The organism is Streptomyces sp. NPDC054796 (genome assembly GCF_053611545.1).
The window spans coordinates 24,190-79,973 of the sequence record NZ_JBSHAO010000036.1; the positions used below are offsets into that span (position 1 = coordinate 24,190).

The 55,784-nt window shown below is 72.5% G+C and carries 53 protein-coding genes and 1 other RNA gene (1 of these 54 running past the window's edge); 20 read left to right on the plus strand and 34 right to left on the minus strand.

Translation table 11 applies throughout. From position 1 onward, the window contains the following. Together ACWGJ2_RS26465 and ACWGJ2_RS26470 are read right to left on the minus strand one after the other, a co-directional pair. Nucleotides 1-1,939: hypothetical protein (locus tag ACWGJ2_RS26465; protein WP_453348732.1), on the minus strand; the 1,939-nt coding region annotated here is incomplete at its 3' end. Between the two features lie 25 nt (nt 1,940-1,964). Beyond that, complete coding sequence (locus ACWGJ2_RS26470) at nt 1,965-3,389, minus strand: glycosyltransferase family 4 protein (protein ID WP_453348733.1); 1,425 nt, start codon at nt 3,387-3,389, stop codon at nt 1,965-1,967. A gap of 162 nt (nt 3,390-3,551) precedes the next feature. On the opposite strand from ACWGJ2_RS26470, the gene ACWGJ2_RS26475 reads away from it, so the two are divergent. Beyond that, nucleotides 3,552-4,019, plus strand: coding sequence for an adenylyltransferase/cytidyltransferase family protein (locus ACWGJ2_RS26475; protein ID WP_453348734.1), 468 nt, complete (start codon nt 3,552-3,554; stop codon nt 4,017-4,019). On the opposite strand, the gene ACWGJ2_RS26480 is transcribed toward ACWGJ2_RS26475, so the two are convergent. Next, complete coding sequence (locus tag ACWGJ2_RS26480; protein WP_453348790.1) at nt 3,979-4,665, minus strand: CDP-alcohol phosphatidyltransferase family protein; 687 nt, start codon at nt 4,663-4,665, stop codon at nt 3,979-3,981. The genes ACWGJ2_RS26475 and ACWGJ2_RS26480 overlap by 41 nt on opposite strands. A gap of 161 nt (nt 4,666-4,826) precedes the next feature. On the opposite strand from ACWGJ2_RS26480, the gene ACWGJ2_RS26485 reads away from it, so the two are divergent. Then, the gene (locus ACWGJ2_RS26485) at nt 4,827-5,807 is read left to right on the plus strand and encodes a hypothetical protein (RefSeq protein ID WP_453348735.1); all 981 of its coding nucleotides are present in this window, start codon (nt 4,827-4,829) and stop codon (nt 5,805-5,807) included. 48 nt (nt 5,808-5,855) lie between these two features. Here ACWGJ2_RS26485 and ACWGJ2_RS26490 read toward each other — a convergent pair whose 3' ends face one another. Then, entirely contained in the window at nt 5,856-6,716 is an 861-nt protein-coding gene (locus tag ACWGJ2_RS26490) for a bifunctional DNA primase/polymerase (RefSeq protein ID WP_453348736.1), read from the minus strand. A 216-nt stretch (nt 6,717-6,932) separates the two neighbouring features. On the opposite strand from ACWGJ2_RS26490, the gene ACWGJ2_RS26495 reads away from it, so the two are divergent. After that, nucleotides 6,933-7,802 (plus strand): glycerophosphodiester phosphodiesterase, encoded by an 870-nt coding sequence (locus ACWGJ2_RS26495; RefSeq protein WP_453348737.1) that lies wholly within the window; start codon nt 6,933-6,935, stop codon nt 7,800-7,802. 24 nt (nt 7,803-7,826) lie between these two features. Here the strand turns inward: ACWGJ2_RS26495 and ACWGJ2_RS26500 are convergent, their stop codons facing one another. Continuing rightward, nucleotides 7,827-8,465: a TetR/AcrR family transcriptional regulator gene (locus tag ACWGJ2_RS26500; protein ID WP_453348738.1), complete on the minus strand. Its 639-nt coding sequence runs from the start codon at nt 8,463-8,465 to the stop codon at nt 7,827-7,829. A gap of 100 nt (nt 8,466-8,565) precedes the next feature. Here ACWGJ2_RS26500 and ACWGJ2_RS26505 point away from each other — a divergent pair, with 100 nt between their 5' ends. Further along, entirely contained in the window at nt 8,566-8,790 is a 225-nt protein-coding gene (locus ACWGJ2_RS26505) for a DUF6243 family protein (protein WP_453348739.1), read from the plus strand. Between the two features lie 104 nt (nt 8,791-8,894). Continuing rightward, a complete protein-coding gene (gene ddaH, locus ACWGJ2_RS26510; protein WP_453348740.1) occupies nt 8,895-9,740 on the plus strand; it encodes a dimethylargininase in 846 nt (281 codons plus the stop codon). Here ddaH and ACWGJ2_RS26515 read toward each other — a convergent pair. The 5 genes from ACWGJ2_RS26515 to ACWGJ2_RS26535 form a co-directional block, all read right to left on the minus strand. Then, nucleotides 9,721-10,356 (minus strand): SAM-dependent methyltransferase, encoded by a 636-nt coding sequence (locus ACWGJ2_RS26515; RefSeq protein ID WP_453348741.1) that lies wholly within the window; start codon nt 10,354-10,356, stop codon nt 9,721-9,723. The genes ddaH and ACWGJ2_RS26515 overlap by 20 nt on opposite strands. A 99-nt stretch (nt 10,357-10,455) precedes the next feature. Further along, nucleotides 10,456-11,463: a small ribosomal subunit Rsm22 family protein gene (locus ACWGJ2_RS26520; protein WP_453348742.1), complete on the minus strand. Its 1,008-nt coding sequence runs from the start codon at nt 11,461-11,463 to the stop codon at nt 10,456-10,458. 1,063 nt (nt 11,464-12,526) lie between these two features. Continuing rightward, the gene (locus ACWGJ2_RS26525; RefSeq protein WP_453348743.1) at nt 12,527-13,711 is read right to left on the minus strand and encodes a serine hydrolase domain-containing protein; all 1,185 of its coding nucleotides are present in this window, start codon (nt 13,709-13,711) and stop codon (nt 12,527-12,529) included. After that, nucleotides 13,684-14,994 (minus strand): multidrug effflux MFS transporter, encoded by a 1,311-nt coding sequence (locus tag ACWGJ2_RS26530; RefSeq protein WP_453348744.1) that lies wholly within the window; start codon nt 14,992-14,994, stop codon nt 13,684-13,686. The genes ACWGJ2_RS26525 and ACWGJ2_RS26530 overlap by 28 nt, the downstream gene beginning before the upstream one ends. Before the next feature lie 129 nt (nt 14,995-15,123). After that, on the minus strand, nt 15,124-16,755 hold the full coding sequence (locus ACWGJ2_RS26535) for an alkaline phosphatase D family protein (protein ID WP_453348745.1): 1,632 nt from the start codon (nt 16,753-16,755) through the stop codon (nt 15,124-15,126). A 109-nt stretch (nt 16,756-16,864) separates the two neighbouring features. Here ACWGJ2_RS26535 and ACWGJ2_RS26540 point away from each other — a divergent pair, with 109 nt between their 5' ends. After that, complete coding sequence (locus tag ACWGJ2_RS26540; protein WP_453348746.1) at nt 16,865-17,701, plus strand: SDR family oxidoreductase; 837 nt, start codon at nt 16,865-16,867, stop codon at nt 17,699-17,701. Nucleotides 17,702-17,798: 97 nt separating this feature from the next. On the opposite strand, the gene ACWGJ2_RS26545 is transcribed toward ACWGJ2_RS26540, so the two are convergent. Continuing rightward, on the minus strand, nt 17,799-18,524 hold the full coding sequence (locus ACWGJ2_RS26545) for an SDR family oxidoreductase (RefSeq protein WP_453348747.1): 726 nt from the start codon (nt 18,522-18,524) through the stop codon (nt 17,799-17,801). Nucleotides 18,525-18,587: 63 nt separating this feature from the next. Here ACWGJ2_RS26545 and ACWGJ2_RS26550 point away from each other — a divergent pair, with 63 nt between their 5' ends. Both ACWGJ2_RS26550 and ACWGJ2_RS26555 read left to right on the plus strand, forming a co-directional pair. Next, a complete protein-coding gene (locus ACWGJ2_RS26550) occupies nt 18,588-18,971 on the plus strand; it encodes a MerR family transcriptional regulator (protein ID WP_453348791.1) in 384 nt (127 codons plus the stop codon). Nucleotides 18,972-19,047: 76 nt separating this feature from the next. Beyond that, nucleotides 19,048-20,259 carry a lactate 2-monooxygenase gene (locus tag ACWGJ2_RS26555; RefSeq protein WP_453348748.1) on the plus strand — a complete coding sequence of 404 codons (1,212 nt, stop codon included), beginning with the start codon at nt 19,048-19,050 and terminating at the stop codon, nt 20,257-20,259. On the opposite strand, the gene ACWGJ2_RS26560 is transcribed toward ACWGJ2_RS26555, so the two are convergent. Further along, complete coding sequence (locus ACWGJ2_RS26560; protein WP_453348749.1) at nt 20,159-21,115, minus strand: bile acid:sodium symporter family protein; 957 nt, start codon at nt 21,113-21,115, stop codon at nt 20,159-20,161. The genes ACWGJ2_RS26555 and ACWGJ2_RS26560 overlap by 101 nt on opposite strands. Nucleotides 21,116-21,333: 218 nt before the next feature. Here ACWGJ2_RS26560 and rnpB point away from each other — a divergent pair. Further along, nucleotides 21,334-21,737: RNase P RNA component class A (gene rnpB, locus ACWGJ2_RS26565), an RNA gene on the plus strand. A 264-nt stretch (nt 21,738-22,001) separates the two neighbouring features. Here rnpB and ACWGJ2_RS26570 read toward each other — a convergent pair. The 5 genes from ACWGJ2_RS26570 to ACWGJ2_RS26590 form a co-directional block, all read right to left on the minus strand. Further along, nucleotides 22,002-22,409 (minus strand): hypothetical protein, encoded by a 408-nt coding sequence (locus tag ACWGJ2_RS26570; protein WP_453348750.1) that lies wholly within the window; start codon nt 22,407-22,409, stop codon nt 22,002-22,004. A 151-nt stretch (nt 22,410-22,560) separates the two neighbouring features. Further along, nucleotides 22,561-23,049, minus strand: a complete 489-nt coding sequence (locus ACWGJ2_RS26575; RefSeq protein ID WP_453348751.1) for a hypothetical protein — start codon at nt 23,047-23,049, stop codon at nt 22,561-22,563. 17 nt (nt 23,050-23,066) lie between these two features. Then, complete coding sequence (locus tag ACWGJ2_RS26580) at nt 23,067-23,252, minus strand: hypothetical protein (RefSeq protein WP_453346971.1); 186 nt, start codon at nt 23,250-23,252, stop codon at nt 23,067-23,069. Next, on the minus strand, nt 23,249-23,527 hold the full coding sequence (locus ACWGJ2_RS26585) for a hypothetical protein (protein WP_453348752.1): 279 nt from the start codon (nt 23,525-23,527) through the stop codon (nt 23,249-23,251). Before ACWGJ2_RS26585 ends, ACWGJ2_RS26580 begins: the two co-directional genes overlap by 4 nt. A 313-nt stretch (nt 23,528-23,840) precedes the next feature. Next, nucleotides 23,841-24,266 (minus strand): hypothetical protein, encoded by a 426-nt coding sequence (locus tag ACWGJ2_RS26590; RefSeq protein WP_453348753.1) that lies wholly within the window; start codon nt 24,264-24,266, stop codon nt 23,841-23,843. Nucleotides 24,267-24,613: 347 nt separating this feature from the next. On the opposite strand from ACWGJ2_RS26590, the gene ACWGJ2_RS26595 reads away from it, so the two are divergent. Continuing rightward, nucleotides 24,614-25,852: an XRE family transcriptional regulator gene (locus ACWGJ2_RS26595; RefSeq protein ID WP_453348754.1), complete on the plus strand. Its 1,239-nt coding sequence runs from the start codon at nt 24,614-24,616 to the stop codon at nt 25,850-25,852. Beyond that, nucleotides 25,843-26,352, plus strand: coding sequence for a GNAT family N-acetyltransferase (locus tag ACWGJ2_RS26600; protein ID WP_453348755.1), 510 nt, complete (start codon nt 25,843-25,845; stop codon nt 26,350-26,352). The genes ACWGJ2_RS26595 and ACWGJ2_RS26600 overlap by 10 nt, the downstream gene beginning before the upstream one ends. A 95-nt stretch (nt 26,353-26,447) precedes the next feature. Here ACWGJ2_RS26600 and ACWGJ2_RS26605 read toward each other — a convergent pair whose 3' ends face one another. The 4 genes from ACWGJ2_RS26605 to ACWGJ2_RS26620 form a co-directional block, all read right to left on the minus strand. After that, entirely contained in the window at nt 26,448-26,672 is a 225-nt protein-coding gene (locus tag ACWGJ2_RS26605; RefSeq protein ID WP_453348756.1) for a hypothetical protein, read from the minus strand. Nucleotides 26,673-26,931: 259 nt separating this feature from the next. Then, nucleotides 26,932-27,975, minus strand: coding sequence for an acyl-CoA desaturase (locus ACWGJ2_RS26610; protein ID WP_453348757.1), 1,044 nt, complete (start codon nt 27,973-27,975; stop codon nt 26,932-26,934). A gap of 225 nt (nt 27,976-28,200) precedes the next feature. Continuing rightward, nucleotides 28,201-28,599: a DUF4234 domain-containing protein gene (locus tag ACWGJ2_RS26615; protein WP_453348758.1), complete on the minus strand. Its 399-nt coding sequence runs from the start codon at nt 28,597-28,599 to the stop codon at nt 28,201-28,203. A gap of 221 nt (nt 28,600-28,820) precedes the next feature. Continuing rightward, nucleotides 28,821-29,699 (minus strand): D-alanyl-D-alanine carboxypeptidase family protein, encoded by an 879-nt coding sequence (locus ACWGJ2_RS26620; protein WP_453348792.1) that lies wholly within the window; start codon nt 29,697-29,699, stop codon nt 28,821-28,823. Nucleotides 29,700-29,932: 233 nt separating this feature from the next. Between ACWGJ2_RS26620 and ACWGJ2_RS26625 the strand changes: the two genes are divergently transcribed. The 3 genes from ACWGJ2_RS26625 to eda all read left to right on the plus strand — a co-directional run bounded on the left by ACWGJ2_RS26625 (nt 29,933) and on the right by eda (nt 33,121). Next, complete coding sequence (locus ACWGJ2_RS26625; RefSeq protein WP_453348759.1) at nt 29,933-31,501, plus strand: FAD-binding oxidoreductase; 1,569 nt, start codon at nt 29,933-29,935, stop codon at nt 31,499-31,501. Nucleotides 31,502-31,585: 84 nt separating this feature from the next. Beyond that, nucleotides 31,586-32,383 carry a peroxide stress protein YaaA gene (yaaA, locus tag ACWGJ2_RS26630; protein WP_453348760.1) on the plus strand — a complete coding sequence of 266 codons (798 nt, stop codon included), beginning with the start codon at nt 31,586-31,588 and terminating at the stop codon, nt 32,381-32,383. 114 nt (nt 32,384-32,497) lie between these two features. Continuing rightward, nucleotides 32,498-33,121 carry a bifunctional 4-hydroxy-2-oxoglutarate aldolase/2-dehydro-3-deoxy-phosphogluconate aldolase gene (gene eda, locus ACWGJ2_RS26635; RefSeq protein WP_453348761.1) on the plus strand — a complete coding sequence of 208 codons (624 nt, stop codon included), beginning with the start codon at nt 32,498-32,500 and terminating at the stop codon, nt 33,119-33,121. A 31-nt stretch (nt 33,122-33,152) separates the two neighbouring features. Here the strand turns inward: eda and ACWGJ2_RS26640 are convergent, their stop codons facing one another. The 4 genes from ACWGJ2_RS26640 to ACWGJ2_RS26655 form a co-directional block, all read right to left on the minus strand. After that, complete coding sequence (locus tag ACWGJ2_RS26640) at nt 33,153-34,592, minus strand: MFS transporter (RefSeq protein ID WP_453348762.1); 1,440 nt, start codon at nt 34,590-34,592, stop codon at nt 33,153-33,155. A 259-nt stretch (nt 34,593-34,851) separates the two neighbouring features. Next, complete coding sequence (locus ACWGJ2_RS26645; protein ID WP_453348763.1) at nt 34,852-36,045, minus strand: bifunctional RNase H/acid phosphatase; 1,194 nt, start codon at nt 36,043-36,045, stop codon at nt 34,852-34,854. Then, nucleotides 36,045-36,788 carry a zinc ribbon domain-containing protein gene (locus ACWGJ2_RS26650; RefSeq protein ID WP_453348793.1) on the minus strand — a complete coding sequence of 248 codons (744 nt, stop codon included), beginning with the start codon at nt 36,786-36,788 and terminating at the stop codon, nt 36,045-36,047. Before ACWGJ2_RS26650 ends, ACWGJ2_RS26645 begins: the two co-directional genes overlap by 1 nt. Beyond that, nucleotides 36,785-37,669 carry a Nif3-like dinuclear metal center hexameric protein gene (locus ACWGJ2_RS26655; protein ID WP_453348764.1) on the minus strand — a complete coding sequence of 295 codons (885 nt, stop codon included), beginning with the start codon at nt 37,667-37,669 and terminating at the stop codon, nt 36,785-36,787. The genes ACWGJ2_RS26650 and ACWGJ2_RS26655 overlap by 4 nt, the downstream gene beginning before the upstream one ends. Before the next feature lie 679 nt (nt 37,670-38,348). On the opposite strand from ACWGJ2_RS26655, the gene ACWGJ2_RS26660 reads away from it, so the two are divergent. Both ACWGJ2_RS26660 and ACWGJ2_RS26665 read left to right on the plus strand, forming a co-directional pair. After that, entirely contained in the window at nt 38,349-39,632 is a 1,284-nt protein-coding gene (locus ACWGJ2_RS26660; protein ID WP_453348765.1) for a hypothetical protein, read from the plus strand. A 73-nt stretch (nt 39,633-39,705) separates the two neighbouring features. Next, nucleotides 39,706-39,909 (plus strand): hypothetical protein, encoded by a 204-nt coding sequence (locus tag ACWGJ2_RS26665; protein WP_453348766.1) that lies wholly within the window; start codon nt 39,706-39,708, stop codon nt 39,907-39,909. A 62-nt stretch (nt 39,910-39,971) separates the two neighbouring features. Here ACWGJ2_RS26665 and ACWGJ2_RS26670 read toward each other — a convergent pair whose 3' ends face one another. The 9 genes from ACWGJ2_RS26670 to ACWGJ2_RS26710 all read right to left on the minus strand — a co-directional run bounded on the left by ACWGJ2_RS26670 (nt 39,972) and on the right by ACWGJ2_RS26710 (nt 51,034). Next, nucleotides 39,972-40,904, minus strand: a complete 933-nt coding sequence (locus tag ACWGJ2_RS26670; RefSeq protein ID WP_453348767.1) for a 3-oxoacyl-ACP reductase — start codon at nt 40,902-40,904, stop codon at nt 39,972-39,974. Nucleotides 40,905-40,987: 83 nt separating this feature from the next. Continuing rightward, a complete protein-coding gene (locus ACWGJ2_RS26675) occupies nt 40,988-42,064 on the minus strand; it encodes an alcohol dehydrogenase catalytic domain-containing protein (RefSeq protein WP_453348768.1) in 1,077 nt (358 codons plus the stop codon). 153 nt (nt 42,065-42,217) lie between these two features. Next, complete coding sequence (locus tag ACWGJ2_RS26680; protein ID WP_453348769.1) at nt 42,218-43,087, minus strand: MaoC/PaaZ C-terminal domain-containing protein; 870 nt, start codon at nt 43,085-43,087, stop codon at nt 42,218-42,220. Nucleotides 43,088-43,363: 276 nt separating this feature from the next. Next, nucleotides 43,364-44,170: an SDR family NAD(P)-dependent oxidoreductase gene (locus ACWGJ2_RS26685; RefSeq protein WP_453348770.1), complete on the minus strand. Its 807-nt coding sequence runs from the start codon at nt 44,168-44,170 to the stop codon at nt 43,364-43,366. Continuing rightward, the gene (locus ACWGJ2_RS26690; RefSeq protein WP_453348771.1) at nt 44,154-45,764 is read right to left on the minus strand and encodes an MFS transporter; all 1,611 of its coding nucleotides are present in this window, start codon (nt 45,762-45,764) and stop codon (nt 44,154-44,156) included. The genes ACWGJ2_RS26685 and ACWGJ2_RS26690 overlap by 17 nt, the downstream gene beginning before the upstream one ends. Nucleotides 45,765-45,833: 69 nt before the next feature. After that, nucleotides 45,834-46,556 (minus strand): cytochrome b/b6 domain-containing protein, encoded by a 723-nt coding sequence (locus ACWGJ2_RS26695; protein ID WP_453348772.1) that lies wholly within the window; start codon nt 46,554-46,556, stop codon nt 45,834-45,836. Between the two features lie 16 nt (nt 46,557-46,572). After that, complete coding sequence (locus ACWGJ2_RS26700) at nt 46,573-47,322, minus strand: molybdopterin-dependent oxidoreductase (RefSeq protein ID WP_453348773.1); 750 nt, start codon at nt 47,320-47,322, stop codon at nt 46,573-46,575. A gap of 99 nt (nt 47,323-47,421) precedes the next feature. Next, the gene (locus tag ACWGJ2_RS26705; RefSeq protein WP_453348774.1) at nt 47,422-48,654 is read right to left on the minus strand and encodes a lipid-transfer protein; all 1,233 of its coding nucleotides are present in this window, start codon (nt 48,652-48,654) and stop codon (nt 47,422-47,424) included. A gap of 61 nt (nt 48,655-48,715) precedes the next feature. Then, the gene (locus ACWGJ2_RS26710) at nt 48,716-51,034 is read right to left on the minus strand and encodes an acyl-CoA dehydrogenase (protein ID WP_453348775.1); all 2,319 of its coding nucleotides are present in this window, start codon (nt 51,032-51,034) and stop codon (nt 48,716-48,718) included. A 195-nt stretch (nt 51,035-51,229) separates the two neighbouring features. Here ACWGJ2_RS26710 and ACWGJ2_RS26715 point away from each other — a divergent pair, with 195 nt between their 5' ends. The 4 genes from ACWGJ2_RS26715 to ACWGJ2_RS26730 all read left to right on the plus strand — a co-directional run. Further along, complete coding sequence (locus ACWGJ2_RS26715) at nt 51,230-51,883, plus strand: class I SAM-dependent methyltransferase (RefSeq protein ID WP_453348776.1); 654 nt, start codon at nt 51,230-51,232, stop codon at nt 51,881-51,883. Between the two features lie 118 nt (nt 51,884-52,001). Then, entirely contained in the window at nt 52,002-54,764 is a 2,763-nt protein-coding gene (locus ACWGJ2_RS26720; protein WP_453348777.1) for an ATP-binding protein, read from the plus strand. A 143-nt stretch (nt 54,765-54,907) separates the two neighbouring features. Continuing rightward, nucleotides 54,908-55,276: a YciI family protein gene (locus ACWGJ2_RS26725; protein WP_453348778.1), complete on the plus strand. Its 369-nt coding sequence runs from the start codon at nt 54,908-54,910 to the stop codon at nt 55,274-55,276. A 181-nt stretch (nt 55,277-55,457) separates the two neighbouring features. Then, nucleotides 55,458-55,784, plus strand: the start of a protein-coding gene (locus ACWGJ2_RS26730) for an N-acetylmuramoyl-L-alanine amidase (protein ID WP_453348779.1). It continues 606 nt past the right edge of the window; the window shows 327 of its 933 coding nt (coding positions 1-327); it begins with the start codon at nt 55,458-55,460; its stop codon lies off the right edge, out of view.

The window sequence follows — 55,784 nt, forward strand, 5'->3', positions numbered from 1 at the left end:
CCCCGGCCCCGCGGCCCACACCCTGCCCAGCACCGGCACCGTACGGATCCTCGGAACGGGAGGCATCCCCCGGACGGACGGGATCACCGGAACCGGAACCCCGCACACTCCCCGAACCCGCCACGTCCCCGGACCCGGGCCACTCCGGAACCGAAGACTCCCGACCCCGCACACCCACGTCTACCGCGTCCCCGGCCCCGCGGCCCACACCCTGCCCAGCACCGGCCCCGTACGGATCCTCGGAACGGGAGGCATCCCCCGGACGGACGGGATCACCGGAACCGGGACCCCGCACACTCCCCGAACCCGCCGCGTCCCCGGACCCGTGGGCCGCGCCCGCCCCCACGGGCCCGGCGACCCCATCTGCCCCGGTCCCGGTCCCGCCAGGGCCCCGCCCGGCCCGGCCGGACCGCCCGGACCGCCCGGACCGCCCGGGCGACCCGAACCGTCCCAGCAGCCCGCCCGGCGAGGGCCCCGCGCCTCCGGTCGTCGAGTGCAGCACGGCGCCGAGGACGGTGCCGCCCGCGCCGGTGATCAATTCGCGGATGCGCGCGAGGTCGGCCCGTCGCACCTCGCGCGGGTCGCAGACGACGAGCACGCCGCCGACCCGGTCGGCGAGCGCCACCGCGTCGGCGTAGGAGAGCACGGCGGGTGCGAGGACGACGACGGTCGTGCCGGGCTCCTCGGCCTGCGCGAACAGCCGCGTCGCGGGCGTCGAGACGAGGGCACGCGCGGCGTTGCGCACCCGCGCCCCCGGCACCAGGTCGAAGGCGCCGGACTCGCCCGCGTCGATGGGTATCTGGAGCCCGGTGGGCCAGCCGCCGTCGCCGCGCGAGGGTGTGCGCGCCCAGCCGGGGCGTATCCCGTCGGCGCCGCGCAGCCGTCCGGCGAGGGACGGGGTCCGCAGGTCGGCCTCGACGAGCAGCACCTCCTCGCCCAGTTCGACGAAGGAGGCGGCGAGGTTGACGGACACGGCCGCCGCGGTGCCGCCGTCGCCGCGCGGCGCCGCCACCAGCAGCAGCCGGCGGTCGGCGAGGCGCTGGTCGTGGGCGAGCCGGAAGGCCATCGAGCGGTACTCCTCGGCCGTCCTGCCCTCCGCCAGCAGCGGCCCCGACCTGCGCCCGCGCGGCAGCGTGCCGAGGACGGGCGCGCCCAGGGCCCGTACGACGTCGCCGCGCGAGCGCGCCGCCGGGTCGAAGACGAGCCGCACCCAGGCGCCGAGCAGCCCCAGCCCGAGCCCGACGGCGCCGCCGAGCGCGAGCAGCATGGGCAGTCCGGGGCCCGAGGGCGTGGTGGGCGGCACGGCGGTGCGCACGACGGTTCCGGGGGTGGTGTCGATGGCGGCGAGATCCGCGATCTTGCTGTCGAGCACGGAGAGCTGCGCGTCGGCCGCCTCGTTCGTCCCACGCTGGCCGAGCAGCGGCTTGCGCTGGGCGCGGTAGCCGTCGAGCATCTTCTCGACCTGTGCCTCGGTCTGCCGCTCGCGGTATTCGAGGAAGGCGCGCGCGAAGGCGTTGGAGCGGCGGGCCGCTTCCTTGGCCGAGCCGGAGGAGTAGGTGAAGCGCAGGACGAGGGTGTTGGGCGGGTTGGTGACCTCCAGGCCCTGCTGGAGGTCGTCCGTGTCGCGGACGTCCAGTTCGCGCGCCGCCAGCTCGCCGACCGCGCTGCCCGCCGCCGTCTGGCGCTCGGACTCGATGCTGATGCCCGCGTCGGCGGGTGTACCGCCTGCGGCGAAGGGATCGACGGTGGCCTGACGCAGCGTCACCTCGCTGTCGGCCGCGTAGGTGTCGCCGCCGCCGAGGCCGAGCCAGGCCCCGCCCAGCAGTCCGAGCAGCAGCCCGGCGGTCACCGTCCAGCGGTAGCGCAGCAGTTGGCTGAACTGGTCGCGCAGCAGATCCGGTTCGTCCTGCGCCTGCCCGGCGCGTAACTCCCGCGTCACGTGAAAGAAGCCCCCTCAGCCCTGCTCAGTCCTGCGTGGTGTCGCGGCGCTCCCCGGCGCCCGCACCGCCCCGCACCCCAGTATGCGTACGCCCGCCAGTATGTGCGGGCCCGTCGGCACGCGTACCGCCGCCGCCTCCGGCCCCGGCTCCAGCCCCGGTTCCGGCTCCGGCGCGGCGGGCCGCCGTGCTCTCCAGCGCCTCGTCGACGAGCGCGGTGATACGGGCGAGGCCCGCCTCCCTGCTCAGGTGCTCCTCGACGTATCGCGGCCCCCCGGCGCCCAGCCGGTCCGCCGCCACCGGGTCACCGGCCAGCGACGTGACGGCCGCGCGCAGCGCGGCGGGGTCCTCGGGCGGCACGAGCACGGCGGCGCCCGAGCGCCGCAGCTCGCCCGCCGTGCCGCCGCCGTCGGCGACGGAGCCGACCACGGGGCGTCCGGTGGCGAAGTACGAGGTGAGCTTCGAGGGAACGCTCATGTCCTGGACGGAGGCGCGCTGGGTGACGGCGAGGACGTCGGCGGCGGCCAGCACGTCGGTGAAGTCGGCCTCGTCGGCGGGCGGCAGCAGCTCGACGTTGGGCAGCCCGGCGGCCAGCTCGGCCAGCTTCCGCCGCTGGTTGCCGTCGCCCATGAGCACGACGCGGATGCCGGGGTCAAGGCGGGCCGTCCCGATCAGCACCTCAAGGCCCTGCTTGAGGCCCATGTTCCCCGCGTGCAGAACGACGGTGGTCCCCGCGTCCCAGCCCAGCCGCGCCCTGGTCTCCGCGCGCGGCGCCGAAGGGCGGCGCACATGGCTCCAGTTGGGCACCAGCCTGATGCGCGATCGGGGCACGCCCATGGCGGCCACCTTGTCCACGAAGCTCTCGTGGATGACGCCGACGAGGGTGGCGCGGCCCAGCACGTAGCGCTCCGCCGAGGCGGCCAGCGCCGCCGCCTTCCCGCCGCCGCTGATGCCGCTCTGCCGCGCGGCGGCGCCCATCAGGTCCTGCACGACGGGCACGAAGGGCACCCGGTGACGGTGCGCCGTACGCGCCGCGAGCACGCCGCCCGCGAGGCTCGGCAACTGCGCGAGCACCACGTCGGGGCGGCCTGTGCGGGGCGGAGCGAGGGTGCCGTGCGCCAGGATCGACGCCTCGTACAGGGCCCGTCGCAGCGCCGTCTGGCGGGGCGGCACGGTGTGGCGCCTGCGATGGACGCGCACCCCCGCGCGCTCCTCGGCGGCGCGCCACACGCCCCGGTACTCGGGGTCGGTGCGCCAGGCGGGATAGTGCGGCATCCCGGCGAGTACGTGGACCTCCCAGCCGGGGCGTGCCGCGAGGTGTTCGGCGGTCTGCGCGGCGTACGGGCCGATCCCGGCCCGCTCGGGCGCGTAGTTGGTGGAGACGAGCAACAGCCGCCTGGCCGGTTTCCCCGTATCCGCAGGTATGTGCCCCGGGACGTCCTGCTCCGGCATGTACGTCAGCCCCTCCCCCTTGTCCTCCCCTTCGGCACCTTAGCCGTTACCCCCGCGTCATCCCCACAACATCCGCCCGCAGTCCGGTAGTTGTGTGGTTTTATCGGACGGTCGAGGAGGCGCTGGGGGGCGCCTCTCACCGGACACCGTGGGGGGATTCGGATGACGCAGACCGTGGGCTACGCGCCCGGGGCCTACGACCTGTTCCACGTCGGACACCTCAACCTGCTGCGGCACGCCCGCAGCCAGTGCGACTACCTGGTGGCGGGTGTGGTCTCCGACGAGATGGCCGAGCGCGCCAAGGGCAGACCACCCGTGGTGCCGCTGGTGGAGCGGCTGGCGATCGTGCGCAGCATCCGCTTCGTGGACGCCGCCTTCGTCGAGACCGTGCCGGACAAGCTGGAGACCTGGCAGCAGGTGCGCTTCGACGTGCTGTTCAAGGGCGACGACTGGCGGGGCACCCCGAAGGGCGAGAAGCTGGAGGCGGACTTCCGCACGGTGGGCGTCGAGATTGTCTATTTCCCGTACACCGTGCACACCTCCAGCACCCAACTGCGCCGCGCGCTCGACGTGCTGACCGGGCCCCCCGTCACCCCGCAGGCGGCGCGGACAACTCCCGGAACCACTTGACGAGGAAGCCCGCGAGGAAGAGCGCGTGGGCGGCGAAGAAGACCGCGTAACCGGCGAGGAAGACGCGCTCGCTGCCCAGCAGGAGGAAGACGGCACAGAAGACGCCGTAGTCCACGGGCAGCAGCGCCACGGCACGCACCCGCGAGGGCGCGGGCGGCGAGTGAGCGGGCGCGGGCTTCGTCTTCAGCTTCTCGGTGAGCAGCCCGCCGAAGAAGATCAGCACGGCGGCCCACTGGAAGGCGAGCGGCAGCAGCAGCCAGCCGGGTCCGGGCAGGTCGAAGTGCCGGTAGAAGGAGACGAGTACGGCCGCGTGCAGCGCCGTGATCTTGGCGCAGTCCACGACGTGATCGAGCCACTCCCCCGCCGCGCTGCTCTCGCGGCGCAGCCGCGCCAGTTGCCCGTCGGCGGAGTCGAAGGCGAAGCCGAGGGCGAGCCCCGCGTACACGCCCAGGGCCAGCGGCCAGGACGGCGGGAGGAGCGCGAGCGCGGCGATGGCCGCGAAGCTCCAGGCCGCGCTGACCAGCGTGACCTGGTTCGGGCCGAGCCCAGCCCGGTAGGCGGCTGCCGCGAACACCCGGCCGGCCGGTCTGTTGACGTGGCGCGAGTAGAGCGACACGCCCTTCGCGGTCTTCTGCGCCGTCCGCAGCTCCCGTAACGCCACGCCGAACGCCCTGCGATGTGCCACCGGCCCCCCTGCGGTCCACCCCTTGGTTGCGGCGCATGATGTCATACGGCCTCCGGCGGGGGGCCGTATGAGGAGGGGCGGTAGTGTTCGGATCCGCGACGGGAGCGGGGAGGATGCACGGGATGATGGCGCGAAGGGCGCGACTGCTGGGCGCGGCGACGACGACCGCGGCGGTGCTGACGGTGTCCCTGTCGGGCTGCGTGACGGTGAACGGCGAGGCCGCCGTGATCCCCGCGGTCTCGAAGGGCGAGGCCCAGAAGGTCCTGGAGGAGTTCACCGCCAAGAGCAACAAGGCGAACCGGGACTACGACGCGCGGCTCAACACCACCATCGAGACGGGCGCGCTGGGCGCCATCGACCAGGCAGGGCTCATCTCCCGCAAGAAGGTCAGCCCCGAAGGTGCGAAGGACTACGAGCCGCTGAAGCTGTCCGACGCCCGTTTCCTCATCCCGAAGCAGGCGGGCTGGCCGAAGTTCTTCGTCGCCGACACCCGCAGCAACCGCTCCGAGTCGGCCCGCTGGGTCTTCGTCTTCCAGCGCGACGGCGCGGACGCCGACTGGAAGGCGTCGTACCTCTCGGCCATGGCCCCCGAGGAGTTCCCGGAGTTCGCCACCGACAAGAAGGGCCACGTCAAGGCCGTTCCGACGGGCGGCGGCTCCAAGCTGAGCGTGGAGCCCGACGAGCTGAGCAAGGCGTACACGCGGTATCTCCAGGACGGCAGCGGCGACTTCGCCGACGGCACGCACACCAGCGAGCGGCGCGCGGTACGCGAGCGCACCCAGAAGCGCGAGGGCGTCCGCACCGAGTACGCGGACCAGGAGGCGCGCCCGCCGCAGTACGCGCCGTTCGGGCTGCGCACCAAGGACGGCGGCGCGATGGTCTGGTTCGCCTCGCACCACCACACGAAGGAGACCTACGCCAAGGGCCACCAGCCCCCGGTCAAGAACCCGCTGGTCAAGGCCCTGATGACGGGGACGCCCAAGCAGGCGGTGACCTACATAAGGGTCTCCGAGCAGGTGGTCACCGTCCCCCCGGCCAAGGAGGGCGGCGACATCACCTTCCTGAACCAGATCGACGGCCTCACCTCGGCCAAGGGCGAATAGCCGGCGCTTCCCGCCGGGTGTCCCGCCGGCCGGGCGCCGTCAGCGACGTCAGCGCACCGGCCAGGGTGCGGACTCCTCGTCCTCGTACTCGTACTCCGCGCAGGCGTCCGTGAGGGCTTCGAGCAGGGTCAGCGGCTCGGGCAGTCCTGGCGCGGCGGCGACCGTGGTGGCCGTACCCGTACCCGTACCCGTGCCCGTGCCCGCCGTCGTCGCCGCGTCAGGGCTTGGCCCTTCCGGGGCGGCCGTGGCCTCTGCGGGCGGGCGCACCCAGCGGACCGAGGCATCCTCGGCCTCGCCCGGGAGCTTCGCGGGGGGAACGAGGACGTAGCTGCCCCGGCAGTGCCAGCGCAGGCCCGGGTGCTCGTCCATGGTCTCGGGGTGGCAGTCCAGCTCGCAGGGCCACCACTCGTCCTCGTCGTCCGGGGTGCGGGTGGCGGTGAAGAAGAGCATCCGGTCACCGCCGGACAGCGCGACGGGCCCGAGCGGCACCTCCTCGGCCTCCAGCCGCTTCAGCGCGGCCCAGCCCGCCTCGGCGGGGACGTCGAGCACGTCGTGGGCGCGGCCCGTCGCGGTGATGAAGTTCGCCTGCGGCTGGCTGCGGGCCCAGTTCGCGATCTGCTCGGGGTCCGTCGTGGCCTGGGTCTGCCAGGCGAAGGAGACGGGATGGCGTCCCGGCGTGGGACAGCCGATGCGGACGCAGGAGCAGCCGTACCCGGACGGGTGCGCGGCCGGAGCGAGCGGGAAGCCCGCGGCGGCTGCGGAGAGCAGAAGTTCCTCGCGCGAGCGGGCGGTCTCCTCCGCCGTGCCCCTGCCGCCGCCTCTCGCACCCGAACGGGTGGCCCCGCCCGGCCGTCTGGCCAGGTGGGAGGCTCGGCGCAGCCACTGGGCAATCCTGCTCTCGCGTTCCATCTACCGCCTCACTCGCGACCGTGAACCGTGGTTTCCGAGGGTACGCAGGGAAAGGCGCGCTCAGGACCGAATCCACGGATCACGGATGACTGCCCTCTATCCTGCTCCCTCTCCCCCGACGGCGCGTAGCCGGGGTGGCGGGATGCCGCCCCGATACACCACCCAACCGGCCGTCTTGTCCGGCATATCCGCATTCGCGGATCTAGCTTGTTGAGCATGCTCATCAAGGCGGTACTCGTCCCGCTCCTCTCCCTGGTCCTGGCCGCGCCGCTGCACTCCGCGGTCGCGGCACCGGCCGCCGAACCGGCCGCCGCTCCCCGCGACGACGACCCGGCACGCACCCTCGCGCCCCACGGACGTGTCACCTACACCGCGCACCGCGGCGGCTCCCTCGAAGTCCCCGAGAACAGCATGTCCGGGCTGACGGAGGCCCTGCGGCGCGGCACGGCGTCCGCGCTCGACGTCGACGTGCGCAGACTGCGGGACGGCACCCTCGTCGCGATGCACGACGCGACGCTGAACCGGACGACGACGGCCAAGGGCCCCGTGCGCAAGCTGGACCGGCACCAGTGGGGCAGGATCTGGCTGCGGCACTCGCCGCGGCTGCGCGGAAGCTGGCCGCGCGAGCACCCGCCGACGCTCGCGAAGGTGCTGGACCGCTTCGGCGGGCACACGCCGCTCGTGCTCGAACTCAAGGACCCGGCGGGCCTGGGCAGGCTCGGCTCGATGCTGCGCGGGCGGAAGCTGACGGGCTCCGTCCACGTCCAGAGCAACAGCGTCGCGCTCGCGGCGCGGGCCCGCTCGGAGGGGCTGCTGACCTCGGTCTGGCGCTCGGCACGGCAACTGCGCACGGACCGGCCCGAGCGGTGGCGGCGCACCGTGGACATCCTCAGCGTCGACCACCGCGCCCGCGCGAGAGATGTGCGCAGGGCCGTGGACTCGGGGGTCGCGCGCGTGTGGGGGCACACCGTGAACACCCCGGCGGCGCGGGACCGGATGGTGCGCCTCGGCTGCGACACCATCGTCACGGACGCGCCAGGGCTGCTCTCCAGGACGCCGCGCCGGACGGCGGCGCCGCCCGGCTGAGGGTGCGGGGCCGGGGCGGCGCGGTCAGCGGGGTGCGATGCCGCGCAGCACGTAGTCGACGAGGGCGTCGGCGTACTCGTACGTCAGCGGATCCGTACGCATGAGCCAGCGCGTCTGGAAGGGGCCCAGCAGCAGCTCCGTCGCGAACGCGGCATCGACGTCCCCTGCCACCTGCCCCGCCTCCCGCGCCGCTTCAAAACGACGCACGTACACGTCGCGGCCCGGCTCGGCCAGCCGCCGCACGAACTGTTCGGACAGCGAGGGATCGGCGGCGCCCGCGACGGCGAGGGCGCGGTAGGGGGCCTCGAAGGAGGGGTCGTTGAACTCGTCGACGGTGGCGCGCAGCACGGCCTTGAGGTCGGCGGCCAGGTCCCCGGTGTCGGGGATGCCCTCCTGGTAGGACTCCTCGTCGACGACCCCGGTGAACGCGTCGAGGAGGACGGCGGCCTTCGAGGGCCACCAGCGGTAGATCGTCTGCTTGCCGACGCCCGCGCGTGCGGCGATGGCCTCGATCGTCAGCTTGTTGTAGCCGACCTCTCCGACCAGCCGCATGCTCGCGTCGAGGATCGCCTTGCGGGAGCTTTCGCTGCGGCGCGAGGTGTCCGGGGTACGGCCGGTGCGGCCCGGGTGCGTCCTGGCGGGCTGCTCGCTCTTCTCGTCCATGAGGCCGAATCTAGCAAGCGCGGGAGACGAGACGAATCGTCTTGACGAGACGGAACGTCTCGCCTCATGATGTGCGGACCAACAAGGAGGAGGCGATCCCATGAGCAAGGGACGTGCGGGAAACATGCTGGGCGTCGGCGGCAACCGCTCCCGGCTCTCGCGCAAGGAACTGCGCGGCGGCGGACGGGACAACGCGGCGCACGGCCCCGGCGGCGGCCACCTCGACGCGGCGGCACAGAAGCGCGCACTCCTGCGCAAGCTCAAGGAGTCCCGCGAGGAGAAGCAGTCCGGCGAAGAGAGCGCGGAGAAGGAGCCCAGGAAATAGGGGGTGAACCGCCCCCTGAACCACTCCTACGGCTCTCGGCGGAACGGCTCCTCACGGAGGACCATGGGCGCACCAGCGCACATCGACCCCGTGAGGAGCCTTCGTTGTACGCACCCCGTCGCTTCCTGATGTGCCCACCGGAGCACTTCCGCGTCACGTACTCCATCAACCCCTGGATGGACCCCGCGAAACCGGTCGACCTCCCCCTCGCCGCCGCCCAGTGGGAGGACCTGCGCGACCGCTACCGCTCCCTCGGCCACACCGTCGAGGAGCTGGAGCCGCGCCCCGGACTCCCCGACATGGTGTACGCGGCCAACGGCGCCACCGTCGTCGAGGGACGCGTCCTCGGCGCGCGCTTCGCGCACCGGGAACGGGAGGCGGAAGCGGAGGCGCACCGCGACTGGTACGTCGCGCACGGGTTCGCCGACGTGCGCGAGCCCGAGCACATCAACGAGGGCGAGGGCGACTTCGCCGTCACCGCGTCCTGGCTGCTCGCCGGGCGCGGCTTCCGCAGCAGCCCGCTCTCGCACGGGGAGGCGCAGGAGTTCTTCGGCCGCCCCGTGATCGGCCTCGATCTGGTCGACCCGCGCTACTACCACCTCGACACGGCACTGTGCGTGCTGGACGACACCGTGGACGGCGAGGTCATGTACTACCCGCCCGCCTTCTCAGCCGGGAGCCGCGCCGTGCTGGAACGGCTCTTCCCCGACGCCCTCGTCGCCACCGAACCCGACGCCGTCGCGCTCGGCCTGAACGCGGTCAGCGACGGCCACCACGTGCTGCTCCCGCAGGCGGCGGCCGGGCTCTTCGACCCCCTGCGGGAACGGGGCTACGAGCCGGTGCCCGTCGATCTGACGGAGCTGCTGAAGGGGGGCGGCAGCGTCAAGTGCGTGACGGCGGAGCTGCGCGCGGGGCCCGGCTCCCACGAGGTCAGCCGGGCAGGCGCCTGACCTTGACGGTGCTGTCCGTGCGGGTGGCGGGCCTGCCCTCGGGGTCGTTCTGCACGCGCTCGTGCTCCGCGCAGACCAGCACCTCCCACTCGCCCTCCGGCAGCGCCAGCGACTCGACGACCTCGTCGGGCGTGGGCAGATGCACATCGGGGTGGGGCTCGGGGTGCCACTCGGGGAACCCCGAGTGCCCCACCACGAGCAGCACCCCGCCGGGCGCGACGGCCGCCGCCGCGTCCCGCAGGATGCGCTCGCGCGGCATGTCGCCCTCGGAGTGCAGGAAGGAAGCCGAGACGAGGTCGTAGGTGCCGCCGGGGAAGGTCTCGCCGAGGTCGTGGCGCTGCCACTCGACGCGGTCGGCGACCCCGGCCCGCGCCGCATGCTCCTCGGCGCGGGCCAGGGCGACGCCGGAGATGTCGGTCGCGGTGACCCGCCAGCCCTGCCGGGCCAGCCACACCGCGTCCCCGCCCTCCCCGCACCCCAGCTCCAGGGCGCGGCCGGGTGCGAGCCCGCTCACCTCGCGGACGAGGGCCTCGTTGGGCTCCCCGCTCCAGATCTGGCCGTTCTCGCGGTACCGGGCGTCCCAGATCTCCCGGTCCGACATCTCTGCTGCGGTCATCGCGGCCTCCCTCTCGGTGTCGTCGCGATACTCGCTCGCACGATGCCGCACCGACAAAGCTTGTTGCCGCCTCGGCAACACCCTCTCCGTCTCCGGATGTCAATCCTCGCCGGGCGGCCAGGCGTCGCCCCACTTCGCGTCGCGGGCCGCCTTGTAGAGCGCGCCATGCCGCTTGGTGACGGTGTCACGGCGCAGGGCGACCTCGGGGACGCAGAGGTCCAGCAGGACCTGGCCCTTGCGGATCTGGGGCCTGCGCACGACGCGGGACGGTGCGGGGCCGAGGGTGGCGGTGAGCGCCGGGGAGACGGCGGCGACGTAGCTGTACTTCTCGTCCTCGTACGGGAGCGAGCCGCCCTTCACCTGCCGGTGCAGGGAGGAGCGGCTGACGCGGGCCGCGAAGTGGCACCAGTCCTCGCCGGGGACGATGGGGCAGCGGTCGCTGTGCGGGCAGGGGGCGAGGACGCGCAGGCCCGCGGCGACGAGCTGGTCGCGTGCTTCCCGTACCCGCAGATAGCCCTCCGGCGTCCCGGGCTCCACGACGACGACGGCACCCGGGCCGGTACCGGCCGCGCGGGCCGCCGCTTCGACCGCGGCGCGGCGGTCGGGTCCGGTCAGCTCGCCGAGCACGTACGAGACGGTGACGAGGTCGGCCTCGGGAAGCTCCAGCCCCGCCGTGATCTTCCGTTGCCGCCACTCGGCCGTGCGCAGGGTCTCTTCGCGGGAGGTGCCCGCCAGTTCGCGGCCGAGGGCGAGGGCCGGTTCGGCCCAGTCGAGCACGGTGGTCGGGCGGCCGGTGCCGCCCCACACGTCGGCGGCTGCCCACGTCGCGGCGCCGGTGCCGCCGCCGACGTCCACGTGGGCCGCGGGGGTCCACCCGCCCGCGCGCTCGGCGAACGCGCCGAGCGCGGCGCGGACGGCGCCGAAGGTGGCGGGCATGCGGTAGGCGGCGTAGGCGACCGCGTCGGCGCGGTCGCGCAGTACGGGGGTTTCTGTGGGGGTGCGGCCCCGGTAACTGGCGATCAGCCGGTCCACCGCGGATGACGCCTGCCTCGGCGGCAGGCCGTCAAGGAGCGCACCGAGCGAGGCGCGCAGTTCTTCATCGATCACCGCGACAGTCTAGGTAGGAAACGGGGGGTTGCCGCTTCACGGGGGTGTTGCGCGGAACGGGTCCCCTTCGCGGGGTGCGGAAGGAAACGGGGGGTTGCCGGTTCGTCGGGGGTGTTGCGCGGGACGGCTGGCCGGTGTGGTGGGCACTGTAGGGTCCCGCGCTGATTTTTGTGCGGCTGCACGCAGTGGGGTGGCGGTTCGCCGTTTCCGGGTGCGGGCCGGTGGCTTCGGCGCGGCGTGTGGTTGCGGTGCGTCGCGGCTTGCGCCGCGTGATTCTTGGCTCGGGTCGTGGTTGTGGGCGCGTGGGTGCGGGGTGTCCGGTGCCGCGGTGGGGTGTCTCCTCGGCGTGAAGCTTTCGTTTTCGGCTTTCTGCCGTCGTTCGTCTCGACCTGCGGGGACACCCCACCGCGTCCCCGTCCCGCCGGTGGCCCACCTCCACTCCGGGTCCGCTGGGGCCGGTTCCATGGCGTGCGGGGACACGCTCTCGGCGCGGGACCTACGGTCCCTCCTTCACGGACCAACCGTCCCGCGCAACACCCCCTGCGCAGGGGACGCCTACCCGAGCGCCCCCTGGGGTCTCGTTCGCGTGCTGCGGCACCGGGGGCGGGCGCATGGTGGTGGCGCATCGGTGCTGGTGAGGATGCCGTCCACAGCATGGGAACAAGCGGAGGGGTCACCGGCCGGGAGTTGGCCACCGGGTGGGAGGTGGTGCGGTGGGGTGTCCCCGCAGGTCGAGACGAAGACCGGCGGAAAGCCGAAACTGAGAGCTTCACGCCGAGGAGACACCCCACCGCGGCGCCGACCCCCACCACACAGGCGCCCCATATCCACGGTCCGAGCCAAGAATCACGCGGCGCCAGCCGCATCGCACCGCAACCACACGCCGCGCCGAAGCCACCGGCCAGGCAGCCGAACACGGCGCCAAGCCACACGCACCGCCCCCGTGACGCGGCGCAAAAATCAGCGCGGGACCCTACGGCACCCACCTCACCGGCCCACCGTCCCGCGCAACACCCCCGTGAAGCGGCAACCCCCCGTTTCCTTCCGCACCCCCGCGAAGGGGTCAGCGGACTGCGCGGGCCAGGTGGGTGGCCGCGGTGGCGCGGGGGGTGTTGTCCGGGTGGGGGCGGCGCACGGGGTGGACGGTGTTGGCCAGCAGGACCAGGAACGTGTCGGTGACGGGGTCGAGGACCAGGCTGGTCCCGGTGAACCCGGTGTGCCCCGCGGCCCGCCCCTCGCTCAGGGGCCCCGCCAGCTCCCCCATGAACCAGGGCTGGTCCACATGAAACCCGAGCCCGGGCGGCGCCAGCAGCGTCGCGACGGAGGAGGGCGCGAGGATGCGCGCCGTACCGTAGGCGCCCCCGGTCAGCAGGGTGCGGCACAGCACCGCGAGGTCGGCGGCCGTCGAGAACAGCCCGGCGTGCCCCGCGACCCCTCCGAGCGCGGCGGCGTTCTCGTCGTGGACGGTGCCGCGCAGCATGCCCCGGTCGGCCTTGGCCCAGGGCCTGCGCTGGTCCTCGGTCGCGGCGGCGCGCGCGGCGGGCACGGGCCCGTACCCCGTGTCGGCCATGCCGAGCGGCCCGGTGATGCCCTCCCGTACGAGCGAGGCGAGGCCCCTCCCCGTAAGGCGCTCCAGGACGTGCTGGAGGGCGATCAGGTTGAGGTCGGAGTAGCGGTAGACGCTGCCGGGGCGGGAGAGGAGGCGCTCCTGCCACAGCGGTGCGAGCAGTTCGCCGCGCACCGTGCCGGAACCGGGCGCGGGGGCCGCCTGCGCGTGCTCGTAGAAGGGCAGCTCAGGGCGCAGCCCCGAGGTGTGGGTCAGCAGTTGCCGTACGGTCACCAGTTCCTTGCCCGCTGCGGCGAACTCCGGCACGTATCCGCCGACGGCGCGGTCCAGATCCAGGGCGCCGCGCTCGACCTGCTGCACCGTGGCGATGGCGGTGAACAGCTTGGTCACGGAGGCGAGGTCGAAGAGGGTGTCGGTGCGGGTGGGCTCCCACTGTTCCTCGGGCAGTTCGACGCCCGCCCCGGCCACGGGGTCCCAGGCGGCGTACCGCACGGCCCAGCCGGTGGCGCGCTCGACGACCATGTAAGGGCCGCGCCCCGCGAGCACGACGGCACCGGAGCACCAGCCGCGCGCGGGAAGCGCGTCCACCTCGTCGACGAGCGCGCTCAGCTCTCCGGCCGCCAGCCCCGCGCGCTCGGGGGAGGCGGCCCGTCTCAGTCTCGCGTGCGCCACGGCCTGCACAGTCCCACGAAGGCGACCGCCGCGAGCAGCAGCGCGCAGAGCTGCACGAGTGCCATGGGCACGGCGGTCTGCTCCCCGGCGATCCCGACGAGGGGCGAGGCGATGGCCCCGACGAGGAACTGCGAGGTTCCCAGCAGCGCGGAGGCCGAGCCCGCGGCGTGCGGCGCCCGCATCAGGCCCTGGGAGTTGGCGTTGGGCATCAGCAGACCCATGCCGGACATCAGAACACAGAGCCCGGCGGCGACGGGGAAGAGTCCGACCTTCCCGAAGACCCCCGTGGTCATCAGCAGCAGCGCGACCGCCGCCGCTCCCGTCACGCACAGCGCGAAGCCGAGCACCCGGTCCAGGGAGACCCGGCCGACGAGGATCTTGCCGTTGATCTGGCCGCAGATGACCAGGCCGATGGAGTTGACCATGAACAGCAGGCTGAAGGTCTGTGGCGAGGCGCCGTAGATCTCCTGCATGACGAAGGGTGAAGCGGACACGTAGGCGAAGAGGGCGGCGAAGGCGAAGCCGCCGACCAGCAGATAGCCGGTGAAGACGCGGTCGGCGAAGAGGCCGCGCATGGTGCGCAGGGCTTCGGGGACGCCGCCCTTGTGCCGGTCGGCGGGCGCGAGCGTCTCGGGCAGCCAGCGCATCGCGACGAGCACGAGCAGCGCCCCGATGCCGGTGAGGATGAGGAAGACGCCGCGCCAGTCGGTGAAGCGCAGCACCTGGCCGCCGAGCACCGGGGCGAGGATGGGCGCGACGCCGGATATCAGCATCAGTGTGGAGAAGAAGCGGGCCATGGCGAGCCCGTCGAACATGTCGCGGACGACGGCGCGCGCGATGACGATGCCCGCCGATCCGGCCAGGCCCTGGACCAGCCGGAAGCCGGTGAGCGTGCCGATGGTGGGCGCGAAGGCGCAGGCCGCGCTCGCGACGACGTAGCAGCCCATGCCGATGAGCAGCGGGCGGCGGCGTCCGAACTGGTCGCTCATGGGCCCGACGACGAGCTGGCCGACGGCGAGCCCGAGCAGGCAGGCGGTGAGCGTGAGCTGGGCGCTCGCGGCCGGGGTGTGGAGTGCGGAGCTGACCTCGGGCAGTGCCGGGAGGTACATGTCCATCGACAGCGCGGGGAGCGCGGTGAGGCTGCCGAGTATGAGGGTCACCAGCAGGCCCGCGCGCTGACGGCGGGTGAGCTGGGGCTCGGCCTTGGACTGTGGCTGGGAGCGGGGATGGGGGACGGGAGCGGGGGTCGTGGCGGACAGGGCGGCCTCGCGGGTAGGGCCGGGGTCGGTCATGCACCTCTCCAGGAGATTGTTAACGGCAGACACATTCTCCCAGGGTTTCTGCCCCCGTCCCACACATTTGCCCGAAGCCGGGGTCCGGGGCGGTCCTGGCGGGGCCGCCCCGGCCAGTGCTCACACGGCTTACACGGACTTCAGTCCGGGCTCCCCCGCCTTCGAGACGAACGAGGCGGCCGTGGTGACGGGCGCGCCGGGCGTCGTCACCGCGGAGACCGTGCGGTAGTCGGCGCGCAACTGCTGCTCGTCGAGGGTGAGGAGCACGTAGCCGCGCCGCCCGTTGTAGAACTTCAGGTGCGGGTTGGCCTTCATGAAGGTGCTCCAGTTGGCGGGCTTGTCCGCGCCGTTGCCGCCGCTGGCGATGGAGGTGGTGACGATCTCGACGCCGAGGGTGCGCGAGGCGGTGTCGTCGAAGTCCTCCTTGATGTCGAGCGCGTAGTGGACGTGCACGTCACCCGTGAGCACGACCAGGTTCTCGACGCCCGCCGCGTTCAGCGCCTCCTTGAACCGCTCGCGCGCCGCCGGGTAGCCGTCCCAGGCGTCCATGGAGAGCGGGTACGGGCTGGTGGTGCTGTTGCGGCGGCGGGAGAAGACGACCTGCTGCGGCACGATGTTCCACACCGCGCCCGACTCCTGCCAGCCGGCGGCGAGCCAGCGCTCCTGGGTGGTGCCGAGGAGAGTGCGCTCGGGCCGGTTGGTGTCGTCGGTGGGCACCTTCCAGCCGTCGCCGTTGGACTGGTTGTCGCGGTACTGGCGGCTGTCGAGGATGTCGAGCTGCGCCAGCCGTCCGTAGCGGAGGCGCCGGTAGAGCTGGAGGTCGGCGCCGTCGGGCTGCTGGGGCGGGCGCAGCGGCAGGTTCTCGTAGTACGCGCGGTAGGCGGCGGCGCGGCGGACGAGGAACTTCTCGGAGGACGAGCCGTCCTCGGGGATGTCGGCCGCGTAGTTGTTCTCGACCTCGTGGTCGTCCCAGGTGCCGATCCAGGGGTGGGCAGCGTGGGCGGCCTGGAGGTCGGGGTCCGAGTGGTAGAGGGCATACCGCAGGCGGTAGTCCTCCAGGGTCACCGTCTCCTTGTTGAACCGGGAGGGCAGCTTGAGGTCGGCGTCGTTGCGGTCGCCGCCCTTCGCGTCGACGGCGTACTCGTACAGGTAGTCGCCGAGGTGCAGCACCGCGTCGAGGTTCTCCTCCTCGGCGAGGTGCTTGTAGGCCGTGAAGTAGCCGTCGTGGTACGCCTGGCAGGACACGAGCGCGAAGCGCAGCGTGCCCGGGTCGGCGTCGGCGGCGGGCGCGGTGCGGGTGCGGCCGGTGGGGCTGGTCCACTCGCCTACGGTGAAGCGGTAGTAGTACCGGGTGGCCGGTTCGAGGCCCTCGGGCACGACGTGCACCGCGTGGTTGAACTCCGGGTGCGCGGTGACGTCGCCGCTGGTCACGCCGCGTGTGAACTGCTCGTCGAGGGCCAGTTCCCACGTGACGGTGACGGGCTCGGCGGGCAGGCCGCTGCCCGCGACGTACGGCTCGGGTGCGAGTCGGGTCCACAGGACGACCGAGTCGGGAAGCGGATCTCCAGAGGCGACACCCAGTCTGAAGGGGTTCTTTTCGATTCTCATGGGATCGAGTGTCGTCACAGCGTGGGCGGTATTGGGAAGGTTCGTGCCGAGAGCGAGTGCGACGGCGGCACCCGTCGCGGTCACGAATCGCCGTCGCCCCAAGTGGCGGGCAGCGGCCCGCAGTTCACTGTCTGCGCTCAAAGGCTGCGTCATACATCCGAGTGCAGCGAGCGCGGTGGGCGAATCGCTGTCGGGTACGCGTCACGAACATGACCATCCGATGGCGGCGGGCCCGCGGTCGGGCATCACGTACCCTGCGCGCATGACGACAGAGGTCAACGGTTTGTTGAACGACGCGCGCTCCCCCAGGACCGCGCTGGTCACGGGCGCGGGCTCGGGCATCGGCCGCGCGGTGGCCCTGGCGCTGGCGGGGGCCGGCTGGCACGTCGCGCTGGCGGGCCGCAGGACGGGTGCGCTGGAGGAGACGGCGGACCTGGCGGCGCGTACGGAGCGGGCGGATCGGGCGGCGCGTACGGAGCGGGCGGCGCGGGCCTCGTCCACGTCCACCTCCGTCGTACGGGCCGACGTGACCCGGCCCGACGAGGTCACCGCGCTCTTCGACGCCGTGCGCGAGCGCCACGGCCGCCTGGACCTCCTCTTCAACAACGCGGGCCGCTTCGGGCCCGCCGTGCCCGTCGACGAGCTGACGTACGAGGACTGGCGCGGCGTGGTCGACGTCAACCTCACCGGCGCCTTCCTCTGCGCCCAGGCCGCGTTCCGGACCATGAAGGAGCAGTCGCCCCAGGGCGGCCGGATCATCAACAACGGCTCGCTCTCCGCCCACGTGCCGCGCCCCCACTCCGTCGCGTACACGGCGACGAAGCACGCGCTGACCGGTCTGACCAAGTCCCTCTCCCTCGACGGGCGCCCGTACGGCATCGCCTGCGGCCAGCTCGACATCGGCAACGCAGCCACCGACATGACGGACCGCATGGGCAAGGGCATCCTCCAGGCCGACGGCACGACCGCGCCGGAACCGCTGATGGACACGGCGGACGTCGCCCGGACGGTGCTGCACATGGCGGAACTGCCGCTGGGCGCGAATGTGCAGTTCGCGACGGTGATGGCGACGGCGATGCCGTACATCGGGCGCGGCTAGCGCGACGTCGGGCGGGGACGGGGACGGGGACGGGTGCGGGCGGGCGGGCCCGGGACCGGACGGGGTGTCCCGTACGGCCCCGGGGGACGGCGTGGGCTTACGGCTTGGCCGCGGGACGTGCGGACAGTTGCGGATACAGCAGGGCCGGGTCCTCGCCGAGCCGTGACTTCCACTGGGCCGTCCGCCCGTCGGCCAGCACTTCGAGGGAACCGGCCTCAAGGCCGTCCAGGGCCGCACGGGCGATCGTGTCCGGGTCCGACTTCTCGTCCTCGATAGCGGCCATCATGTCGGTGTCGACGCTCGCCATGGCCAACGCCGTGACCTGGGTGCCCTGACCGGCGAGTTCGTACCGGATGCCGTTGGTCAGCGCCCAGGCCGCGGCCTTGGAAGCGCCGTAGCTGTTGGAGTGCTCGTACGCCATCCACGCCATGACGGACAGCACGTTCAGCACGGCACCGCCGCCATGGGCGCCCAGGACCGGCGCGAAGGCACGCACCATGCGCAGGGTGCCGAAGAAGTTGGTCTCCATCTCCAGCCGGATGTCCCGCTCCGCGCCGTCGGTGAGCCGGGCGAAGGTCGAGACCCCGGCGTTGTTGACGAGCAGTGTCGTGTCTCCGGCCGTGGCCGCGGCCCGGGCGACGGACGCGTCATCGGTGACGTCCAGCTCCAGCGGGACGACACCGGGAATCTGCGGGACGGTCTCAGGGCGGCGCGCTGCCGCGTAGATCTTCTTGACGCCCCTGCGCCGCAACTCGGTGACGAAGCTGTGCCCGATACCCCTGTTCGCGCCTGTGACCAGCGCGATCTCATCTCGAATGTTCACGCTCGCTACGCTAGAACCTCACGTCGACGTGAGGGTCAAGTGCGGGAAGGAAGAAAAGTGGCGATGAAGATCGGAGAGCTGGCTCAGCGGGCCGGCGTGAGCGTGCGCGCGCTGCGCTACTACGAGGAGCAGGGCTTGCTGAGCCCCGAGCGCACACCGTCGGGACAGCGCCGCTACACCGAGGACACCGTCGAGGTGGTGTGCCTGTTCCAGCGGTTCTACGCGGCCGGCCTCAGCAGCCGTGCCATCGCGGCACTGCTGCCCTGTGTGAACAACGGCAGCCCCAGCGCCGCACAGCGTCGCATGCTCGGCGTCGAACGGGACCGCCTCGCGGCGAGAGTCGAGGAGATGGCCCACACCCTCCACCGGCTCGACCAGCTCATCACCGCCGCCACCACCGCCGCCACCGGCCACCACCACAGCGAAACCCGTCACCCCCTGCCGTAGCCGCCGCGCACCCGCACCCGGAAAATGGCCCGGCTGGCCGCATACGACGAGACGGGAACAGGGGGCACGGACACCGATGAGCGAGCCGTCGCCGGTGAACTTCGGCAACTACCAGAACGACATCTACCTCAACGGCCTCGACGGGCACCTGCCGCCGTTCACCACCGACCTGACCGCGCTCGGCGCCTCCGCGCGCGAGCGGCTCGACCCCGGCGCCTTCGGCTACGTCGCCGGGTCCGCGGGCTCGGGCGCCACCCACCGCGCCAACCGCGAGGCGTTCGAACGCCACCGCCTCGTCCCGCGCATGCTGCGCGACGCGACGGCCCGCGACCTGCGCACCCGCGTCCTGGGCACGGACATGCCCGCGCCTGTGCTGCTGGCCCCGGTGGGCGTCCAGTCGATCGTGCACCCGGACGGCGAGCTGGCCACCGCGCGTGCAGCGGCCTCCCTCGGCGTCCCGATGGTGCTCTCGACGGCCTCCTCGTACACCGTCGAGCAGGTGGCGGAGGCGAACGGCCCGGACGCGCCGCGCTGGTTCCAGCTCTACTGGCCGAACGACGACGATGTCTGCCTCAGCATCCTCGACCGCGCCCGCCGCGCGGGCTTCACCACCCTCGTCGTCACCCTCGACACCTGGACCCTCGCCTGGCGGCCCCAGGACCTCGACCAGTCCTACCTCCCCTTCATCCGGGGCGTCGGCACGGCCATCCCCTTCTCCGACCCCGCCTTCCGCGCCGGGCTCGCGCAGCCTCCCGAGGAGGACCTGATCGCGGCGGTGCTGCGCTGGGTGCCGATGTTCACGGGCACGGACAGGTCGTGGGAGCGGCTGTCCTTCCTGCGGGAGCACTGGGACGGGCCGATCGCGGTCAAGGGCGTCCAGCACCCGGACGACGCACGCCGCGCCGTGGACGCGGGCATGGACGGGGTGATCGTCTCCAACCACGGTGGCCGCCAGGTCGACGGCGCCGCCGCTTCCCTCGACATGCTGCCCGAGGTGGCCGAGGCCGTCGGCGACCGTACGGAGGTGCTCTTCGACTCCGGCGTCCGCACCGGCTCCGACGTCCTCAAGGCCCTCGCCCTGGGGGCGCGGGCCGTGCTCGTCGGCCGCCCGTACGCGTACGGGCTGGCGCACGGCGGCGAGGAGGGGGTGCGGCACGTGCTGCGCAGCCTGCTCGCGGACCTGGACCTCACCCTGGGTCTTTCGGGTCACCGGACGCCGGGCGAACTGTCCCCTGACTCGCTGCGTCAGCAACCCGCCCGTCCCGCCCGGCCCGCCCGGCCCGTCTGAGCAGCAGCCCGGCCGCCGCGGCGAGGAAGTAGATCTGGATACCGTAGACGGCGCTGGGCACGGCCATCTCGGTGCTGTCGAGCAGGGCGGGGCTCAGCGCGATGGTGAGGGAGAGGGTGGTGTTGTGCATGCCGATCTCCATGCAGCAGGCGACGGCCTGCCGGTGCCCGGCGCTCACCAGGCGGGCCGCCGCGTAGCCCGTCGCGAGCGAGACCGTGCCGAACGCGGCGACGGCGAGACCGACGTCGGCGAGGTAACCGCCGATGTTCTCCGCTTCCGCGGCGACGGCGCCCAGGATGATCCCCGCGACGATCACCAGCGAGACGGCCTTCACGGGGCGCTCGGCGGCTTCGGCGAAGCGGGGGCGCCTGGCCCGCACGTACATGCCGGTCGCGACGGGTACCAGCACGAGCAGGAACACCTGCGCCGTCTTCTCGAACCGCAGCCCGACCGTGCCGGTGCCGGTGCCGTCGCCGCCGGGCGCGAAGTGGTCCAGCCCGAGGTTGACGACGACGGGCAGCGTGAACACGGCGAGCACCGAGTTGACGGCGGTGAGCGTGATGTTGAGGGCGACGTCGCCGCCGAAGAGGTGGCTGAAGAGGTTCGCCATGGTGCCGCCGGGCGAGGCGGCGAGCAGCAGCATGCCGACGGCGAGCGCGGGCGCGAGCCCGAGGACGCTCACGAGCCCGAAGCACACGAGGGGCAGCAGCACGAGCTGGCACGCCAGCGCGGCGACGACGGTACGCGGGTACTCCCGTACGCGCCGGAAGTCGGCGACGGTGAGGCTGAGCCCGAGCCCGAGCATCACGACGGCGAGCACGGCGGGGAGCAGGACGGTCACGAAGGGCGAGTCCACGGGGTCAGGGTGGGGGCACGGGTGCCAGGAGTCCACATCCGTGCGGGGTCGCTTCGCGCTGGGCGGTTCGCCGGTACGGGGTGTGTCCGGGCGCTGCGCGGCCGGGGCGGGCGTGGCCGGGCCGGGCTTCCTCGTCCGGGGCGGCGCCCTTGTCCGGGGCGGCCCGGCGTGGGTGATCGCGGGCAGGGGGCCGCGGGTAGGATGGACGGCACGGCGGACGAGCCGGCCGGGCGGTCGCGTCGGGGTCCCAGGATCCCGCCGAGGAACGTCCGGGCTCCACAGAGCAGGATGGTGGGTAACGCCCACCCGGGGTGACCCGCGGGACAGTGCCACAGAAAACAGACCGCCGGGGCCGCGAGGCTCCCGGTAAGGGTGAAACGGTGGTGTAAGAGACCACCAGCGCCCAGGGTGACCTGGGCGGCTAGGTAAACCCCATCCGGAGCAAGGTCAAGAGGGGCCGTCGGCTGACGGCCCTGCGCGGATGTCCGAGGGCTGCTCGCCCGAGTCCGCGGGTAGACCGCACGAGGCCGGTGGCAACACCGGCCCTAGATGGATGGCCGCCTCCCCCGGCGCCGCGAGGCTCCGGGGAGACAGAACCCGGCGTACATGGCCGACTCGTCCGCCCCACCTCACACGGGCCCTGGCACGGGGCCCCTGTCCGCGACCGGGAACACGGGCAACCGGGCGTCCGGGGTCACCCGATGGTTGCGGAGCCGACTCCGGGACACTGACGGTTCGTGCCCGTCTCCTGGTGGTTCGGCGCGGGCTCACCCGGCTCCACTGACACTCCGGCCCCGCAGTAGGAGCAGTTCGAGTAGCCGCATTCGTACGGGTCGGATCGTCCGTGCATGAGCGCCTCCTGCGTGAAGAGGACTCGTCCCCCAGGTCACACCAGCAGCATGTGGATCTTCGCGCCGCTGTGGAACTCGACACCGAGTCCGGCGTTCTGGCTCTTCTTGCCGTACGCGTAGACGCACGCCAGCTCCGGATGTGCGGTGCCCGCGAGCACGGCCGCGAGATACTCCGCGGTCTGCCGGTCACGGCCTCCGCCGGGCATGGGGCGCGGCTCGACCGGAGCCGGAGGAGTGCCCTCGACCGGGGTCGTCTCGGGCTGCCCCATGTCCTCGCCAGGCGTACGGACCCGGGTGATCGCGTGCCGGACCGTCCGCCCGGCTACCGTCAGCTCGATACCGTGCGGACGCCTGGTGCCGTCCTCCCACAGCTCGGCGGACGCGATCTCGGGAGCTGCGCGGTAGGCGTCGAGAGCCATGGCCTGGAACCGGTCAATGCGCATTTATGACTCTTTCTCATGTGTCGGTGGCGCCCTCAATCTAGGGGGCGTGCGGGGGCGCATCCGGTCGCCAAGGAGACCGGATGCGGGTGCGCCCGGGGCCCGTCCACCCGTCCCCTGGACCGCTGCCGACGGTTCCCCAGAGGCCGGGCGATCAGGGTTCGACGGTGGCCAGTTGGAGGGTGCGTCCGCCGACGAGGGGTGCGGTGAGGATGACGGTGCGTCCCTCGTGTTGCAGTGCCTTGCCGATGCGGGTGTGACGGGCGTGCCACCAGTGGCGGGGCGCGAGCAGTGTGGACACGCAGTCGCGGGTTTCGCCGTTCACCGTGATGCGTTCGCCCTTCTCGCGGAGGCACAGGGGGTGGCAGGCGTGGGCGGTGAGGAGGGTGGCGAGGTTGCCTTCCATGATCTCGATGACCTGGCCTCGCGGCATCGGGCGCGGGTAGCTGGTGAGGAAGACGGGGCCCTGTGGCAGCTCGTACATGAGGCGTACGGCCCGGTCCTGGATGCGGCGCATCACGAAACGCGCTTGCTGGCCCTCGAGGACGGCGACGGGGAAGCCCGCCGTGTCGGCCCAGCCGTGGGGGTCGTAGAAGACGTCTTCGGGATCGGCGGGGATGAGAACGGTGTGATCACGGGGCACAGGGCTACTCCGGGGGTTCAGCGGGTGGCGGTGACGTAGACGAGGGTGACGATGAGTGCGGCGAGGACGGTGATAGAGGCGATCTGCTCGCGCCGCCCCGGCGGGCACAGGGGGCAGGCCAGGACGGGCTGTTCCGGGCCGTGCCACTGGACGATGCGGCCCTCTGCCGTCCAGCAGCCGCACCGGGCACAGACTCCGGTCACGGTGTGCGCACCACGCGCAGGGTGGGCGGTGATTCGGCATCCGGCTGCGGCTCGGTGTCGTCGGTGCGGCGTTTGCCCGCGCCGGTGAAGACGGTGATGGCACGGGCCACGGTCTCCCCCGTGACCTCGGCGCGGATCGCGGCGAGGGGGAGGTAGGCGCCGTGGAGGGGGCAGAGCCACACCGGCTCGTGCCATGGATAGCGCGCTGTGGCCAGGTAGCGCACGACGGGGCCCACGTGACCGCCGCCCTCCACCTCGCACGTGCGGCCGGTCACCGCTCCGCCCCCGGCCTCGCGGCGCGAGTCTCGTCCTCGGCGGCGATGTCGGCCGCACACCCGTCACACACCTTCACCGGAACAGTGCGCGTACGTGTCTGCGGGCTCGCACCCCGCTCATCACCCGAGTACAGGTCGAGGACGGTCTGTGTGCCGGGTGCCTTGCGGCAGCGGAAACAGCACTCGGCAGCCCGCCGCGCACAGTCGTCGCAGAGCTTCACCGGAACAGTGCGCGGGGCTGCCGCGTCCCCGGCGGACACGACGTAGATCTCCACCGCGCCCGGCCGCTGACGGCAACGGACACAGCGCGCGCTCACCATCCGGCCCCGCTCTCGTGCTCGCGGGGCCCGTGCTCGGCGCGGATCACGGCGTCGAGCACCACGTACAGCAGCCGCGCGTCGGTGAGCCCGTGCTCCGCCCACCCTCGTAACCAGTGGGGGGACATGGAACGGGTGCACCAGGCGGGCGGGATCGTGAGGTACTGCGTGGTGCTGAGCAGTTGCACCCACGAGGTCTCGGGAATCACCCAACCCCGCGTCGCGCCAGGCGGCACCAGCCACGTCAGACGGTTCCCGTACGGATCACGGATCACCGCCCCCGACTCCCGCCCGAGCCGCGCCAGCACCCGATCCCCCAGATACACGGGGACGACGGCCGCATCCCAAAACACCCCGGCGGGCAGCAACTCGGCGGCCACCCCGGTGGGTGGGGCCCACTGTGTGGCGGTTTGCGGTTTCAAGGTTTTCTCCCTGTAGCTGAGCGTGACCGCTCGTAGGAGTAGCGTTTCCCATGTGCTCGCGCAGGCATGGACGTACCGTGTCCGCGCTGTCCGCAGCGGTGCGGACAGCGCGGACACGGGGAACGGTGAGCGATGGCGGGACCTTCGGGCAGGCACTGCGACGGCTGCGCGGAACACGCTCACTCCGCGACGTCGCTCACCTCGCCAACTGCGGCAAGTCACATGCCTAGTCAACGGCTCACAGAAGTGGACGGACAGGTGGAACAGAGCATGCTGGATGGCGCGACCCCGGTGATTTTTACCTTGCGACTGTTAGCACATAGTCAGCCGCGGCTACCGTTTCAGGGGTGTACGCGAACGCCAGGCTGGAAGCACGCATCAATCAACTGGGTTACTCACAGGCAGAGCTAGCGCGTCGAATCAACGTCGAGATCGAGTTGCTGACCGGTCGCACAGGGTGCCTGACCGATGCGGATATCCGCCGCTGGCTACGTGGCGATACGAAGTGGCCCCAGGACCGGATCAGATTGTGTGCTGAGAAGGTTCTGCAGGCATCGTCACAGAACTTAGGGTTCGTCCCCCGGAGCAAGAGAAGTAAGGACGACCCTGTGCATCGTCGTAGGTTTCTCACCTCCACCAGCGGCGCCGCTGTGGCTGTGGCGTCCGGCACCGTAGCGGCCCCGAGGCTCGGCATGTCCGACGTCGGCCGCCTTGAACTGGATTACCGGCGGATTCTCCGCAGCGAACGGACCATCGGCGGGTCGCGGCCGGTCGAGAACCAGGCCGTGGAACTGGCGACCCGGATCGAGTCCGCATTCGCGGACGCCGGGTCGGACAGCGTCCGCCGCCACTTCTATCGGCTGGCGTCCGACGTGACATGCACAGCGGCCTTCGCCGCACTGGACGCAAAAGCACCACAGCGTGCCCGCCCACACCTGGAGCGGGCGCTGACCTTCGCAGGTCTCTCCCGTGACGCACAGGCGGTCTACCGGGTCTGGGATCAACTGATGCTCAACTCCAGCATGCGGGAGAACCACGCCGAAGCCGCCGCTTCAGCGGACGTCATGAAGCGTTCTGCCGCTGCCCGGCGTGATCCGCTCTTCGCGTCGCTGGGTTACATGCGCAGCGCCAACGCCCTGGCCCGGATCCAGCAGCCCACGGAGGCCCTGCGCGCCCTGAGCCTGGCGGAGAAAGCGTTCGGTCGAGCCGGTGACGACAAGCACCCCGGATGGATCGGATTCTATGACGCCGCGGAATTTGATGCGTTGTCGTCGTACGTGTGGACAGCGCTCGGAAAACACGATCGGGCCGAGTCCCGCCTTCATCACACGCTAGCCGCCATTCCCGGCAGCAAGGTCCGTGACAAGGGACTGTTCACCGCGCATCTGGCGCTGGCCCAGGCCCGGCAGGGGGAACTGGAACTCGCCTGTGCGACGGGCACACGCGCACACGATCTGCTGCTACCCGGCTCGGGTTCAAAGCGGACCATCTCCACACTGGCCCGTACTCGCGAGGTGATTGCAGGTCATAGCTCGAAGGCACCCGAGGTGACCGACTGGATCGAGGAGTCCCGCCAATGGAGCTGAAATACCACACACACGCTGACGCACGAGACATCCGCTCTCTGCTGCTCGACCTCCACGACGAGGCGTACTCCGACAGCACGGACCCGTTCCACTCCCGGGAGCGCTTCTCCGGGTACGTGGACCGATGGTCGGCACGGGAGGACTGGCAGTGCGTGTCAGGGTGGGAGGGCGGCACTCCGGTGGGATATGCCTACGGCTCGAAGTTCAAACCGGGTGGGTGGTGGAAGGGAGCGAGTCGCCCCGAAGGCGTTCGGGGGAAGATCCTGGGGCTGTCGGAGCTGTTGGTCACCCCGCAGTGGCGGGGAAAGGGCCTCGCCCGGCTGCTTCACGACGCGCTGCTCGACACCCAGGACGTCGACTTCGTGACCCTGCTGGTGGAGGAAAGGAAGCCTCGCGTGCAGGCGATGTACGAGAAATGGGGCTACACGCGGAGAGGCGAGGTGGAACAGGTGGCTGACGCTCCGCCTTATGCGGTCATGGTGCATGACGTGAGGCTGTGAGCCGGTCCCCTCACGGACCGGTTCCACCCGAGGGACCGGTTCTCCCCGCCAGGCCCCCCGGCGCCCCGCCGGGCCGACGCGGAACGCGTCACGCGTCACGCGCCCGCGTCGGCCCGGGGCTCCCACGTGTAGGGGCCGCCGCCGCGCCATTCGAAGACGGCGGGGTCCTCGAAGGCTTCCGCCGCCGGGCCGAAGCCGATGCCCTCCAGCAGCCCCATCAGGTCGTAGATGCTGAACGCGCGGCCGAGGATCCGGCCGTCGGCACGTACACGCCGTCCGCCCTCCGGATCGGGCGGGTAGACGATCACTGGTGGAGGCATGTCTCCACCGTGCAGCAGGCGCGGGCTGTCCGCATCCTGATCATGTACCCCCTGCTCAGCCGGGGTGCAGCCCCTGCCCCGAGACGTTGGCCGGGTGGAGCGTGATGGTGGTGGTGCCGGGCCCCCGTGTGTGCCGTGACATGAATCCCCCTCGGATTCTGGTGTGCGGTCTTTCCGACGCACTCGACGGTGCAGGGGAAGCCGTTCGCACTCCAGACCCGACGGTTGTCCCGGACAGGGGCTGCCCTGTCCGGGCTGGTCAGCGCCCTGTCCGTGCCCTGTCCCGGACATCCGGCGAACCCGGTGAACCCTCCGACCCCGACCCCGACCCCGGCCCCGACGCCGCCCGCGCCGCGAGCCGCCGTTCGTTCGGCCACCGCACGTCCCGCGCCCACCCCGCCATCTCGAAGAGCCGGATCAGCCGCGCACTGGAGTCGATCTGGCCGCGCAGCACCCCGTGCCGCGCCGAGGTCGGGTCGGCGTGGTGGAGGTTGTGCCAGGACTCGCCCCCGGACAGCGGGGCCAGCCACCACACGTTCCCTGAGCGGTCACGGGAGCGGAAGGGGCGCGAACCGCTGATGTGGCAGATGGAGTTGATGGACCACGTGACGTGGTGGAGAAGTCCCACCCGTACCAGCCCGGCCCAGAAGAACGCCGACCACGCCGCACCCGCGTCCCACACACCGGCCCCCGCGCCCGCACCCGCCCCCGCTCCGCCGCCCCACAGCCCGCCCGCCACGGCGGGGGCACCGTAGGAGAGGAGGACGATCAGCGGCTGCCACCGGCCCACCCTGACCAGGTCGCGGTCCGCGAGGAGGTCGGGGACGTACTTGCGCTGGTTGGTCTTCTCGTTGTTGAAGGTCCACCCCACGTGCGCCCACACCATGCCCTTGAGCAGCGCGCGTACGGAGGTGCCGAACCGCCAGGGCGAGTGCGGGTCGCCTGGCTGGTCCGCGTACTGGTGGTGGCGGCGGTGGTCGGCGCACCAGGTGATCGCGTCGCCTTCGACGGCCATCGTCCCGGCCACGGCGAGCGCGATCTTCAGCGGGCGTGCGGCCTTGAACGCCTTGTGCGTGAACAGCCGGTGGTAGCCGATGGTGATGCCGTGCATGGTGATCGCGTACATCACCGCGCCGATCACCAGATCGTGCCAGGTCACACCCCAGCCCCACAGCACGGCCACGGAGACGATCACCGCGACGAAGGGGATGCCGACGAAGACGCCCACGACGACGCGGTCGGCCGTCCCCATCCGTTCACCCCAGGCCGCGTCGGGTCCGGCCGCCGTTCCCGTCTGTGCCATGAGAGTCCTCCTCGGTCGCGACGGTGCGCGTGAGCCGGACTTTACTGACGGGTAAGCAAGGGCTCTACGTAGCCGGAGCGCAGCCGGAAGGTCCTCTTCCCTCACCCGGCTGACAAGTCACGCCCCCTCACACCCCCGGACAGGCACGGGGGCGCGGGGGACGCGGGGACGCGGGGCGGCGCGAGGGACGCGGGGCGGCGCGGCGAACCGCCCCGCCCGTTCCGGCTACTTGACCGGGACCTCGGTCCCCTCCGGCGGATCGCCGTACTGGGACCAGACCTGGTTCAGCTCGTGCTGGTAGTAGAGCGACTGGAGCCCCGCCACGAACATGAGGACGAAGCCGATCCACGGGTTGCAGGTCTCCGCGCGTCCCGAGGCGCGCTGCATCTGCCCGATGCGCTGCCCCGTGCGGTAGACGGACACGAACGGGGGCACGATGACGATCCACCCCAGGATCTGCGTCAGCAGCGCCCCGGCCGGATTCACCTCGATACGCGCGTCGAGTTCGCGGGCCTCACGGTTGATCTTGTAGTACCAGACGAAGTAGTAGACCCCGAGGGTGATCAGGGGCCAGACCAGCCATACGAGGAAGATGTTGCGGGGTTTTCCGGCACGACCTTGCATGAGGACTCCTTCAGAGCCCGGGAACGGTCCGCATCGCGAAGGCACGGCCGGAAGCGGCGATGCGCGATTCCGGCGGAATCACCATGTACGGGTTCAAGTTTAACGCCGTGGCCCCTTTCGGGCGCCGTTCAGACGGGTCCGGCTCCGCACCGCATGAAGCGGCCCGGCCCGTCAGCGACGGGCCGGGCCGGGCCAGGTGACACAGGGCCGACGGAGAAGGATCAGTCCCGCTGCGCGCCCGCCGGGAGCTGGCGCAGAGTGACCTTGGAAGCGGTCTTCTTCTTGAAGGCCCAGTCCAGCATCTTCGTCGCGTCCGGGTAGCGGTCGGCGCTGTTGAGGATCACGCCGACGACGGTACGGCTGTCCCGCGTCGCCGCGAAGACCAGGCAGGGCCCGGCCGACGTACCGGTACCGGTCTTGATGCCGATGACACCCTTGTACGAACCGAGCAGCTTGTTCGTGTTGTACCAGGTGTACGTCCGGCCGTTGGTGGCCTTCTCCACACCCTTCGTGGACTTCGCCACCTTGCGGATGTTGCTGCTGCCCAGTGCGTAGCGGCCCAGCTTGGCCATGTCGCGCGGGGTCGAGTAGTTCTTCCCGCCCTTCGAGATGCCGTCGAAGGAGTCGAACTTGGTGTTCTTCATGCCGAGGTCGGCGGCCTTCTTGTTCATCTTCGAGATGAACGACTTCGTGCGGGCCGCCGTGGTGCTGCCGGTGCCGTAGGCGTCGGCCAGCGCGTACGCGGCGTCGCAGCCGGACGGCAGGAGGAGCCCGTACAGGAGCTGACGCGCGGTCAGCTTGTCGCCCGTGCGCAGATCGGCCGTGCTGGCGCCCCACTTGGCGACGTAGTCGCGGTACGCCTTCTTCACGGTGATCTTGCGGTCGAGGTTCGCGTTCTTGGTGCTGACGACGACAGCGGCCGTCATGATCTTGGTGGTGCTGGCCATCTGGCGCTTGGTGTCGGCGCCCTTGCTCCACAGCTTCTTGTTGGCGCCGCTGTCCAGCAGGAAGGCGCCCTTGGCCTTGATGCCGGACGGGCCCGACGCCGCGTGGGCCGGAGCCGCCAGCGGTCCCGCCGCCAGCACCGCCCCTGCCGTCATCGCGACCGCGCCCGCCCTGCGGGCCCCCTTGGATATGACTCTCACTCAGTGCTCCGTGTTGTTCGCTGGAACGACAGAAATGCGTTCAGGAGACCGTGCGGCAATGGGAATGGTTGTACGGCCCCGGTAAAGGATTTCGTAAAGCGGCAACCTCCCCGTCCGCCGCCCCGTCCTCGTGACTGCCGGACCGGCCACGCACAGGACAACAGAGCACTACAAAGGGGACACCAGGGATGAACCAGGCATCGCTGCCGGGACGCCGCTCGCTTCTGCGGCTGGGCGCCGGACTCACGGTGGCGGGCCTCGCCACGGGCACGGGTACGGGATCGGGGTGGGCGGCCACCCGGTCAGGCCCACGCTCCGGCGCCACGGCCACCGCCTGGAACGCACTGGCCCACGGCCTGGACGGCACCCTCGTACGCCCCGGCGACCACGACTACGCCACGGCCCGCCTGCTGTTCAACCCCCGCTTCGACGCGGCCCGCCCCTCCGGCGTCGCCTACTGCGCGACGCCCCAGGACGTGCGCGAGTGCCTCGCCTTCGCCCGCCGCCACGGCATACCCGTGGCGATACGCAGCGGCGGCCACTCCTACGCGGGCTGGTCCACCGGCAAGGGCCTGGTCGTCGACGTGCAGCGGATGGCGTCGGTCAAGGCGTCGGGCGGCACGGCGACCGTCGGCGCGGGGGCCAAGCTCATCGACGTGTACGACAGGCTGACGGCGCGCAGGCGCACCATACCGGCCGGTTCGTGCCCCACCGTCGGCGTCTCCGGGCTCACGCTCGGCGGCGGCGTCGGCGTCGTGGCCCGCGCCTACGGGCTGACCTCCGACAGCCTCACCGGGGCGCGCGTCGTCACCGCCGACGGCAAGATCCGCGACGTCTCAGCGGAGCCCGGCGCCGACCCCGGTCTCTTCTGGGCCCTGCGCGGCGCGGGCAACGCCAATTTCGGCGTGGTCACCTCGCTGCGCTTCCGTACGCACGAGGCACCGTCCTGCACCACGTTCTTCCTCGACTGGCCCTGGTCGCGGGCCGCCGCCGTACTGCGCGAGTGGCAGCGCTGGGCCCCGGCAGCACCCGACGAGATCTGGGCCAACCTCCACCTCTCGGCCCCCGCGGGCGGGCGCCCTGGGCGGGTGAGCGTGGGCGGGCTGACGCTGGGCGGCCGCAGGGACATCGAGAACCGCCTCGACCGCCTCGCCGACCGGATCGGCGCCCCGGCCTCCTCCCTCTCCGTGCGCACGCGCCCGTTCATGGACGCGATGAAGGTGATGGGCGGCGTCTCCGGCTGGTCCCTCGCCCAGGCGCACCAGCGCGGCACCCTGCCCGGACGCACCGCGCGGGGAAAGGTGGCGCGCGAGTCGTACGCGGCGCGCTCGGACTTCTACACCCGCCGCATCCCGGCCGCCGGGATCAAGGCCCTGCTCAAGCGGGTCGAGCGCCTGGCCGGGCTGACGGGCGGCGGCGCGGGGAGCGTCGCCTTCGACGCGCTCGGCGGCGCGGTCAACAGGGTGGACCCGGCGGCCACGGCCTTCGTGCACCGCGACGCGCTGTTCCTCGCCCAGTACCTCGTCTCCTGGCCCGACGCGGCCTCCTCCGCGACCGTCGCCCGGCACCGCGGCTGGCTCGACGGCACCCACGAGGCGATGCGCCCATGGGCGAGCGGCCAGGCGTACCAGAACTACACGGACCCTTCCCTCAAGAACTGGCGCTCCGCCTACTACGGCGCGAACGCGGCCCGCCTCGCGAAGGTGAAGTCCGCCTACGACCCGGACCGGCTCTTCACCTATCCGCAGGCCGTCTGACCCGCAAGCCGTCCGACAGTGCGCGCGGGAGCGCCCGTAGGCTGCGGGTACCGTCCGCCGAAGTGCCGATCAAGGAGACCGACCGTGCTCGTGCTGTTGCCGCCGTCCGAGGGAAAGGCCACGGGAGGAAGGGGGCGCCCCCTGGACCTGGGGGAGCTGTCGCTGCCCAGGCTGACCGGGGCGCGGGAGACGGTGCTGGACGAGCTGGTCACGCTGTGCTCCGGCGACGAGGAGAAGGCCCGCGAGGTGCTGGGCCTGAGCGAGGGGCAGCGGGACGAGGTCGCCAAGAACGCCGGGCTCCGCGAGGCACCGGCACGCCCGGCGGGCGAGATCTACACGGGCGTCCTCTACGACGCGCTCGGCCTGGCGACCCTGAGCCCGGCGGCGAAGAAGCGCGCGGCGCGCTCACTGCTGGTCTTCTCCGGGCTGTGGGGCGCGGTCGGCGTCAAGGACCGCATCCCCTCCTACCGCTGCTCGGGCGGCGTGAAGCTCCCGGGGCTCGGCGCCCTCGGCGCGTACTGGCGCGGCCCGCTGGAGTCCGTGCTGCCCGACGTGGCGGGCAAGGGCCTCGTCCTGGACCTGCGCTCGACGGCGTACGCGGCCATGTGGAAGCCGAAGGGCGAGGTCGCCGGGCGCACGACGACGGTGCGGGTGCTCCAGTCGAAGACGGTGGACGGGGTCGAGAAGCGGTCCGTCGTCAGCCACTTCAACAAGGCGACCAAGGGCCGCATCGTACGGGCCCTCCTGGAGGCGGGCGCAGACCCCGCCTCCCCCGCCGAACTGACCGACGCGCTACGGGACCTGGGCCACACCGTCGAGCCCGCGCTCCCCGCGAAGGCGGGACGGCCGACGGGGCTCGACGTGATCGTCACGGAGCTGTAGCCGGAGGCGACGCCGTAGCCGCGAGCGGGACAGCCGGGCACCCACCTCCTGTGCGACGTTGCACTGTACGCAACGATCGTTGCAATACATGCCTCCTCGGGGCAGACTGAGCGCATGACCTCCGTCTCCGTGCTCGATCTCGCTCCCGTCATCCCCGTCGTCGTGATCGACGACGCCGCCGACGCCGTGCCGCTCGCGCGAGCGCTGGTCGCGGGCGGGCTGCCCGCGATCGAGGTGACGCTGCGGACCGAGGCCGCGCCGCGCGCGATCGAGGCCATCGCGGCCGAGGTGCCGGAGGCCGTCGTCGGCGCCGGGACCGTGATCACGCCGGAGCAGGTGCGCACGGCCGTGGAGGCGGGCTCGCGCTTCCTCGTCAGCCCCGGCTGGACGGACACGCTGCTGGAGTCGATGCGCGGCTCGGGCGTCCCGTTCCTGCCGGGGGTCTCCACGACGTCGGAGGTCGTGGCGCTGCTGGAGCGCGGCGTGACGGAGATGAAGTTCTTCCCGGCCGAGGCCGCCGGCGGCACCGCCTATCTCAAGTCGCTCTCCTCGCCCCTCCCCCGCGCCCGCTTCTGCCCCACGGGCGGGGTGGACGCGGCGAAGGCGGCCGAGTATCTGCGACTGCCCAACGTCGGCTGCGTGGGCGGCACTTGGATGCTTCCGGCGGAGGCGCTGGACACGAAGGACTGGGACCGCGTCCAGCGCCTCGCCGCCGAGGCCGCCGCACTGCGCGACTGACCCCGGCCGCAAGGGCTCCGAGCTCCGACGGTCAGCGCGCGCCGCCCGCCGCCTCGGCACGCGGCTCGCCGTCCCCGCCCTCACCCTCGTCTCCGCCCGCACGTGCGCGCTCGCGCGCCCTGCGGGCCAGCACGGCGATGGAGCCGAGCGCGATCACCGCGAGGACCATGATGTAGCCGGAGACGGCCATCGACGTCCCGCTCACCTCCAGCAGCAGCACCATGAGGAACGGCGCGAGACCGCCGCCGACGACCGCGCTGATCTGGTAGCCGAGCGAAGCGCCCGTATAGCGCATCTCGGCCGTGAACAGCTCGGCGAACAGGGCCGCTTGGGGCCCGTACATGATGCTGAGGAAGCAGCTCGTGACGAAGGTGCCCACCGCCAGCAGCCACAGCGAGGTGGTGTCGATGAGCAGGAACATCGGCACGGCCCACACCAGGAGGCCGACCGCGCCCGCCGCGTAGACGGGCAGGCGTCCCACGCGGTCGGAGAACGCGGCGGCGGCCGGGATCAGGGCGAACTGCGTCAGGCTGACGAGCAGCGAGACCATCAGCACCGAGCCGCGCTCCATGTCGAGTTCACGGGTCGTGTAGTCGAGCACGCCGGTGATGAGGATGTAGAACGTCGCGGTGTTGACGGCGAAGGAGCCGCCCGCGAGGAAGACGGTGCCGAGGTGGCCGCCGAGTATCGCGCGCAGCGGCGAACGCCGCTCCCCCGCATCCTCGCCCGTCCCGTCCCCTCCAGCGGCGCTCTTCTCGCGCCGCTCGCGCTCCGCGAGTTCGCGCTCGGCGGCGCGGAACTCGGGCGTCTCCTCGACCCGGTGGTGGATGTACCAGGCGAGGCCGAGCACGAGGACGCCGACGGCGAACGGGATGCGCCAGCCCCACGACGTGAACGCGTCGTCGCCGGTGGCGCTCTCGGCGAGGAGGAAGGCGACGTTGGCGGTCACCACGCCGATGGGGACGCCGAGTTGGACGAGGCTCCCGTACAGCCCGCGCTTCCCCTCGGGCGCGTACTCCGTCGCCATGAGCATCGCGCCGCCCCACTGGGCACCGACGGCGAGCCCCTGCACGATGCGCAGGACGACCAGCAGCACGGGCGCGGCCAGACCGATCGTGCCGTAGGAGGGGAGCAGGCCGATGGCGAGGGTGGCCAGGCCCATGGTGGTCAGCGCGAGCACCAGCATCGGCTTGCGCCCGCGCTTGTCGCCGAGGTGGCCCGCGATGACGCCGCCGATGGGACGGGCGAGGAAGCCGACGGCGAACGTGGCGAACGCCGCCAGCACGCCCGCGACGGGGCTGCTGGAGGGGAAGAACTCGTCGCCGAGCACGAGGGCAGCGGCGATGCCGAAGATGAAGTAGTCGTACCACTCGACGGCGGAGGCCGCCGCCGCTGCGAGCGCGACCTTGCGACGGTTGCCGCCCGGCGTCGCGGAGGGGGCGGGGGACGCGGATGCTGCTGGCATGTCCATGACTGCACGCTCCGATGAGTGCGGCTCAGGAGGACGACAGGACAACGAGATGGTGGGTGGCGCCGTGAATTCCGGTGAACGTACCGACCAGACGGTAGGGGGTCAACGGTTTGGACCGGCCTGCTTGGAGGGGGCGCGCACGGCGAAGGCCCCGGCCCGCCCCTGGGGGGCGCGGCACCGGGGCCATGGAGCGGCGCACAGGCGGAAGCCGTCAGCTCAGCGGGTCAACCTGTCACCTCGGCCACAGCAGTCACCGTGGTCACCTCAGATGACCGGTGTCGTTCAGAAGACGCAGCGAGGCGTTGCCGTCCGCGTAGTAGGCGACGGCCGAGAGCGAGGCGGCGGACAGCTCCATCCGGAACAGCGACTCGGGCGGCGCCCCCAGCGCCAGGCGCACCAGCGTCTTGACCGGGGTGACGTGCGTGACCAGCAGGACCTTCTTGCCCGGGTAGCGGGCCAGCAGCTTGTCGCGCGCGAGGGTGACGCGGCGCGCGACGGCCGTGAAGCTCTCGCCGCCACCGGCCGGCTCGGCGTCGGGCGAGGCGAGCCACGCCTCCAGCTCGTCCGGGTAGCGCTCGCGCACCTCCCCGAAGGTCAGCCCCTCCCAGGCACCGAAGTCGGTCTCGCGCAGGCCCTCGTCCGTACGGACCTCCAGGCCGAGCCGCTCCGCGATCGTCCCCGCCGTCTCCTGGCAGCGGCGCAGCGGCGAGCTGACGATGGCCTGGACCGTGCCGCGCACGCCCAGCGACTCGGCGACCGCCCTGGCCTGGCGCTTCCCCACGGCCGACAGCTCGGGATCGCTCCCGCCGCTCCCCGAGAAGCGCTTCTCCGGGGTGAGCACGGTCTCGCCATGCCTGAGCAGCACGAAGGTGGTGGGCGTGCCCAGGTCCGGGCCCCAGCCGCCGCGCGCGGGCGGAGTGACGGCGTAAGCGGAGGAGTCCCCCTCGACGGCACCCGCACCGGACGCACCAGCGACCGGCTCCGGCTCCGGCGCCGCCTCCAGCTCGGCGGTGGACGCGCCGGGCGACCACTGCTCGCCCCGCTTGCCCGCGTCCATCGCCTCGTTCGCGAGCCGGTCGGCGTGCTTGTTCTTGGCGCGCGGGATCCACTCGTACGACACGGCCCCGGCCGGGAAGATCCCCTTCGCCTCCTCGGCGAGCGGCTTCATGTCCGGGTGCTTGATCTTCCAGCGGCCCGACATCTGCTCCACGACGAGCTTGGAGTCCATGCGCACCAGCACGTCGGCGTCCGGATCCAGCTCGTACGCGGCACGCAGCCCGGCGACCAGGCCGCGGTACTCGGCGACGTTGTTCGTCGCCACACCGATGTACTCGGCGGCCTCCCGCAGCGTCTCGCCCGTCGCCGCGTCCTTGACGACGGACCCGTAACCGGCGGGCCCCGGGTTGCCGCGCGAGCCCCCGTCGGCCTCGACGAGGAAGGAGCGAGCGCCCATCAGAGGCCGGACTCCGGCGTACGGACCAGGATGCGGCGGCAGTTCTCGCAGCGCACGACCTCCTCGGCCGCCGCGGCGCGGACCTCGTTCATCTCGGTGATGTTCAGCTCCAGCTGGCAGCCCTCGCAGCGGCGCTGGTACAGCCGGGCCGCGCCGACGCCGCCCTGCTGCTCGCGGATCTTCTCGTACAGCTTCAGCAGCTCTGCGGGGACGGAGCCCGCGACGATCTCGCGCTCCTTCTTCACCGTCGCCACCTCGGTGTCGATGGTCTCCAGCGCCGCGTCACGGCGGCCCGTCGCGTCCTCGGTCTTCGCCTGCACCGACTCGACGCGCCGCGCCAGCTCCCCGGCCCGCTCCTGCGCGGACTCGCGGCGCTCCATGACCTCCAGGACCACGTCCTCCAGATCGCCCTGGCGCTTGGCCAGCGAGGCGATCTCGCTCTGGAGGCTCTCCAGGTCCTTCGGGTTGGTGACCAGGCCCGAGTCGAGCCGCTTCTGGTCCCGGGAGGCGCGCTGACGCACCTGGTCGACGTCCTGCTCCGCCTTCGTCTGCTCGCGGGCGGTGTCGCTCTCCTCGGTCTGCGCGGCGACGAGCAGATCGCGGAGCTGGGTGAGGTCACCCTCCAGCGTCTGGATCTCCTCGTGCTCGGGCAGGTTCTTGCGCTTGTGCGCGAGCTGCGTCAGGCGCGTGTCGAGCGCCTGGACATCGAGAAGGCGGATCTGATCGGCGGGCGCGGCGTTCAGTTGGGGGCTCCCGTGGTGAGGTTGGGGACGTCGGAAGAGGTGCCCCAGGAGGACGCCGCGTGGGCGGTCCAGGGGTCGGTGACCGTACGGGAGACATGCGTGCGCAGGCCCCAGCCGTGCCGGTCGGAGAGCGCGTCGAGCTGGGCCGCCGCCTGCTCGCACCACGGCCACTCCGTGGCGAAGTGGGCGGCGTCGAGCAGGGCCAGCGGCGAGTGCTCGCGGGCCTCGGAGGCGGGGTGGTGGCGCAGGTCAGCGGTCACGTACGCCTCCACGCCGGCGGCGCGCACCTCGTCGAAGAGGCCGTCGCCCGAACCGCCGCTGACCGCGACCGTACGGATGAGCGCGTCCTTGTCGCCCGCGACGCGGATGCCCTGCGCCGTCGCGGGCAGCCGCCTGGCCACCCGCTCGGCGAACTCCGCGAGCGGCACGGGGTGGTCCAGCTCACAGACCCGGCCGAGCCCGCGGCGCCCCTTCGGATCGGTGCTGTCCGGCACCAGCGGGCGCACGACGCGCAGGTCGAGCGCGCCCGCGAGGGCGTCGGAGACGCCGGGGTCGGCGATGTCGGCGTTCGTGTGGGCCACGTGCAGGGCGACGCCGCCCTTGATGAGGGTGTGCACGACCCGCCCCTTGAAGGTGTCGGTGGCGACGGTCGTCGTACCGCGCAGATACAGGGGGTGGTGCGTGACGAGAAGCTCGGCGCCGAGTGTGACGGCTTCGTCGGCGATCTCCTGGACGGGGTCCACGGCGAAGAGGACGCGCGTCACCTGGGTCTCGTCCGCGGCGACATCGCCGCAGACGGTGCCGACCGCGTCCCACGGTTCCGCGCCGGCGCGCGGCCATAGCGTGTCGAGGGCATCGATGACATCGGAGAGAGCGGGCACGCAAGAAAGGCTACCTTCCGCCCTGACCCCCTGTTTCTCCCCCGCCCCACTTCCCGGGGAGCCCCCGATTCCCCTTCCTCTCCCCATGCGCACCGGGTGCCCCCTGGGGTTTCGGAGGTGCCCCCTCGCCCTGCGGAACGCCTGCCCACAACAGTGGTGCTGGTGGCCACCGGGCGGGAGGGGACGTGGCGGGGTGTCCCCGCAAGTGGTGGCGACGAGTGCCGGGAGAAACCCGTAAACGAGACCCGCACTTGTCGCCGCCCGAGGAGACACCCCACCACGGCACCGACCCCCACCACACAGCACCCCACACGACCACCAGCACAAACCAAGAACCACGCGGCGCCAGCCACACCGCACCGCAACCACACACCGCACCGAAGCCACCGGCCCGCACCCGAAAAACGACGGCGCCCCACCACCCCACTGCGTGCAGCGGCACAAAAATCAGCGCGGGACCCTACGGTGCCCACCACACCGGTGAACCGTCCCGCGCAACACCCCCGACGAACCGGCAACCCCCCGTTTCCTTCCGCAGCCCCGCGAAGGGGCCCCGCACAGCGCCGCGCCCCGCGCCAAGGGAACGGGCAAACCTCCACCCGTACGCGTGAAGCGGCTCAACACGCGTTGTTCGCCCGGACGTACGACGCATAGCTTCGCCACTGGAGGTGATCGACCCATGACTGCCTGTGCCCTCGAAGCCGCTCCGGGCGACGGAGAAGACGCCAGAGCCACACCCGCACCGGCCCACACCAGTTTCACCGCCGCCACCGACGGCTCCTACGCGGCGCGCCTCACCACCTCGGCCGGCACAAACAACTCGTACCCGGAACGCTGGACCCTCGACGGCCCCGAGCCCTACGCCGTTCCCCTCCCAGGCCGCCAGCCGGAGGAGCCGGACGCCCAGGTGCTCCCCCTCGCCGACGGGCGCGTGCTCATCGCGCGCCCCACCGCGGAGCGCCATCTGCTCGCACTGCTCTACCCGACAGGCCCCGGCACGGGCGAACTCCCGCTGGGCTCCGTCGAGTCGGGGCGGCTCACCCTGCTGCCCCCCGCACCCTGCGGCCGTCGCGCCTACGCACTCGTCCCCGCACCCGACGGCCGCTCCACGGGCGTCTGGCTGATCGCGGGCGGCCCCGCCGGACGCCCCGAGCGGGTCGCGGACGTGCCGGGGCACTGCGCGGGCGGCGCCTGGCTGGACCGCGCGGGCCGGCTGCTCGCGCTGGACCGTACGCAGGGCGCGGTCACCAAGACCGTCGCCGTCGATCTCGGCGCGCACGGCGCCGTCACCCCGCTGCTCCAGATCACGGAGGACAGCCAGGACCGGCTGCTGCTGGCCGACCCGGACAGCGGCCTGCTCCTGCTGCGGTCCGACGCACCGGGGCACGACCGCCTCGGCTGGGGCGTGCTGGGCAGCCATCGCCCGGTCCGCTTCCCCGAGGTGCTGCACCCGCAGGGCGTGCGGCTGACCCCGTTCGCCGTGCAGCCACGTCAGGTGCTGCTGCCGGAGAGCTGCGCGGTGGCGCTGCGCGTGGACGGGCCCAACGGCACATGGCTGGCCACGTGGCGGCCCTCGCTGCGGCGGCTGCGGCAGTTCGCGGCGCCCGACGGCTGGCTGACGGGCCACGGCATGTGCACAGAGGACGGCGAACTGCGGCTCCCGTACTCGACGCCCGCCACCCCGTGCGGGCTGGCCCGGCTGCGGGTCCCCGAGCCGGAGGCCGACGAGAGGCCGCCGGCCCCCATGCGCGTGGGGGCGACGCCGCGCTGCACGGGGAAAGCGGAGGGCGCCGAGGAGATGGCCGAGGAGACGCAGGTCTCATTCTCCGTACGGAATGTCACGCCCCTGCAACAACAGGATTCGGGCGCGGACGCGGGGGAATGCGGAAACCCCGCAGCGAGGCCCGAGGCGTACAAACCCGTACCGCTCCAGCAGGCTCCGCTCACCACCCGGACGGCGTGAGGGAAGATCCGTATCCTCGTTAAACTCTGGCCGGGTACGACGGCAGCAAAGAGATCCACGGAGTTACTTCGCAATGTCCGAGACCCAGACCGGCGCACCCACCGAGCGGAATTCGGGGCGCGGCAAGCACAGAGGGCCAGCCGCAGGCTCGGAGGAGAGCCAGCTGCCCGCGCAGGGCCGCCACCGCCGCCCCGTACAGGACGGTGACCAGCAGGCGGACGGCGTCGCCGCGCAGGCACAGTCGCAGGCACAGGCCAGGACCGATACGGCGGCCTGACGTACACCCGGGCCCGCGCCCACGCCCCTCGGAGGCTCGGGGAACTTGCGCCCTTTCGGGATTCAGTCCTTTTTGAGGGCGAGCACCTCACCCGCGGCGAAGGTCTCGTGCGGCTGCCGGTCGGCGAAATACGGAGTCAGCAGTTCGTCCAGTTCCGCGAAGGTGAATACCTCCTTTGCGGTGTCGAACTTCGCCGCCACCCGCGGACGTTCGAGCAGCGCGACCATGCCGCCGTGCACGACGAGCAACTGCCCGTTGACCTTCGCCGCGGCGGGAGAGGCGAGATATCCGACGAGCGGCGCGACATGTTCCGGGGCGAGCGGGTCGAGCCCTGCCTCGGGCACTTCGAAGCCCTGGAACACGTCCTCCGTCATGCGGGTGCGGGCGCGCGGGCAGATCGCGTTGGCCGTCACGCCGTACTTGGCGAGCGCGGAAGCCGTGGACGTCGTCAGGCCGACGATCCCGCCCTTCGCCGCCGCGTAGTTGGGCTGGCCCGGCGAGCCCGCGACGAACGCCTCCGACGAGGTGTTGACGATCCGCCCGTAGACGGGCCCGCCCGCCGCCTTCGACCGCTCCCGCCAGTGCGCTGCGGCGAAGTGGGTCGTGTTGAAGTGGCCCTTCAGATGGACGCGGATGACCGAGTCCCACTCGTCCTCGCTCATCGAGAAGACCATCCTGTCGCGCAGGATGCCCGCGTTGTTGACCAGGATGTCGAGCGCGCCGTAGGTGTCGACGGCCAACTGGACCAGTTCCCCGGCCTGTGCGAAGTCCGCCACGTCGCCCAGGTGCGCGACGGCCTGGCCGCCCGCTGCCCGGATCTCGGCGACGACGTCCTCGGCTGGCGCGGCCGAGGCGGTTCCTGAGCCGTCGCGGCCCGGCTGTCCGTAGTCGTTGACGACGACGTTCGCGCCGAGCTTCGCCAGCTCCAGCGCCTCGGCCCGCCCGAGCCCGCGGCCCGCGCCGGTGACGATGGCGGTCTTCCCCTGCACACTCATATCCCGGGTCTCCTCCGAAGGCTCGTGGGCTCGTGGGCTCATGACGTGACGCGGACGCGTGAAGCGTAAGGCGTGAGGGCGGCTCAGAACGAGATGCAGGTGCGCAGCGCCTCGCCCGTACGCATCTGCGTGATCGCCTCGTTGATGTCCTCGAAGCGCACCCGGTGGGTGATCAGCCCTTCCAGGTCGATGCGGCCTGAGCGCCAGAGCGAGATGGCGCGCTCGTAGGAGCGGAGCACGTCCCCGCCGCCGTAGAGGGAGGGCAGGATGCGCTTCTCGTCGAAGAACAGCTCGAACATGTTGATCTGGAGGAAGTCGTCGGCGGCGCCCGCGCCGACCACGCAGAGGGTGCCGCCGCGTCGCGTCGCCTCGTACGCGGTGCGCGCGGTCGCCGATTTGCCGACCACCTCGAAGACATAGTCGAAGCCCTCGTCGCCCGTGATCCGGCTCTTGGCACCGGCCAGTTCGCCGGGCTCGACGGCCTCCGTCGCGCCGAAGCGCAGTGCCGCCTCGCGCCGCGACGCGACGGGGTCGACGGCGACGATCTGCGCGGCTCCGCAGGCGCGGGCGCCCTGGATGGCGCTGATGCCGACGCCGCCGCAGCCGACCACGGCCACGGACGAACCGGCCTCCACCCGGGCCGTGTTGATGGCCGCGCCCAGGCCCGTGGTGACGCCGCAGCCGATGAGGGCCGCGACCTCGTAGGGCAGGTCGTCGGGCACCGGCACCGCGCAGGCCGCGTCCACGACGACCTCCTCGGCGAAGGTGCCCGTGCCCGCGAAGCCGAACACGTCGCCGCCGGGGCGACGGAAGTTGGGCACCCCCGCGTTCATGAACCCGGCGAGGCACAGGTGCGGCTGGCCCCTGCGGCAGGAGGGGCAGGCGTTGCAGGCGGGCAGCCAGCTGACCAGCACCCGGTCCCCTGCGCTGAGCGTGGTCACCCCCTCCCCCACCTCGACGACCTCGCCCGCGCCCTCGTGTCCGGGGACGAAGGGCGCCGGCTGCGGCAGCACCCCGCTCATCGCGGAGAGGTCGGAGTGGCACAGCCCGGTGGCCTTGATGCGGAGCTTGACCTTGCCGGGGCCGAAGCCCACCGCCTCGACGTCGTCGAGGACTTCCAGCTTGTCCTGGCCTGTCTCGTGCAGTACGGCTGCGCGCACGGGGCGGCTCCTTTCGCGCGTGTGTGGTGCGGACGAAGGAATGGCGGGTGTGCTGCGTGCGAGTGCGGGGTGCTGCGGGTGCGGGGTGCTGCGTGTGTCGGTGCCGGTGCCGGTGCGGGTTCCGGGGGGGCGCTGCGGGTGCGGATACGGGTGCTACGCGTACGTGACGACCGCGTCGGCCAGCACCGGCGCCTCGTCCCGCTCGACCGCGCCGACGGTCAGCTGGACGCGGCCCTTCTCCCCCTCCGCTCCGCCCTCCCACATCCGCACCCGGAGCGTCTCGCCGGGGTGGACGATCCCGGCGAAGCGCGCGGCGAAGCTCCTGACCCGGCTCACGTCGCCGCCGAGCACGGTGTCGACGACGGCCTTGAGCGTCATCCCGTACGAGCACAGCCCGTGCAGGATGGGCCGCTCGAAGCCCGCGAGGGCGGCGAACTCGGGGTCGGCGTGCAGCGGGTTCCAGTCGCCCGAGAGCCGGTAGAGGAGCGCCTGGTCCTCGCGCACCGGGCGGTCCACGACATGGTCAGGGGCACCCTCGGGTGCCTCCAAGCGCTGCGAGGGGCCGCGTTCGCCGCCGAAGCCGCCCTCGCCCCGTACGAAGATCTGGGACTCGGACGTCCACAGCGGCCCCTCCTCGTCGGCCGCCTCGGTACGCAGGACGATGACGGCTGCCTTGCCCTTGTCGTAGACGGCGGCGACGCGCGCCGTGAGCACGGCCTCGCCGCTGACCGGGATGGGCCGGTGCGTCTCGACGCGCTGCGAGCCGTGCAGCACGGCGGCGAGGTCCACCTCGATGCCGGGGGCCGCCATCCCGCCCATGACGCCCATGCCCGCACCCGCGACGGTGGCGAAGCTGGGCAGGACGTGCAGCTTGCTCTCCAGCGTGTAGCGCAGTTCGGCGGGGTCGGTCGCGGGCACGCCCGCGCCGAGGCCCAGGTGGTAGAGCTGGACGTCCTTGTGGTCCCAGGAGATCTCGGTCCTGCGCGGCTCGGCCGCGACGGCCTTCTCTGCGTCGATGGGCATGGGGCTTCGGCTCCTCGGGTCCTCGGCTCCTGACGGGCGGGGGTGCGACGGTGCGGGGGCGCTGCGCCGAGTACGAAGACCCCGGCACGGCCGTCCGCACCGTCGGCCGTGCCGGGGTCGCTCCGGATCGGCCGAACGGCACCGGAACAAGAACACGTTCTAACCGATGGCCTCCTGTATAACGCACGGTCCTGGACTTGGGAACCCCCCTGACGCCGCGTCAGATACGTGTGCGCGACGTGCCCGTAGCGCGCGGGAAGCAGCCTGCGGGCCGCCTCAAGTCCGCAGGTACGAGGCCCCGTTGACGTCCAGCACCGTGCCGGAGCTCCACTCGGCCGCCGGTGAGGCCAGCCAGAGCACCGCCTCGGCGATCTCCTCGGCGCTCGCGACACGCCCGTACGGGCTCTGCGCGCGGATCGCCTCGCCCTCGGCCCCCGTGAGCCGGTGCGCGACCCGCTCCGTCGCGAAGAAGCCCGGCGCGACGGAGGCCACCGCGATGCGGTGCGGCGCCAGCGCGACGGCCAGCGACTGGCCCAGCGCGTGCACCGCGGCCTTCGTCGCGCCGTAGGCGGGGTGGTCGGGCTCGCCGCGGAACGCGCCGCGCGAGCCGATGTTGACGATGCGCCCGCCCCGGCCCGCTTCGGTCATGTGGTGGGCCGCGCGGTGGCTGAGCCAGGCGGCGCCCAGGAGGTTGACGGCGGTGTGCTGCTGCCAGGCCGCCGTCCACTCCTCGTACGAGGAACGGGCGGGCGGGTGCGGGGTGTTGACGGCGGCGTTGTTGACGAGGACGTCGAGGCCGTCCAGCTCGCGTGCCGCGTCGTCCACCAGGCGCGCGGCCTGCGCGGGGTCGGCGATGTCGGCGCCGAGGAGGATGTGGCCCGCGCCTTCGAGTCCCGCGAGGGTCTCCTCGGCCTCCGCGCGGCGCGTGCCGTAGTGGACGGCGACGCGGTCGCCGTTGCGGGCGAACGCGCGGGCCAGCGCCCGGCCGAGCCCGCGCGAGGCGCCGCTGACCAGGACGCGGCGGCCGGTCGCGGGGAAGGGGGCGGGGACGCCTGGCGGCGTGGGGTCATCGGCTGGTGGCATCCGCGGCTTCCCGTTCCCCTTCTCCGTCTTCTCCGGCCTTTTCGGCCGCTTCGGCTTGCTCGTCGTGCTGCTGTCCGCGCGGCCCGGCTCCGTCACGCTTGTCGTGCCCGTCGCGCCCGCGGGGCAGGGCGAGGATCATGAATACCACGCAGGCGAAGAGGATCCCCGCACCCGTGAGGAACGCCAGCCCGTAGCCGGAGGCGAGGGTGGCCGGGCTCTCGCCCGAGCCGTGGTCGATGCGGGAGGCCGCGACCGTCGAGAGCACGGCGAGGCCCAGCGCGCCGCCCATGGTCCGCGAGGTGTTGACCAGGCCCGAGACGAGCCCCGCGTCGCGCGCTGCGGCGCCCTCGGTGGCCACGGAGGCGAGCGGCGTCGCCAGAAAACCGGCGCCGAGCGCGATCAGCACACCGGGGCCGCACACCGTCTCCAGATAACCGCCGCCCGCGTGCATGCCGCTCTGCCACACATAGCCCACGCACCCGAGCGCGGCGCCTCCCACAGCGACGCTCCTGCTCCCGACGCGCCGCATCAGCAGCGGCGCCGACTTGGAGGCGACGACGATGCTGAAGGACTGCGGCAGGAAGCCGAGCCCGGCCTGTACGGGCGTGAAGTGCAGCACGTTCTGCATATAGAGCGACACGAAGTACCACATCGAGAACATCGCGGCACCGCACACGAACATGGCGAGGTTCGCCGCCGAGACCGACCGCAGCCGGAACAGCTTCAGCGGGATCAGGGGCTCCGCCGTGCGCGCCTCCACCAGGACGAACAGGGCGAGCAGCACCAGCCCGGCCGCCAGCGGCCCGAGCGAGCCGAGCGCGGCCCAGCCGAGGGACTCGGTCCGCACGATCCCGTAGGCCACCACCCCGAGCCCGCCCGTGACCAGCACGGCGCCGAGCACGTCGAGCCTGCGGCGTGCCGCGTCCTCGCGGCTCTCGGCCACCCACACCGCGGCGGCCAGCAGCACGAGGGCGCCGACCGGCACGTTGATCAGCAGCACCCAGCGCCAGGAGAGCGCGTCGGTGAGCAGCCCGCCGACGAGGCCGCCGGCGGCGCCGCCGCCCGCGCCGACCGCCGACCACGTGGCGATGGCGCGGGTGCGCGCCGCGCCCTCGGGGAACGTGGTCGTCAGGATCGTCAGCGTCGCCGGGGCCAGTACCGCCGCGCCCATGCCCTGCACGGCCCGCGCGGCGACGAGCTGCCACGGCTCCTGTGCGACGCCGCCCGCGAGGCTCGCCGCGGTGAAGAGGCCGAGGCCGACGAGGAACGTCCGCTTGCGCCCGTAGAGGTCGCCGGCCCGGCCGCCGAGCAGCAGCAGCCCGGCGAAGGTGAGGGTGTACGCGTTGACCACCCACTGGAGCCCGACCCCGCTGAGCCCCAGGTCCCCGCGCATCGAGGGCAGGGCGACGTTGACGACGGAGATGTCGAGCACGACGAGGAACTGCCCGGCGCAGGCGGCGAGTACCACCGCCCACAGGTGCGGGGCCGTGCGGCGGGAACCGTTCCCGCCGTCGGATATGCCGGACTCGGATATGCCGGACTCGGATATGCCGGAGGAGGAACCGCTTTCGGATGGGGACGAGGACTGGGCCATCTCGCCATGCTCGCATCCGGCGCACGGCACACACACCGGCACATCGCCCCAGGCGGCAGACCGGTGGACCTAGGTCCCGGGCCCCTCTCGCTTCTCGGCCGCCTCGGGCGCACCGGTCCGCCCCGCCCACTCCTCCCACTCCTCCCGCTCCTCCCGCTCCCAGAGCGGGTGTTCGCGGCGGGCCCACGGACGTGCGACGGTGCCGGTGCGGATGCCGCGCCGGGCCTCGGGGTCGGCGTAGGCGAGGCCGATGTGGGCGAGGAGGGCCAGGCCGATCGCGAGGGCGAGCCAGTCGTGGACGAAGGTCGCGCTCGTGCGCCAGAGCAGCGGGGTCAGGTGCGTGAACCACATCATCAGACCCGTGGCCGTCATCACCAGCACCGCACCGGCGAGCCAGGCCGCGTAGACCTTCTGGCCGGCGTTGAACTTGCCGGGCCCGGGGGCGAGTTGCGGCGCGAACGCGGGCACCGGGCGGCGGCGCCGCAGCAGCGCGGCGCGCAGCCAGCGGCGGTCGTGGGGCGCGAAGCGGTTGAGGCGGCGCAGGTCGGCCCGCAGGGCGCGCGAGGCCAGCCCGAGCAGGACGGGCGCGGGCAGCAGCAGCCCGGACCACTCGTGCAGGGTCACCATCAGCCGGCGGCGCCCGACGAGCTGGGCCAGGCCCGGCACGTAGAGGCACAGGGCCGTGCCCACACACAGGCCGAAGAGGGCGCCCGTGGCGTGGTGCGCCCAGCGTTCGGCGCGGGTGAAGCGCGTGAGGCGGGGCTCGCGCGCATCGGGTACGGGCACGGACATGGGCGCGGGCGCGGGATCAGGTGGCGGTGGGGACGTCGTCGCGTCCGTTGGACCGGCCGACCCAGGCGTCGATGTCATAGCCGCGCTTCTCCCAGTAGCCGGGCCGCACTTCGCGGGTGAGGGTGATGCCGGAGAGCCACTTCGCCGACTTGTAGAAGTACATGGGCGCGACGTACAGCCGCGCTGGCCCGCCGTGCGCGTGGCTGAGCGGCTCGTCCCGCATGCGCAGCGCGACGAGCACATCGGCGCGACGGGCCTGCTCCAGCGTGAGGCTCTCGCTGTAGGCGCCGTCGAAGCAGGTGAAGCGGACGGCGGTGGCCTCGTCCCGTACGCCTGCCGCGTCGAGCAGCCGCGCGAGCCGGACGCCCTCGAACGGCGTGTCGGGCACCCGCCACCCCGTCACGCACTGCACGTCGCGCACCATGCGCTCCTGCGGGAGCGCGCGCAGTTGGGCGAGCCCGTAGTGGCGGGGCCGCTCGACGAGGCCGTCGACCGTGAGCCTGTAGTCGCTCTCGTCCCGGTGCGGTACCGAGGAGGCGACGGAGTAGTAGCGGAACCCGCCGCCGTTGGGGAGCAGGCCCGTGACGCCCGTGGGGTCCTTATCGGAGACGGAGCCCAGGACGGTCTCCAGTGCGCGCTGCGCGTAGGGCGCGGCGACGAGGCCGCCCGCGCCCAGCCCGAGCATGCCGAGGACCAGGCGCCGCCCGACGGGGGCGCCCTGCCCGTCGGCCACGGTTCCTTCGGTGGGGTCGCCTTGTGGGGTCACCCCTCGATTCGAGCACCGGCACGGCCCGGATGCCAGGGACGACGGGCGGCCGTCACCGTTCCGTCATCCCCGTCAGGGGCCAGGGGGGACCGCTCGCGCTCACCCCCTGCGCAGCATCGTCACGACCGCCGCGCCGCCCAGTCCGATGTTGTGGGCCAGGCCCACCCGCGCGCCGTCGACCTGGCGGACGTCCGCCTCGCCGCGCAGCTGCCTGACCAGCTCCGCGCACTGCGCGATGCCCGTGGCGCCGAGCGGATGCCCCTTGGAGATCAGTCCGCCGGAGGGGTTGACGACCCAGCGCCCGCCGTACGTCGTCGCGCCGTCGGCGACGAGCTTGCCCGAGCCGCCCTCGGGACACATGCCCAGGGCCTCGTACGTGAGCAGTTCGTTGACGGAGAAGCAGTCGTGCAGCTCGATGACGTCCACGTCCTCGATGCCCAGCCCCGACTCCTCGTAGACCCGCTCGGCAGCGGCGCGCGACATGGGCTTGCCGACCACGTCGATGCAGGAGCCGGAGGCGAAGGACTCCTCGGTGTCCGTCGTCATGGCCTGCCCCGCGATCTCCACGGCGCGGTCCGCCAGGCCGTGTTCGGCCACGAAACGCTCCGAGGCGACGACGGCGGCGGCCGAGCCGTCGGAGGTCGGCGAGCACTGGAGCTTGGTCAGCGGCTCGTGGACGGTACGCGAGCCGAGGATCTCGTCCAGGCTGTAGACGTCCTGGAACTGGGCCTGCGGATTGGCCGCCGAGTGGCGGTGGTTCTTCTCCCCGACGGCGGCGAGCTGTTCGGCCGTGGTGCCGTACCGCTCCATGTGCTCGCGGGCCGCGTTGCCGAAGATCTGCGCGGTGGGCGGGGACATCTCGAAGCCGTGCCGGGCCGCCATGATCCCGTAGTGCCGTGCGACGGGGGACGTCGCGAAGTCGCCGGAACCGGAGCCGGAACCGGAACCCGAGCCCGAACCGCCGCCCAGGGAGCCCTTCTTCATCTTCTCGAAGCCCAGCGCGAGGACGCAGTCATTGAGCCCGGAGGCCACGAACTGACGGGCCATCATCAGTGCCGTGGACCCCGTCGCGCAGTTGTTGTTGACGTTGTAGACGGGGATGCCGGTCAGGCCCAGCTCGTACACGGCGCGCTGCGCCGCCGTCGACGCCTGGTAGCAGTACCCGACCGGTGCCTGCTCGACGAGGCCGTACGGCACACCGGCGTCCTCCAGCGCCCCGGCGCCCGCTTCCCGGGCCATGTCCCAGTATTGCCAGTCGCGCGTCTCGGGCTTCTCGAACTTCGTCGTCCCGACGCCGACGATGTACGCCTTGCCACCCGTCTTGCCAGCCATGGTGTGCACGCTCCTCACGAGGTCGAACGAAGTGGAGTCGGCGGAGCGGGACGGCGGTGTCCTACGACCCCGGTTCGGGGTCGCGAGGCAGGCCGAGCAGCCGTTCCGCGACGACGTTGCGCTGGATCTGCGTGGTGCCTCCCGCGATGGTCAGACAGCGCGACATGAGTACCCCGTGCACGGCCCGCTCCCCCGCCCCCTCCGCCAACGCGCCCTCGGGGCCTAGGAGTTCGAGCGCCAGCTCGACGACCTTCTGCTGGTGCGGTGTCTGGACGAGCTTGCGGACGCTGGCGCCCGCGCCGGGTTCCAGGCCGGAGACCTGGGCCAGCGTCGTCCGCATCCCGACGCAGGCGAGCGCGTGCGCCTCGGCGGCCAGCGCCCCGACGCGGGCGCGCACGGTGTCGTCCACGACGGGCGCCACCGTGCGCCGGATCAGGGCTTCGAGGCCGGTGCCGAAGGTGAGCTGGTCGGCCATGTGGACGCGCTCGTTGCCGAGGGTGTGCCGGGCGACCCGCCACCCGTCGTCCACCTCGCCGACGACGGCGTCGGCCGGCAGCGGAGCTCCGTCGAACCAGACCTCGTTGAACAGCGAGTCCCCGGTCATCTCCTTGAGGGGGCGTATGTCGATGCCCGGCGTGTTCTTCATGTCGACGAGGAAGTAAGTCAGCCCCTTGTGCTTGGGCGCCCCCGGGTCCGTACGGGCGAGCAGGATGCCCCAGTCCGCCCACTGCGCGGCCGATGTCCACACCTTCTGCCCTGTCACGCGCCAGCTTCCGTCCTCGGCGCGCTCGGCCCGCGTACGGAGGGAGGCGAGGTCGGAGCCCGCGCCCGGCTCGGAGAAGAGCTGGCACCAGAGGACGTCGCCGCGCAGCGTGGGCGGCAGATGGCGTTCGCGCTGCGCCTCCGTCCCGTAGCTGATGAGCGAGGGCACCACCCAGGTGCCGATGCCGAGGTCGCTGACGCGTACCCCGGCGTCCGCCAGCTCCTGCTGGACGGCGAGCTGCCGCACGGGTCCGGCGCCGAGCCCGTACGGCTCGGGGAGGTGCGGCGCCGCGTAGCCGGTGGGGGCCAGCTTGCGCCGTACGGACGCGGGGTCGAGCCCCTTGACCGGCTCCAGCACGGTGCGGGCCCGCTCCCTGTACGGCTCGGCCGAGGCGGGCAGCTCCATCCGCAGCTCGCGGCGCGCGCCCGCGGCGGCGAGACGGACGGCGCGCAGATGGTGCGTCGACGCGGTGCCGATGAGCTGGCGTGCGACGAGGGCGCGGCGCAGATACAGATGCGCGTCGTGCTCCCAGGTGAATCCGATGCCGCCGAGGATCTGCACGCAGTCCTTCGCGCACTCGTACGCCGCCTCCGGCGCGGTGCTCGCGGCGAGCGCGACGGCCAGCGCACGCACCCGTGCGGCGTCCCCGTTGTCGTGTGCGCCGGACGGGGCCGCCGTCTCCTCGGCCGCCGCCCTGGCCGCGTCCCAGGTGAGGGCCCGCGCCTGTTCCAGGCGTACGAGCATGTCGGCGCACAGGTGCTTGATGCCTTGGAACTGGCCGATGGGACGGCCGAACTGCTCGCGGTTCCTGGCGTGTTCGGCGGCCGTCTCGACCGCCCACGCGGCGACGCCGCACGCCTCGGCCGACAGCAGCAGCCGCGCCAGATCGGGCACCGGATCGGGGTCGGGGTGCGCCGCTTCCTCGCCGTGGAAGAGCAGGCGCGCGGCGGGGACGGTCACGTCGCGCGCGGTGACCTCGGCGGTCGGGCGCAGCGGGTCGGCGCCCGCCTGCGCGCGTACGGCCAGGGCGTCCGCGTCGACGGCCAGCCGGACCGTGCCCCCGGAATCCGATCTCGAACCGGAACCCGAACCGGAGCCGGGACCGGAACCGGGACCGGAGCCGTCCCCCGGCCCCGTGCGTGCCGCGAGCAGCAGGATGTCCGCCTGCGCGCCGCCGAGGACGGGCGGCGCGGTGCCGTCGAGCACCCAGTCGCCGTCGGCGGTCGGCGTCGCGGTCAGCGAGCCGGTGCCCAGCGCGACGGCGCCGATCAGCTCGCCGCCCGCGAGCGCCCGTACGAGCGTGCCGAAACCCGCCCTGTGCAGCGCCTCGGCGGCCAGCACGCTGGGCAGATACGGTCCCGGGAGCCCGGCCCGCCCTGTCTCCTCCAGCACGACGGCGAGGTCCAGCAGCCCGCCGCCGCCCCCGCCGTCCGCCTCCGGCAGGTGCGGGGCGAGCAGGCCCTGTACGGCCAGGGACTCCCAGTACGCGGGGCGCGCGCCGGGCTCGGGCGGCTCGTCCAGCAGCTTGCGCCGCGCTTCGGGCGGCACGGCGCGCCCGGCCCATCCCCGTACGGCCTCGGCCAGTTCCCTCTGCTCCTGAGTGATCCCGATGCCCATGCGGGGCACAGTAGAACACGTTTCATTCTGACGGAAGGTCAGAAACGGGACTCCCTGCCCCCTGCCTCCCCTGCCGCCCCGGCGACGGGAAGACGCACCCGTACGGCAGCATGGTCCGCGACCGATGCCGCGCCGCGCGCCGCACGTCCGTGCCGGGTACGTCCGGGAACGGCGCGCGGAGAGAAACGGAGAGAGATGTCCCCGTCGCCCCCACCCCCGCGTCCCAAGGACGAGACCGTCGCCGCGTTCGAGGCAGCGAAGGGGTTCATGCCCCTCGACGAGGGCCTCGCGCTGTACGCGGCGGCCGTCGAGGCGTCCCGGCTGGGGCTGCCGCTGCTGGAGGTCGGCACGTACTGCGGGCGCTCGACGCTGCTGCTCGCCGACGCGGCACGCGAGGCGGGGGTCAGCGCGGTCACCGTCGACCACCACCGGGGCAGCGAGGAGCAGCAGCCGGGGTGGGAGTACCACGACCCGGAGGTCGTCGACCCGGTCGTCGACCGCATGGACACGCTGCCGACGTTCCGGCGCACGCTGTACGCGGCGGGGCTGGAGGACCATGTGATCGCCGTCGTCGGGCGCTCGCCCGCGGTGGCCGCCGCGTGGGGCGGCCAGGTGGGGCTCGTCTTCATCGACGGCGGCCACACGGACGAGCACGCGAGGGCGGACTACGAGGGCTGGACACCCCATCTCGCCCCCGGCGGGCTGCTGGTGATCCACGACGTCTTCCCCGACCCGGCCGACGGCGGCCAGGCACCCTTCCGCATCTACCGCCGCGCCCTGCACTCCGGCACGTTCACGGAGGTCTCCGCGACGCACTCCCTCCGCGTCCTCCGCCGCACGAACGGCTAGCCGGCCGACTCCTGTTGATCTTGTGCGGCAGACACCTTCCGCACCGCCTCCTCACCACGCTTCACATGTTCTGTGACGACCACTGAAAGCCCAGAAATCAATCATCTAGGGGGACCGCATGTCGCTGGTGGGAAGGGACGTCGAGTTAGCGCGGATTCAACGCCTGCTGACGGACGCGCGCGACGGGCGCAGCGGCGTGCTGGCGCTGCGGGGCGCGGCGGGCATCGGGAAATCGGTCCTTCTCGACCACGCCGTGTCGATCGCCGAAGCCGGGGGCGGCATGCGCGTCGTGCGCGGGGCGGGGGTCGAGTCCGACTCCGAGCTGGCGTACGGCGGACTGCACCAGCTCCTGTTCCCGCACCTGGACCGGCTGGAAGCCCTGCCCGCTCCCCAGGCCACGGCGCTGCGGTGCGCCTTCGGCCTGGCCGAGGGGGACGAGGCCAATCGGTTCCTGATCTCCGCCGGCGCCCTGTCGTTGCTCGCCGATCTGGCCGAGGACGCCCCTCTGCTGTGCGTGGTCGACGATCTGCAATGGCTCGACCAGGGCTCCGTGGAGGCGCTGTTGTTCGCGGCCCGCCGCTTCGTGGCCGACCCGATCGCGATGCTGTTAGCGGTGCGCGAGACGTCGGCGCCGTTGGACATCGCGGGCGTCGAGGCCGTGGATCTGTCCGGCCTCGCCGCGCCCGATGCCGCCCGGCTGCTGGACGACCACGCGCCGGAACTCGTCGAACCGGTGCGGAACCGGGTCCTCGCGGAGTCCGGCGGCAATCCTCTGGCGATCATCGAGCTGGGGTCGTCGCGGCACGCGGCACGCGATGCCGAGGACTCCGACCCGGCCGAGCAGGTCGGCCCGCTGCCGGTGGCCCGCCGTGTGCAGGAGGCGTTCCGCCGTCAGATCGTCGAGCTTCCCGAACCCACCCGACGCGCGCTTCTGGCGGCGGCGGCCGACACGGCGGCGCCGCTCGCGACGATCCTGCACGTGATCGAAGCCCTCGGTGGCACCCCCGGCGACCTGGCGCCCGCCGAACGCGAGCGGCTGCTCCGGATCGACAGCCGGATCACGTTCCGCCACCCTCTGGTACGGGCAGCCGCCTACCAGGACGCGCCGCTGCACCAGCGGATCGAGGTACATCGCGCGTACGCCGACGTGCTGGGCGCGGAGGCCGAAGCGGACCGCCGGGCGTGGCACCTCGCCGCTGCCACCACCGCCCCCGACGAGGCGGTGGCCGCCGAACTCGAAGGTGCGGCGGAGCGGGCCTGGCACCGGGGCGGCGCGATGGCGGTGTCCGCCGCATACGACCGCGCGGGGCGGCTCAGCGCCGACCGGGAGCTGAAGGCCCGGCGTATCGCGCGGGCAAGCCAGGCCGCGTTCGACGCGGGCAAGGCCGACCGCGCCGCCCGGCTGGCGGCCGAAGCGCTCTCGCTCACCACCGACCCCGGCATCCGGACCGACGCCATCTATACGCGTGGCGCCGTCGAGTACGAACGCACCTCCCCGCGGGCCGACGCGGAGCTGACGATCGAGGCCGCCGCGCTGGTGCGCGACACCGATCCGGAGCGCGCCGCGCTCACGTTCTTCGAGGCAGCGCACGCCGCCCGGCACGGAGCGGCGCACGACCTGCTCCAGCGTGCGGCGGATCAGATGCGCGGGTTCACCCCGCCGGAGCACTGGGCACCGGTGGTCGCCGCCCTTCTCGGGTGGGCGGAGCTGTTCGCCGGACGCCCGGAGAAGGCCGTCGGCCCGATGCGCGCTCTCCGCACCGCCACACGCGGCGGCGGGAACGACCTGATGCACCGCGTGACGGCCGGGTTGGGCGGGCTCATGATCGCGGACGACGACGACGTCGTCGCCGGGGCCGAGGACATGCTGGCCGAAGTGCGGGCGACCGGCGCTCTGGGGTGGGTCCCGTACACCCTGAACGTGCTCGCCGTGGCGCGGCTGTTCCGCGGTGAGTTCGCGGACGCCCGCGCGTGTGTGGCGGAAGGCGCGTCCGTGAGCGCCGAACTCGGGAACACGACCGAGCACCTGGCGCACCGGTCGGTGGAGGTGTGGTTGCACGCCGTGTCGGGTGACGAGCCACGCTGCCGAGCCCTTGCCGAGGAGGTGCTCCCGCGGGTCCGGGCCCGGCAGCACATCAATGCCGAGATCGCGGACTGGGGTCTCGGCATGCTCGACCTCTCAGCGCGGCGGTTCGGGGAAGCGTGCGACCGGCTGGAGAGGGTGTGCCGGGGCCCCGCGAGCCGCGACCTCCTGGTCCGCGCTGTGCCGGATCTGGTGGAGGCCGCCGTGCGCGGCGGCAGGCCGGATCGCGCCCACGGACCGCTGGCGGCGTTCCGGCACTGGGCCGAGCACGTCGACCGCCCGGTCGCCACCGGACTCGTACTGCGCTGCCGGGCCCTGCTGGCCGACGACGGCGAAAGCGACACCGAAGGCGAAGGCGACACCGACGCCCACGCCGACGCGCTGTACGCCGAGGCCCTGCGGCTCCAGGAGCGGCACGGCGGCCCCTACGAGCGTGCCCGTACCCAGCTCGTCTACGGCGAGTGGCTGCGCCGCCGGCGCCGCCGTACCGAGGCCCGCGCCCATCTCGCGGCGGCGGTGTCCGCGTTCGAGGGCCTCGGCGCGCGGCTCTGGGCCGAGCGTGCGCGCGGCGAGCTGGCCGCCTTCGGCGAGCGGGGCGACGAGCCTCGGCGCAGCGGCCCGCTCACCCTGCTGACCCCGCAGGAGTTGCAGGTCGTACGGCTGGCCGCCACCGGTCGGACGAACAAGGAGATCGCCGCACAGCTCTTCCTCAGTCCACGGACCGTCGGCCACCACCTCTACAAGGCGTATCCGAAACTCGGCGTCACCGGTCGCGCCGAGCTGGCCGGCCTCGTCTGACGGCCGACGCCAGTCATCGGGTCCCGGACACCGGTCACGATGACCGATACGGCACTGGGGAGCCCCGCATAGCGTTTCCTGCATCAAGGCAGCAAGGCAGCGGCCGTCGGCCGCGGAGCAACGCCGATGACGAGGAGACGAGCATGACGCAGTACTTTCTGAGCCTCCCTCACGACGCCGCCGAGGAACCGACGATGGAGAGCATGGACCCCGCGGAGTTGCAGGAGATGATCGCCGAGGTCGGTGCGTTCAACACCGCCCTCCAGGAGGCGGGCGCGTTCGTGACCGCCGGCGGTTTGCAGCCGCCGTCGAGCGCGACCACGGTGGACTACTCCGGTGACAGCCCCGTCCTCACACCGGGCCCGTTCGTCGAGGCCAAGGAGTACCTCGGCGGCTTCTGGATCATCGAGGCCGAGAACGAAGACGTCGCGATCGAATGGACCAAGCAGGCTTCGCGTGCGCTGCGGAGCAGGGTCGAGGTGCGTGCCCTCCAGGAGGAGCCCGGCGCATGAACGGTCCGGTCGGCGGCCTGACCCGCCGCCGGCCGCGACACGGCCGCGATACGGCCACGCTCACCGGGGGTCCGTTCGCTGCGTCCGTTCGCCGGGTCCGTTCGCCGGGTCCGTTCGCCGAAGCCAGGGCACCGGGTCGCCGCACAAGATCATTAGGGATCCATCATCTAGAGTCGCCCGCGTGTCGAACGGAAGCTTGTTCCCCCCGCCCCGACGGCCCTGGTGGCTGCCCCGCGCCCTCGTCGTAGGGCTCGTCCTCGCGGTGCTGCTGGCCGCCTGCACCGCGGGCCGGCTCGTATGGCAGTCGACGACCCGCGACGACGACGCCACAGCGCACGCCCCCGCGAAGAAGACGGACGGGGAGGACAAGGGCTCGGACAAGGCCCCGGAGCAGGGGGATCAGGGGAAGCAGGGGAAACAGGCCCCGGAGGCGCGGTCCCTCGAGGGGAAGACCGTGGTGATCGACCCCGGGCACAACCCGAACAACCGCGACCACCCGGACGAGATC

Bases quoted from the DNA above. Each gene is read 5' to 3' on its own strand.
- ACWGJ2_RS26505 (WP_453348739.1), top strand. From the start codon at position 8,566: ATGAGCAAGGGACGTGCGGGAAACATGCTGGGCGTCGGCGGCAACCGC.
- ACWGJ2_RS26725 (WP_453348778.1), top strand. From the start codon at position 54,908: ATGACGCAGTACTTTCTGAGCCTCCCTCACGACGCCGCCGAGGAACCG.
- ACWGJ2_RS26605 (WP_453348756.1), bottom strand. From the start codon at position 26,672: ATGCCTCCACCAGTGATCGTCTACCCGCCCGATCCGGAGGGCGGACGG.
- ACWGJ2_RS26690 (WP_453348771.1), bottom strand. From the start codon at position 45,764: ATGGCCCAGTCCTCGTCCCCATCCGAAAGCGGTTCCTCCTCCGGCATA.
- ACWGJ2_RS26485 (WP_453348735.1), top strand. From the start codon at position 4,827: ATGATGGCGCGAAGGGCGCGACTGCTGGGCGCGGCGACGACGACCGCG.
- ACWGJ2_RS26615 (WP_453348758.1), bottom strand. From the start codon at position 28,599: ATGCAAGGTCGTGCCGGAAAACCCCGCAACATCTTCCTCGTATGGCTG.
- ACWGJ2_RS26665 (WP_453348766.1), top strand. From the start codon at position 39,706: ATGTCCGAGACCCAGACCGGCGCACCCACCGAGCGGAATTCGGGGCGC.
- ACWGJ2_RS26540 (WP_453348746.1), top strand. From the start codon at position 16,865: ATGACGACAGAGGTCAACGGTTTGTTGAACGACGCGCGCTCCCCCAGG.
- ACWGJ2_RS26695 (WP_453348772.1), bottom strand. From the start codon at position 46,556: ATGTCCGTGCCCGTACCCGATGCGCGCGAGCCCCGCCTCACGCGCTTC.
- ACWGJ2_RS26570 (WP_453348750.1), bottom strand. From the start codon at position 22,409: ATGCGCATTGACCGGTTCCAGGCCATGGCTCTCGACGCCTACCGCGCA.
- ACWGJ2_RS26555 (WP_453348748.1), top strand. From the start codon at position 19,048: ATGAGCGAGCCGTCGCCGGTGAACTTCGGCAACTACCAGAACGACATC.
- ACWGJ2_RS26475 (WP_453348734.1), top strand. From the start codon at position 3,552: ATGACGCAGACCGTGGGCTACGCGCCCGGGGCCTACGACCTGTTCCAC.
- ACWGJ2_RS26490 (WP_453348736.1), bottom strand. From the start codon at position 6,716: ATGGAACGCGAGAGCAGGATTGCCCAGTGGCTGCGCCGAGCCTCCCAC.
- ACWGJ2_RS26620 (WP_453348792.1), bottom strand. From the start codon at position 29,699: ATGACGGCAGGGGCGGTGCTGGCGGCGGGACCGCTGGCGGCTCCGGCC.
- ACWGJ2_RS26715 (WP_453348776.1), top strand. From the start codon at position 51,230: ATGTCCCCGTCGCCCCCACCCCCGCGTCCCAAGGACGAGACCGTCGCC.
- ACWGJ2_RS26610 (WP_453348757.1), bottom strand. From the start codon at position 27,975: ATGGCACAGACGGGAACGGCGGCCGGACCCGACGCGGCCTGGGGTGAA.
- ACWGJ2_RS26640 (WP_453348762.1), bottom strand. From the start codon at position 34,592: ATGGACATGCCAGCAGCATCCGCGTCCCCCGCCCCCTCCGCGACGCCG.
- ACWGJ2_RS26535 (WP_453348745.1), bottom strand. From the start codon at position 16,755: ATGACGCAGCCTTTGAGCGCAGACAGTGAACTGCGGGCCGCTGCCCGC.
- ACWGJ2_RS26625 (WP_453348759.1), top strand. From the start codon at position 29,933: ATGAACCAGGCATCGCTGCCGGGACGCCGCTCGCTTCTGCGGCTGGGC.
- ACWGJ2_RS26705 (WP_453348774.1), bottom strand. From the start codon at position 48,654: ATGGCTGGCAAGACGGGTGGCAAGGCGTACATCGTCGGCGTCGGGACG.
- ACWGJ2_RS26515 (WP_453348741.1), bottom strand. From the start codon at position 10,356: ATGACCGCAGCAGAGATGTCGGACCGGGAGATCTGGGACGCCCGGTAC.
- ACWGJ2_RS26680 (WP_453348769.1), bottom strand. From the start codon at position 43,087: ATGCCCATCGACGCAGAGAAGGCCGTCGCGGCCGAGCCGCGCAGGACC.
- ACWGJ2_RS26500 (WP_453348738.1), bottom strand. From the start codon at position 8,465: ATGGACGAGAAGAGCGAGCAGCCCGCCAGGACGCACCCGGGCCGCACC.
- ACWGJ2_RS26660 (WP_453348765.1), top strand. From the start codon at position 38,349: ATGACTGCCTGTGCCCTCGAAGCCGCTCCGGGCGACGGAGAAGACGCC.
- ACWGJ2_RS26720 (WP_453348777.1), top strand. From the start codon at position 52,002: ATGTCGCTGGTGGGAAGGGACGTCGAGTTAGCGCGGATTCAACGCCTG.
- ACWGJ2_RS26710 (WP_453348775.1), bottom strand. From the start codon at position 51,034: ATGGGCATCGGGATCACTCAGGAGCAGAGGGAACTGGCCGAGGCCGTA.
- ACWGJ2_RS26530 (WP_453348744.1), bottom strand. From the start codon at position 14,994: ATGACCGACCCCGGCCCTACCCGCGAGGCCGCCCTGTCCGCCACGACC.
- ACWGJ2_RS26600 (WP_453348755.1), top strand. From the start codon at position 25,843: ATGGAGCTGAAATACCACACACACGCTGACGCACGAGACATCCGCTCT.
- ACWGJ2_RS26550 (WP_453348791.1), top strand. From the start codon at position 18,588: ATGAAGATCGGAGAGCTGGCTCAGCGGGCCGGCGTGAGCGTGCGCGCG.
- eda (WP_453348761.1), top strand. From the start codon at position 32,498: ATGACCTCCGTCTCCGTGCTCGATCTCGCTCCCGTCATCCCCGTCGTC.
- ACWGJ2_RS26670 (WP_453348767.1), bottom strand. From the start codon at position 40,904: ATGAGTGTGCAGGGGAAGACCGCCATCGTCACCGGCGCGGGCCGCGGG.
- ACWGJ2_RS26645 (WP_453348763.1), bottom strand. From the start codon at position 36,045: ATGGGCGCTCGCTCCTTCCTCGTCGAGGCCGACGGGGGCTCGCGCGGC.
- ACWGJ2_RS26470 (WP_453348733.1), bottom strand. From the start codon at position 3,389: ATGCCGGAGCAGGACGTCCCGGGGCACATACCTGCGGATACGGGGAAA.
- ACWGJ2_RS26495 (WP_453348737.1), top strand. From the start codon at position 6,933: ATGCTCATCAAGGCGGTACTCGTCCCGCTCCTCTCCCTGGTCCTGGCC.
- ACWGJ2_RS26685 (WP_453348770.1), bottom strand. From the start codon at position 44,170: ATGCCACCAGCCGATGACCCCACGCCGCCAGGCGTCCCCGCCCCCTTC.